Origin of the sequence: Inquilinus limosus, assembly GCF_051487185.1 — a bacterium.
GTDB classification, from domain to species: Bacteria; Pseudomonadota; Alphaproteobacteria; order DSM-16000; family Inquilinaceae; genus Inquilinus; species Inquilinus limosus_F.
The window spans coordinates 56,457-110,788 of the sequence record NZ_JAHVDK010000024.1 but is presented as its reverse complement, the minus strand read 5'-3'; the positions used below and the strand labels follow the sequence as shown (position 1 = coordinate 110,788).

The 54,332-nt window shown below is 68.7% G+C and carries 55 protein-coding genes and 2 pseudogenes (2 of these 57 cut by a window edge); 32 read left to right on the top strand and 25 right to left on the bottom strand.

Annotation, left to right across the window (positions count from 1 at the left end; all coding sequences use genetic code 11):
* Both KXR53_RS25030 and KXR53_RS25025 read left to right on the top strand, forming a co-directional pair.
* Positions 1-331, top strand: the end of a protein-coding gene (locus tag KXR53_RS25030; protein ID WP_437378020.1) for a DNA alkylation repair protein. The gene continues 350 nt to the left of window position 1, outside the view; only the last 331 of its 681 coding nucleotides appear in the window; its start codon lies off the left edge, out of view; it ends in the stop codon at positions 329-331.
* Between the two features lie 143 nt (positions 332-474).
* Positions 475-582, top strand: a pseudogene (locus KXR53_RS25025) (hypothetical protein); the annotation flags it as partial.
* Between the two features lie 17 nt (positions 583-599).
* Here the strand turns inward: KXR53_RS25025 and KXR53_RS25020 are convergent.
* Genes KXR53_RS25020 through KXR53_RS25005 form a run of 4 tightly spaced genes read right to left on the bottom strand, consistent with a single transcriptional unit; the run spans position 600 to position 3,745 of the window.
* Positions 600-1,070, bottom strand: a complete 471-nt coding sequence (locus KXR53_RS25020) for a methyltransferase family protein (protein ID WP_437378019.1) — start codon at positions 1,068-1,070, stop codon at positions 600-602.
* Positions 1,071-1,118: 48 nt separating this feature from the next.
* The gene (locus KXR53_RS25015; RefSeq protein ID WP_437378018.1) at positions 1,119-1,820 is read right to left on the bottom strand and encodes a DUF899 domain-containing protein; all 702 of its coding nucleotides are present in this window, start codon (positions 1,818-1,820) and stop codon (positions 1,119-1,121) included.
* 31 nt (positions 1,821-1,851) lie between these two features.
* Positions 1,852-2,478 carry a Vgb family protein gene (locus KXR53_RS25010; protein ID WP_437378017.1) on the bottom strand — a complete coding sequence of 209 codons (627 nt, stop codon included), beginning with the start codon at positions 2,476-2,478 and terminating at the stop codon, positions 1,852-1,854.
* A gap of 46 nt (positions 2,479-2,524) precedes the next feature.
* The gene (locus tag KXR53_RS25005; protein WP_437378015.1) at positions 2,525-3,745 is read right to left on the bottom strand and encodes a hypothetical protein; all 1,221 of its coding nucleotides are present in this window, start codon (positions 3,743-3,745) and stop codon (positions 2,525-2,527) included.
* 119 nt (positions 3,746-3,864) lie between these two features.
* On the opposite strand from KXR53_RS25005, the gene KXR53_RS25000 reads away from it, so the two are divergent.
* Genes KXR53_RS25000 through KXR53_RS24990 form a run of 3 tightly spaced genes read left to right on the top strand, consistent with a single transcriptional unit; the run spans position 3,865 to position 5,283 of the window.
* Positions 3,865-4,629 carry a DUF899 domain-containing protein gene (locus KXR53_RS25000; protein ID WP_437378014.1) on the top strand — a complete coding sequence of 255 codons (765 nt, stop codon included), beginning with the start codon at positions 3,865-3,867 and terminating at the stop codon, positions 4,627-4,629.
* Positions 4,622-4,870, top strand: coding sequence for a hypothetical protein (locus KXR53_RS24995; protein ID WP_437378013.1), 249 nt, complete (start codon positions 4,622-4,624; stop codon positions 4,868-4,870). The genes KXR53_RS25000 and KXR53_RS24995 overlap by 8 nt, the downstream gene beginning before the upstream one ends.
* Positions 4,867-5,283, top strand: a complete 417-nt coding sequence (locus KXR53_RS24990; protein WP_437378012.1) for a GFA family protein — start codon at positions 4,867-4,869, stop codon at positions 5,281-5,283. The genes KXR53_RS24995 and KXR53_RS24990 overlap by 4 nt, the downstream gene beginning before the upstream one ends.
* A gap of 6 nt (positions 5,284-5,289) precedes the next feature.
* Here the strand turns inward: KXR53_RS24990 and KXR53_RS24985 are convergent, their stop codons facing one another.
* Complete coding sequence (locus tag KXR53_RS24985; protein ID WP_437378011.1) at positions 5,290-6,159, bottom strand: LysR substrate-binding domain-containing protein; 870 nt, start codon at positions 6,157-6,159, stop codon at positions 5,290-5,292.
* A 98-nt stretch (positions 6,160-6,257) separates the two neighbouring features.
* Here KXR53_RS24985 and KXR53_RS24980 point away from each other — a divergent pair, with 98 nt between their 5' ends.
* Positions 6,258-7,229 carry a quinone oxidoreductase family protein gene (locus KXR53_RS24980; protein WP_437378010.1) on the top strand — a complete coding sequence of 324 codons (972 nt, stop codon included), beginning with the start codon at positions 6,258-6,260 and terminating at the stop codon, positions 7,227-7,229.
* Positions 7,230-7,288: 59 nt separating this feature from the next.
* Here the strand turns inward: KXR53_RS24980 and KXR53_RS24975 are convergent, their stop codons facing one another.
* Positions 7,289-9,124 carry a radical SAM protein gene (locus tag KXR53_RS24975; protein ID WP_437378009.1) on the bottom strand — a complete coding sequence of 612 codons (1,836 nt, stop codon included), beginning with the start codon at positions 9,122-9,124 and terminating at the stop codon, positions 7,289-7,291.
* A 164-nt stretch (positions 9,125-9,288) separates the two neighbouring features.
* On the opposite strand from KXR53_RS24975, the gene KXR53_RS24970 reads away from it, so the two are divergent.
* The 4 genes from KXR53_RS24970 to KXR53_RS24955 all read left to right on the top strand — a co-directional run bounded on the left by KXR53_RS24970 (position 9,289) and on the right by KXR53_RS24955 (position 11,754).
* Positions 9,289-9,876, top strand: coding sequence for a 2'-5' RNA ligase family protein (locus KXR53_RS24970; RefSeq protein ID WP_437378008.1), 588 nt, complete (start codon positions 9,289-9,291; stop codon positions 9,874-9,876).
* Between the two features lie 114 nt (positions 9,877-9,990).
* Positions 9,991-10,419, top strand: a complete 429-nt coding sequence (locus KXR53_RS24965; RefSeq protein ID WP_437378007.1) for a CBS domain-containing protein — start codon at positions 9,991-9,993, stop codon at positions 10,417-10,419.
* A gap of 73 nt (positions 10,420-10,492) precedes the next feature.
* Positions 10,493-11,278 carry a hypothetical protein gene (locus tag KXR53_RS24960; RefSeq protein ID WP_437378006.1) on the top strand — a complete coding sequence of 262 codons (786 nt, stop codon included), beginning with the start codon at positions 10,493-10,495 and terminating at the stop codon, positions 11,276-11,278.
* A gap of 5 nt (positions 11,279-11,283) precedes the next feature.
* Positions 11,284-11,754 carry a YbhB/YbcL family Raf kinase inhibitor-like protein gene (locus KXR53_RS24955; protein WP_437378005.1) on the top strand — a complete coding sequence of 157 codons (471 nt, stop codon included), beginning with the start codon at positions 11,284-11,286 and terminating at the stop codon, positions 11,752-11,754.
* A 9-nt stretch (positions 11,755-11,763) separates the two neighbouring features.
* Here KXR53_RS24955 and KXR53_RS24950 read toward each other — a convergent pair whose 3' ends face one another.
* Positions 11,764-12,867, bottom strand: a complete 1,104-nt coding sequence (locus tag KXR53_RS24950) for a CapA family protein (RefSeq protein ID WP_437378004.1) — start codon at positions 12,865-12,867, stop codon at positions 11,764-11,766.
* 156 nt (positions 12,868-13,023) lie between these two features.
* On the opposite strand from KXR53_RS24950, the gene KXR53_RS24945 reads away from it, so the two are divergent.
* From KXR53_RS24945 to KXR53_RS24935, 3 genes are all read left to right on the top strand, one after another.
* Positions 13,024-13,911 (top strand): arginase family protein, encoded by an 888-nt coding sequence (locus KXR53_RS24945; RefSeq protein WP_437378003.1) that lies wholly within the window; start codon positions 13,024-13,026, stop codon positions 13,909-13,911.
* A 48-nt stretch (positions 13,912-13,959) separates the two neighbouring features.
* Positions 13,960-14,889 carry a LysR substrate-binding domain-containing protein gene (locus tag KXR53_RS24940; RefSeq protein WP_437378002.1) on the top strand — a complete coding sequence of 310 codons (930 nt, stop codon included), beginning with the start codon at positions 13,960-13,962 and terminating at the stop codon, positions 14,887-14,889.
* Between the two features lie 254 nt (positions 14,890-15,143).
* Complete coding sequence (locus KXR53_RS24935) at positions 15,144-16,385, top strand: MFS transporter (protein ID WP_437378001.1); 1,242 nt, start codon at positions 15,144-15,146, stop codon at positions 16,383-16,385.
* Here KXR53_RS24935 and KXR53_RS24930 read toward each other — a convergent pair.
* Positions 16,382-16,882 (bottom strand): GFA family protein, encoded by a 501-nt coding sequence (locus tag KXR53_RS24930; RefSeq protein ID WP_437378000.1) that lies wholly within the window; start codon positions 16,880-16,882, stop codon positions 16,382-16,384. The genes KXR53_RS24935 and KXR53_RS24930 overlap by 4 nt on opposite strands.
* A 159-nt stretch (positions 16,883-17,041) precedes the next feature.
* Here KXR53_RS24930 and KXR53_RS24925 point away from each other — a divergent pair, with 159 nt between their 5' ends.
* From KXR53_RS24925 to KXR53_RS24895, 7 genes are all read left to right on the top strand, one after another.
* Positions 17,042-17,668: a 2'-5' RNA ligase family protein gene (locus tag KXR53_RS24925; RefSeq protein ID WP_437377999.1), complete on the top strand. Its 627-nt coding sequence runs from the start codon at positions 17,042-17,044 to the stop codon at positions 17,666-17,668.
* 62 nt (positions 17,669-17,730) lie between these two features.
* Positions 17,731-18,090 carry an ArsC family reductase gene (locus tag KXR53_RS24920; RefSeq protein WP_437377998.1) on the top strand — a complete coding sequence of 120 codons (360 nt, stop codon included), beginning with the start codon at positions 17,731-17,733 and terminating at the stop codon, positions 18,088-18,090.
* A gap of 493 nt (positions 18,091-18,583) precedes the next feature.
* Entirely contained in the window at positions 18,584-19,378 is a 795-nt protein-coding gene (locus tag KXR53_RS24915) for a hypothetical protein (RefSeq protein WP_437377997.1), read from the top strand.
* Positions 19,375-19,569: a hypothetical protein gene (locus tag KXR53_RS24910; RefSeq protein WP_437377996.1), complete on the top strand. Its 195-nt coding sequence runs from the start codon at positions 19,375-19,377 to the stop codon at positions 19,567-19,569. The genes KXR53_RS24915 and KXR53_RS24910 overlap by 4 nt, the downstream gene beginning before the upstream one ends.
* Positions 19,570-19,690: 121 nt before the next feature.
* Entirely contained in the window at positions 19,691-20,065 is a 375-nt protein-coding gene (locus KXR53_RS24905) for a hypothetical protein (RefSeq protein WP_437377995.1), read from the top strand.
* Positions 20,066-20,069: 4 nt separating this feature from the next.
* Entirely contained in the window at positions 20,070-20,669 is a 600-nt protein-coding gene (locus KXR53_RS24900; protein WP_437377994.1) for a TetR/AcrR family transcriptional regulator, read from the top strand.
* Positions 20,666-21,751, top strand: a complete 1,086-nt coding sequence (locus KXR53_RS24895; protein ID WP_437377993.1) for a hypothetical protein — start codon at positions 20,666-20,668, stop codon at positions 21,749-21,751. The genes KXR53_RS24900 and KXR53_RS24895 overlap by 4 nt, the downstream gene beginning before the upstream one ends.
* A gap of 157 nt (positions 21,752-21,908) precedes the next feature.
* Here the strand turns inward: KXR53_RS24895 and KXR53_RS24890 are convergent, their stop codons facing one another.
* From KXR53_RS24890 to KXR53_RS24860, 7 genes are all read right to left on the bottom strand, one after another.
* Positions 21,909-22,463: a thioredoxin family protein gene (locus tag KXR53_RS24890; RefSeq protein ID WP_437377992.1), complete on the bottom strand. Its 555-nt coding sequence runs from the start codon at positions 22,461-22,463 to the stop codon at positions 21,909-21,911.
* Between the two features lie 53 nt (positions 22,464-22,516).
* Positions 22,517-23,578: an alpha/beta fold hydrolase gene (locus KXR53_RS24885; protein ID WP_437377991.1), complete on the bottom strand. Its 1,062-nt coding sequence runs from the start codon at positions 23,576-23,578 to the stop codon at positions 22,517-22,519.
* Between the two features lie 85 nt (positions 23,579-23,663).
* Positions 23,664-24,239, bottom strand: coding sequence for a GNAT family N-acetyltransferase (locus KXR53_RS24880; protein WP_437377990.1), 576 nt, complete (start codon positions 24,237-24,239; stop codon positions 23,664-23,666).
* Positions 24,227-24,505, bottom strand: a complete 279-nt coding sequence (locus tag KXR53_RS24875) for an acyl carrier protein (RefSeq protein ID WP_437377989.1) — start codon at positions 24,503-24,505, stop codon at positions 24,227-24,229. Before KXR53_RS24875 ends, KXR53_RS24880 begins: the two co-directional genes overlap by 13 nt.
* Positions 24,502-25,878, bottom strand: a complete 1,377-nt coding sequence (locus tag KXR53_RS24870; RefSeq protein WP_437377988.1) for an FAD-containing oxidoreductase — start codon at positions 25,876-25,878, stop codon at positions 24,502-24,504. Before KXR53_RS24870 ends, KXR53_RS24875 begins: the two co-directional genes overlap by 4 nt.
* Positions 25,879-26,308: 430 nt before the next feature.
* The gene (gene meaB, locus KXR53_RS24865; protein ID WP_437377987.1) at positions 26,309-27,307 is read right to left on the bottom strand and encodes a methylmalonyl Co-A mutase-associated GTPase MeaB; all 999 of its coding nucleotides are present in this window, start codon (positions 27,305-27,307) and stop codon (positions 26,309-26,311) included.
* A gap of 73 nt (positions 27,308-27,380) precedes the next feature.
* A complete protein-coding gene (locus KXR53_RS24860; protein ID WP_437377986.1) occupies positions 27,381-27,566 on the bottom strand; it encodes a hypothetical protein in 186 nt (61 codons plus the stop codon).
* 143 nt (positions 27,567-27,709) lie between these two features.
* Here KXR53_RS24860 and KXR53_RS24855 point away from each other — a divergent pair, with 143 nt between their 5' ends.
* On the top strand, positions 27,710-28,183 hold the full coding sequence (locus KXR53_RS24855; protein WP_437377985.1) for a DUF2267 domain-containing protein: 474 nt from the start codon (positions 27,710-27,712) through the stop codon (positions 28,181-28,183).
* A 138-nt stretch (positions 28,184-28,321) separates the two neighbouring features.
* Here KXR53_RS24855 and KXR53_RS24850 read toward each other — a convergent pair whose 3' ends face one another.
* Entirely contained in the window at positions 28,322-30,184 is a 1,863-nt protein-coding gene (locus KXR53_RS24850; protein WP_437377984.1) for an ABCB family ABC transporter ATP-binding protein/permease, read from the bottom strand.
* Positions 30,185-30,382: 198 nt separating this feature from the next.
* Between KXR53_RS24850 and KXR53_RS24845 the strand changes: the two genes are divergently transcribed.
* The 3 genes and pseudogenes from KXR53_RS24845 to KXR53_RS24835 all read left to right on the top strand — a co-directional run bounded on the left by KXR53_RS24845 (position 30,383) and on the right by KXR53_RS24835 (position 32,941).
* Complete coding sequence (locus KXR53_RS24845) at positions 30,383-32,074, top strand: L,D-transpeptidase family protein (RefSeq protein ID WP_437377983.1); 1,692 nt, start codon at positions 30,383-30,385, stop codon at positions 32,072-32,074.
* A 330-nt stretch (positions 32,075-32,404) separates the two neighbouring features.
* Positions 32,405-32,461, top strand: a pseudogene (locus KXR53_RS24840) (twin-arginine translocation signal domain-containing protein); the annotation flags it as partial.
* Positions 32,462-32,485: 24 nt separating this feature from the next.
* The gene (locus KXR53_RS24835; RefSeq protein WP_437378040.1) at positions 32,486-32,941 is read left to right on the top strand and encodes a DUF882 domain-containing protein; all 456 of its coding nucleotides are present in this window, start codon (positions 32,486-32,488) and stop codon (positions 32,939-32,941) included.
* Positions 32,942-33,000: 59 nt separating this feature from the next.
* On the opposite strand, the gene KXR53_RS24830 is transcribed toward KXR53_RS24835, so the two are convergent.
* From KXR53_RS24830 to KXR53_RS24820, 3 genes are all read right to left on the bottom strand, one after another.
* A complete protein-coding gene (locus KXR53_RS24830; RefSeq protein ID WP_437377982.1) occupies positions 33,001-33,717 on the bottom strand; it encodes a metallophosphoesterase family protein in 717 nt (238 codons plus the stop codon).
* Positions 33,718-33,742: 25 nt separating this feature from the next.
* A complete protein-coding gene (locus KXR53_RS24825) occupies positions 33,743-34,246 on the bottom strand; it encodes a hypothetical protein (protein ID WP_437377981.1) in 504 nt (167 codons plus the stop codon).
* Positions 34,247-34,587: 341 nt separating this feature from the next.
* The gene (locus tag KXR53_RS24820; RefSeq protein WP_437377980.1) at positions 34,588-35,214 is read right to left on the bottom strand and encodes a DapH/DapD/GlmU-related protein; all 627 of its coding nucleotides are present in this window, start codon (positions 35,212-35,214) and stop codon (positions 34,588-34,590) included.
* A 217-nt stretch (positions 35,215-35,431) separates the two neighbouring features.
* Between KXR53_RS24820 and putA the strand changes: the two genes are divergently transcribed.
* Positions 35,432-39,349, top strand: a complete 3,918-nt coding sequence (gene putA, locus KXR53_RS24815; protein WP_437377979.1) for a trifunctional transcriptional regulator/proline dehydrogenase/L-glutamate gamma-semialdehyde dehydrogenase — start codon at positions 35,432-35,434, stop codon at positions 39,347-39,349.
* A 323-nt stretch (positions 39,350-39,672) separates the two neighbouring features.
* Positions 39,673-41,625, top strand: coding sequence for a BTAD domain-containing putative transcriptional regulator (locus KXR53_RS24810; RefSeq protein WP_437377978.1), 1,953 nt, complete (start codon positions 39,673-39,675; stop codon positions 41,623-41,625).
* 14 nt (positions 41,626-41,639) lie between these two features.
* On the opposite strand, the gene KXR53_RS24805 is transcribed toward KXR53_RS24810, so the two are convergent.
* The 4 genes from KXR53_RS24805 to KXR53_RS24790 all read right to left on the bottom strand — a co-directional run bounded on the left by KXR53_RS24805 (position 41,640) and on the right by KXR53_RS24790 (position 44,220).
* The gene (locus tag KXR53_RS24805) at positions 41,640-41,984 is read right to left on the bottom strand and encodes a hypothetical protein (RefSeq protein ID WP_437377977.1); all 345 of its coding nucleotides are present in this window, start codon (positions 41,982-41,984) and stop codon (positions 41,640-41,642) included.
* Between the two features lie 148 nt (positions 41,985-42,132).
* Positions 42,133-42,750 carry an adenylate/guanylate cyclase domain-containing protein gene (locus KXR53_RS24800; RefSeq protein ID WP_437377976.1) on the bottom strand — a complete coding sequence of 206 codons (618 nt, stop codon included), beginning with the start codon at positions 42,748-42,750 and terminating at the stop codon, positions 42,133-42,135.
* 243 nt (positions 42,751-42,993) lie between these two features.
* A complete protein-coding gene (locus tag KXR53_RS24795; RefSeq protein ID WP_437377975.1) occupies positions 42,994-43,422 on the bottom strand; it encodes a hypothetical protein in 429 nt (142 codons plus the stop codon).
* A 414-nt stretch (positions 43,423-43,836) separates the two neighbouring features.
* Positions 43,837-44,220, bottom strand: coding sequence for a hypothetical protein (locus KXR53_RS24790; RefSeq protein WP_437377974.1), 384 nt, complete (start codon positions 44,218-44,220; stop codon positions 43,837-43,839).
* 423 nt (positions 44,221-44,643) lie between these two features.
* On the opposite strand from KXR53_RS24790, the gene KXR53_RS24785 reads away from it, so the two are divergent.
* Positions 44,644-45,885 carry a YeeE/YedE family protein gene (locus tag KXR53_RS24785; protein WP_437377973.1) on the top strand — a complete coding sequence of 414 codons (1,242 nt, stop codon included), beginning with the start codon at positions 44,644-44,646 and terminating at the stop codon, positions 45,883-45,885.
* Positions 45,886-45,901: 16 nt separating this feature from the next.
* Here the strand turns inward: KXR53_RS24785 and KXR53_RS24780 are convergent, their stop codons facing one another.
* Positions 45,902-46,945: a calcium-binding protein gene (locus KXR53_RS24780; protein ID WP_437377972.1), complete on the bottom strand. Its 1,044-nt coding sequence runs from the start codon at positions 46,943-46,945 to the stop codon at positions 45,902-45,904.
* A gap of 302 nt (positions 46,946-47,247) precedes the next feature.
* Here KXR53_RS24780 and KXR53_RS24775 point away from each other — a divergent pair, with 302 nt between their 5' ends.
* A complete protein-coding gene (locus tag KXR53_RS24775) occupies positions 47,248-49,320 on the top strand; it encodes a M3 family metallopeptidase (RefSeq protein WP_437377971.1) in 2,073 nt (690 codons plus the stop codon).
* A gap of 113 nt (positions 49,321-49,433) precedes the next feature.
* On the opposite strand, the gene KXR53_RS24770 is transcribed toward KXR53_RS24775, so the two are convergent.
* Entirely contained in the window at positions 49,434-50,315 is an 882-nt protein-coding gene (locus tag KXR53_RS24770; RefSeq protein WP_437377970.1) for an SDR family oxidoreductase, read from the bottom strand.
* 212 nt (positions 50,316-50,527) lie between these two features.
* Here KXR53_RS24770 and KXR53_RS24765 point away from each other — a divergent pair, with 212 nt between their 5' ends.
* The 4 genes from KXR53_RS24765 to cobI all read left to right on the top strand — a co-directional run.
* Positions 50,528-51,658 carry a sirohydrochlorin chelatase gene (locus KXR53_RS24765; RefSeq protein WP_437377969.1) on the top strand — a complete coding sequence of 377 codons (1,131 nt, stop codon included), beginning with the start codon at positions 50,528-50,530 and terminating at the stop codon, positions 51,656-51,658.
* Positions 51,659-51,754: 96 nt separating this feature from the next.
* Positions 51,755-52,423 carry a precorrin-8X methylmutase gene (locus KXR53_RS24760; RefSeq protein WP_437377968.1) on the top strand — a complete coding sequence of 223 codons (669 nt, stop codon included), beginning with the start codon at positions 51,755-51,757 and terminating at the stop codon, positions 52,421-52,423.
* Positions 52,423-53,646: a precorrin-6y C5,15-methyltransferase (decarboxylating) subunit CbiE gene (gene cbiE / locus KXR53_RS24755; RefSeq protein WP_437377967.1), complete on the top strand. Its 1,224-nt coding sequence runs from the start codon at positions 52,423-52,425 to the stop codon at positions 53,644-53,646. Before KXR53_RS24760 ends, cbiE begins: the two co-directional genes overlap by 1 nt.
* Positions 53,647-53,857: 211 nt before the next feature.
* Positions 53,858-54,332 carry the 5' portion of a precorrin-2 C(20)-methyltransferase gene (gene cobI / locus KXR53_RS24750; protein ID WP_437377966.1) on the top strand. The gene runs 230 nt beyond the window's last position, so the window shows 475 of its 705 coding nt (coding positions 1-475); its start codon is at positions 53,858-53,860; the stop codon falls past the right edge of the window.

The window sequence follows — 54,332 nt, the reverse complement described above, 5'->3', positions numbered from 1 at the left end:
GAAGGACGGCGACGACCTCGTCGGCCGAGCAGGCTGGAGCCTGACCACGGAACGGGTGGTCAAGAACGCCGAGGGGCTCGACCTTTCGGCGCTGCTCGACCAGATCGAGGCGGAGATGAAGCAGGCGCCGGAGCCGAAGCAATGGGCGATGAACCATTGCCTCGCTGAGATCGGCATCCACCATCGCGCGCATCGGAAGCGGGCGATCGCGATCGGCGAGCGGCTCGCCGTCCTGATCGACTATCCGGCGTCGCCGGGCTGCACGCCGCCCTATGCGCCGGTCTGGATCGCCGAAATGGTGCGCCGGCGCGAGCAGACGGAACCCGCCTGACGCGCCATAGGACGTCCGGCATGAGCCCGCCGGGCGCATCGACGCGACGCCCTAAGAGCATCGAAAGGCTGAAGCCCTCCTCGTTGCAGCCCTTGGGGACGAGGTCGAGGAACTGGTAGGCGCGTTGACCAGTCGGCGCCGCGATCTGGCAAGCCCTCGCCGTGTTGCTGCCGGTGCGCACGGTGCGCGGCCTCAACCGCGTCGTCGACGACATCACCTCGAAGCCGCCCGGGACAATCGAGCGGGACTGACGGGTGCGGGGCAAACGCTACAGCCAGCGCCGCACGCGCGAGCAGTACTGGCGATAGAGCTCGCCGAACTTGCGCTCAAGATAGGCTTCCTCGCGAGCCACCACCCCGTAACGGATAACGAGGCCGAAGGGCACGAGGACCACCAGCAGCCACAGGCTGTCGAAGGCCGTGGCGAGACCGACGAGCCCAAGAAACATGGCGAGGTATATGGGGTTGCGCGTGAAGCGGTAGGGGCCGTCGTCGACGATGGTCGTGGTCGGCATGTTAGTGGGCACGTTCGAGCCTGCCCTGGTGAGCGTGGCGATCGCCCAGACGAACAGCCCAAGCGCGATGGCAAACGCCGTACCGCCAAGCCAGCCCGCAGACACGGCAGCCGGCATGAACGGCAAAGGCATGAGCCAGTCGAGCGCGAGCCCGACAAGCACTGCAAGCGCCCATGCGATCGGCGGCCGAACAACGACTTGGGCCGTGTCTGCCCTATTGGTCATGGCGGGCTCCCGAACCCGGCACTATGCGGATCAGCGAACTCGGTGGGCTCAATACTGATCGTGCCGGCGCACCCATTCCATGGTGAAGTTGAGGCCGTCCTCATCCCGGCCCTTTGGCACCAGGTCGAGGAAATGGTAGGCGCCGTTCACCATCTCGACCCCGCGCTGGTAGCAGGAATAGGTGTGGAACACCTCACCGCTCCGGTTCTGGTAGAAGACGCTGATCCCGACCTGTTCCGAGATCTTGTTCGGCCTGATCTCGTAATTGTACAGCGCCTTGCCTTCGGCGATCTGCTCGGGCGTGAAGGACACCTGATAGTCGAAGTTGAAGTCGCTGCCGAAGGACAAGACCCAGGGAAAGCTCCAGCCCATGCGCGCCTTGTAGGCCTCGATCTTCGCCAGCGGCGCGCGCGAGACGGCCGTGAAGGTCACGTCGCGGTGGTTGAGATGGATCGGGATGCCGTTGAAGTTGTCGGCCCAGAAGGAGCAGGACTTGCAGCCTTCCTCCCAGTCGGGGCCGAGCATGAAGTGATAGATGATGAGCTGGGAGCGCCCGTCAAACAGGTCGGCCAGCGAGAGCGTGCCGTTCGGCCCCTCGAAGCGATAGGGCTTCTCCACCCGTTCCCAGGGCATCGCCTGCCGGCGACGCGTCAGCGCGTCGAGCTGGCGGGTAACCTCCTTTTCCGCGGCAAGCAGGTCGAGGCGCGCTTTCAGCCATTCTTCGTGCGAGACCACCTTGTTGTCGAGCATGTCTCTCTCCTCGGGCTCCTCGGGGCTGTCGTCAGTCCCGCTTCGGCCGCCGCACAGCCCTGATCTTCCCGCTCTTGCCGCCGCCGCAGAAGAACCGGTCGCCGCCGTCGGATTCGAGCCCGGAGACGCCCGCTCCAGGCGGCATTTCGAGCCGCTCCAGCACCTTCCCGGTCTGCGGATCGATCCGCCGCAACTCGCTCTCGTCGCCTTCCCAGGTGGCGTGCCACAGCTCGCCCTCGACCCAGCTGACGCCGGTGACGTGGCGGTTGGACTCGATCGTGCGGAGGACCGCCCCCGTCTCGGGATCGACCTGATGGATCTTCCGCTCCTGGTACTGCCCCACCCAGAGCGTCCCCTCGGCCCAGGCGAGCCCGGAATCTCCCCCGCCGCCGGGCGCCGGGATGGTGTGGAGCACGCGGCCGGTCTCCGGGTCGATCTTCTGGATCCGACTCTCGGCGATCTGGAACAGGTGCCGGCCATCGAAAGCCGTTCCCGCATGCGCGGGGACGTCGAGCGAGCGCACCATCTTGCCGCTGTCGGGGTCGAGGGCGTTGAGCTTGTCCTCGGAGGCGAACCAGACGTGCCGGCCGTCATAGGTGACGCCGGCCACGGCCTCGACGCCCGGGAACGGCCCGTATTCGCGGATGATGTCGGCCATGGATCGTTTCCTTGATCGTTTTCCTGATCGTTTCATGGGGGCCAGCCTAGCCGTCGGGCAGCGGGGCCGGGAGTAACAAGGTCGTCGTGAAACCGGGCGCGGGCGGTGTCATCCAGCGGCGCGCCCGGCCATGGCCGAAGGACTGCACCTTGCCCGCTTCCGCCAGCGCTTCGAGGGCCCGCTGCACGGTCCTCTGGCTGGCGCCCAGCGCGAGCGCCAGGGCCGAGCTCGACCAGGATTCGCCGTCGGCGAGGAAGGCCAGCACCGCTGCGTGCCGCTCCTCCACCGGCCGGGCCAGCACCACGACCTCGCGGTCGTGACGCGGCACCAGGGCGAAGCCTCGCGCCGTCGCGTTTACCCTGGCCAACGGCCGCAGCGCGGCGCGCAGCCGCCCGATCTCCACCCGAAGCCGCGCGCGATGCGATTCATCGGCGAACTTCGCCCCGAAGGCCCGCGCCAGCAGCACGCCCCGCGGCGCGTCCCCGGGCCAGGCCTCGCCCAGCGCGCGGGCCAGCGCGAACAGCACCGGTCGTCGGGCGAGCGGGATCACCGTGCCCGCGCCGCGCACGACATGGCGGCACGCATCCACGACCAGCGCGTCCGATGCCAGCAGCGCCTCGACCTCCTCGAGCCGGAGCGGGCGCTCCTCGCCGCGTGCCATCAGCCGCGCCGCCGGCGTCTCCAGCAGGCGGGCCGCGCCCTCGACCTCCGCCGCCAGCGCCGGGATGCCGGCGGTGCGGGCGGCCTGGTCGGCCCGGGCCAGCGCGGCGCGCGCCGGCTCGGTCCGCAGGCGGCGCATCGCGATCCCCGCCACCGCCAGCTCATGGGTAGCCCTCAGCGCGGGCGGGAAGGGGGAGGGGTCGAGCGCGGCCAGCGCCCGCTCCGCCTCGTCGAGCCGCCCGATCAGGAGGAGGCGCCGGATGGCGAGGGTGCGCGCGTGGGCGGCGTTCACCCCGTCGCCGTGCCGTTCGAGCGTCGCCCGCGCCGCGTCCAGCGCCTTCTCGGGCCAGCCCAGGTCGCGCGAGGCCAGCGCGACCTCGGCCTCGGCGACGATGCACCGCGCCCGGGCCACGGCCTCCCTCGGGCCGAAGGCGCGCGCCGCGCGCCGCAGCAGGAGCTTCGCCCGGTCGAGATCGCCCAGCTGCGCCATGGCGATGCCGCGCAGCGCCAGAGCCGGCGCGTCGTCGCGCAAGGCGACGCGGTTCAGGGCGCCGAGCGGATCACCCGCGGAGAGCGCGCGCGCCGCGGCCGTGATCAGCGAGTCCATCGAAATCCCGCCACACTTGTCACTCCCGCCCGTTCCGTCCCCGGCACCAGTCTAACCCATGACGACCAACCCGCACGTCGTGCCGGGAAGCGGACGACGGCATTCGAGGGAGAGAAGGGATGAGTGGACACAGGACCGGAACCCGCGAGGAATGGCTGGCGGCGCGGCTCGACCTGCTCGAGGCCGAGAAGGAGCTGACGCGGCGCAGTGACGAGCTGGCGCGGCGGCGGCAGGAACTGCCCTGGGTCCGGGTCGACAAGGAGTACCGGTTCGAGACCGACGACGGCGGCGCCTCGCTGCCGGATCTGTTCCGCGGGCGGTCGCAGCTGATCGTCTACCATTTCATGTTCGGGCCCGACTGGAAGGCGGGCTGCCCGTCCTGCTCGATGATCGCCGACAGCTTCAACGGCTTCGCGGTCCATCTGGCGAATCACGACGTGATGCTGTGGGCGGTGTCGCTGGCGCCGCTGGCGAAGCTGCAGGCCTATAAGCAGCGGATGGGGTGGACCTTCCCCTGGGCCTCCTCGCTCGGCGGCGACTTCAACTATGACTTCAACGTCGCCTTCACCGAGGAGCAGCAGCGCGCCGGGGCCATCGAATACAACTACCGGCGCGGCGGCCATGCGATGGACCTGGTCCCGGCGCCGGAGCCGATCGTCCAATTCGCGACCACCTGCGGCACGGACGCGCCCAGCTACAACCGCGACCGGCCGGGCATGAGCGCCTTCGCGCTCGAGGACGGCGTCGTCTATCACACCTACTCGGCCTACTCCCGCGGGCTCGACGCCCTGTGGGCCTCGTATCAGTGGCTCGACCGCGCCCCCAAGGGACGCAACGAGACCGGCATCTGGTGGCGCCGCCACGACGAGTACGGCCATGGCTGATCTCGCGATGCCCCGGCGCCCGGCCGGCGCAGCCGACTGGCTCGGCCTCGCGGCCACGCCGACCTTCGCCCTCATGGCGCTGGTCACGGCCGTGTCCGGCGGCGAGGCGGATGTTCTCTGCTCGGCCGCGGGCGCGTCGCCGCTGGCCGGAATGGTCCCGATGTACCTGCTGATGAGCGCCTTTCACATGGCGCCCTGGCTGCGGCTGATGACCGGAATAATGGGAGGAAAGACGAGATGAGCGAACCCTATACCGGCGGCTGCGCCTGCGGCGCGATCCGCTACGAGATCGCCGGCGAGCCGGTGTTCATGAATGACTGCCAGTGCCGCGACTGCCAGTACAGGAGCGGCACCGGGCACGGCTCCTACCTGACCTTCCTGAGCGCGGCCGTGAAGAAGCTCACAGGCGAGGCCACGCGCTGGGACATCGTCGCCGACAATGGCAACGTGAAGAGCCACGCCTTTTGCCCCACCTGCGGATCGCCGGTCTACCTCACCTCCGCGGCCAAGCCCGACTTCTTCACCGTGCACGCCGCCAGCCTCGACGATCCGGGCCGGTTCAGGCCGCAGGCGGTGACCTACCGCATCCGCGGCCACGCCTGGGACCGGATCGACGAGGCATTGCCGCAATTCGAGAAGATGCCGCCAATGTGAAACGGGTCACGGCCGGGGTATTGCCGGCAGGCCCTCCAGCAGCACGCCGATCGCGGCCTCCACGACCGGCGTCCGCCGGTCCCGGGCGTAGAGGCCGTACTGGGCGGCCAGCGGCCCCGGCACCCCGGCAGATGGCTTCAGCACCCGCATGGTGGCGGCGCGGACGGATTCGGGCGGCAGCAGCCCGATGCCCAGCCCGTTCTCGACCGCCGCCTGCAGGGCCGTGACGCTCTGGCTGGTGAAGGTGACGCGATGCTCCCGGCCGGTGGCGGCCAGCGCCTCGAGCATGCGCTGGCGCCACAGGCAGGGCGCGGTGAAGGCGACCAGATCGAGCGGCCGGTCCGGATCCGGCACCTGGTCCGCGGCGGCGACCCATTGCAGATCGACCGTCCACGAGGCCACGGCATCGGCCACCACGACGGAGGTCGGGCCGATCATGATGTCCAGCCCGTCCTCGCTCCACAGCCGCCCCAGCGCCACGCTGTGCTCGACCACCACGTCGAGGCGGATCTCGGGATAGGCGCGATGCAGCCGCCCCAGCGCCGCCGGCAGCGTCGCGGTGGCCAGCTCCTCGGCCAGGCCGATGCGCACGCCGCCGCTGATCTCCTTCTGCCGCAGGCGCGCCACCGCCTCGTCGCCGAGGGCGAGGATGCGGGTCGCGTATCCGAGCAGCAGTTCCCCCTCCGTCGTCGGCACGACGCCGCGGCCGGTGCGCTGGAACAGATGCCGCCCGAGCAGGTCCTCGAGCCGGCGCATCTGCATGCTCAGCGCCGACTGGGTCCGCCCGGTCTGCGCCGCGACCTTGCTCAGGCTGCCCTGCCGGCAGACCGCCACATAGGTGCGGAGGAGGTCGAGTCCGATCTGCTCGGCTATCATCTTCGCTGAACTCTGAAATCACCGATATCAGTCTACGCTGATGTCTTTCGGCGCGCTATCTCCCGGGCATGATCCGTGCAACGAGAGGCGCCGACCCCATGAAAGCGATCCGTGTTCACCGCCATGGCGGGCCCGAGGTGCTCGCCATCGAGGAGATCGACATCGGCCGGCCCGGGCCCGGCGAGGTCCGCGTCCGCAACCGGGCGATCGGCGTCAACTTCGTCGACATCTATTTCCGCTCCGGCGAATACGCGCCACCGGCCCTGCCGTTCACGCCGGGCAACGAGGGCGCCGGCGAGGTCGTCGCGGTGGGCGAGGGCGTCACCGAATTCGCCCCGGGCGACCGCGTGGCCTATGTCGAGACGCTCGGCGCCTATGCCGAGGAGCGCAACGTCCCGGCCCATTTCCTGGTGCGCCTGCCCGACGCCATCGATTTCGAGACCGGCGCCGCGATGATGCTGAAGGGCCTGACGGCGCAGTCCCTGCTGCGCCGCACCTTCCGGGTCGAGCCGGGCCACACCATCCTGATGCACGCCGCGGCGGGCGGCGTCGGCCTGATCCTGACGCAATGGGCGAAGCATCTCGGCGCGACCGTCATCGGCACGGTCGGCTCGCCGGAGAAGGCCGAGCTCGCCCGCGCTAACGGCTGCGACCATGTGATCGACTACCGCCGTGAGGACTTCGCCGCCCGCGTGCGGGAGATCACGGGCGGCGAGGGCTGCCACGTGGTGTATGACGGCGTCGGCCGCGCGACCTTCCCGGCCTCGCTCGATTGCCTGCGGCCCTTCGGCACCTTCGTCAGCTTCGGCTCGGCCTCGGGCCCGATCGAGCCCTTCGACATCATGCTGCTGATGCAGAAGGGCTCGTTGTTCGCCACCTGGCAGCTGCTGTTCGAGCACCTCAAGAAGCGCGAGGACGTGCTGGCCATGAGCGCGGAGCTGTTCCAGGTCGTCGCCGACGGCGCGGTGACGATCCCGGTCCACGCCCGCCTGCCGCTCGCCGAAGCGGCCGAGGCGCATCGCAGGCTGGAAGCGCGGCAGACCACCGGCGCGACGGTTCTGCTGCCGTAGAGTTCGCTTGCGACGCAGGGGCGGCCGCTCCGTGCCATCCCTTCCCGGTCGTCGACGAGTCAGCCGACGGCGCGACCGCCGACGACGTCTCCTCCGACCGCGGGGCCTTGGGCTAGGTCTCGATCCTCGTCGTCAATGGCTGCGGGAAAACGGAAATCAGTGTTGGAAAGCCAGCACTGATGTTCCACGAGGAACTGGAAATGCTCCACAGGGTATGGCGCGGCACGCTCAGCAAGTGTGAAGCGGAACGTACCGACGTCCCCCGGCCTGACCGTGCCTTCGATGTGGCCGGCAACGCGGTTTCGGGCGATCCATGTCTCGTGGAAGAAAGCGCTGTCCGTCCGGTCCCGGGGGCGCACTGTCGCAAGACGAACCGGATAGTCGCTTGTCCAAGCTATTCTGCCGGTGTTGCGAAGCCGAATTTCGCAGCTGCCGCCGACATTGACCGCGGCGGAAACGATCTCCGCTGCAAACAGGTTCAGCGGATGATAGCCCCAGCCGCGCCGTTCGCAGCTCCGGCAGCCGAGATTCTGGTCACGTAGCAGCCCCCTTCGCATTGCGGTGTAACCTTCGCCTCGCCAGATCTCTTGAAACGACTGGGAGACGAGAGATCCGACGGGCTGCTGCAGGTGATAGCATTCGCAGGGGTAGACGTCGCCATCACGCGTGACGATCGCCTTTTCCCAGGGATCCACGCAGACTCTCGTCTGGCGTACGTCGGACGGGATTGCGAGTGCAGAGGCGGCTGGTTTGATTTCCGAATCTCGCTCCTGGACGAAATCCGGGGTCGTAACCTGTATCAGATCCGCCGGAAGGGTAGGGAGCAGATTGACGGATGCCCCGAGCTCCTCTGCTTCGTTCTTCACCCGAAGCAAGATTGCTCGTTCCTCCTGCGTGTAGTCGGGGACCATCTTTCGAGTCGAGACATTCATTTGATTGACGCCACGCATGACGAGACGCTTGACGGAGTGCCGGCGCAGAAGATCGGGAAATCCCGCGAGGGTGGACAAGCTGTCCCGCATGACCACGGCATGAATTCGAACCACGCTGGGATCCGATATGGATCGCACCGCACGATCCAGTGCCGCGAGAGTTCGGCTCAGCGGCTGGCCACGAATCTTCAAGTAGGTGTCAGGATCAGGAGAATCGATCGAGAAGGTCAGATCTCTAAGATTCCTGAGCTGCCCGAGAAACGCTGCTCGTTCCTCATTGATCAGATCGCCCGTGGTGATGACGGAAAATGCAACATTGGCATCGTCAAGTTGCTTCAGAAATTCCAAAAAATGCCGATGCGTCCACGGCTCTCCGAGCCCGAGAAAATTGACGGCCTCGGCATAACGGGCGGCTCCGAAGAAATTATCCCAGGTCTCTACCTTCATATGTTGGGACGAGCCGCCTGTCTTTGCCGATCGAGAGCACATGACGCAGCTCAGATGGCATGCCGTGCTGACTTCCACCTGCATTGTTATCGGCGCGATATCGGGGCACAGGTTGATTTCCCGATCGATGGGCAATTCCGGGGGCCCGTTGCGAAGTTTCGGTTTGAGACTGCGCAGTCCGATACCAAGCACCCGTCGATCCGTCTGATCCGGATGGTGCGCCGGACAGAATCCATCGGCCTCGATGCGAACCGACTGCGCGTTCCTGCATTTGATGCCGATTTTGTAGGTCCCGGCTGCGAAGGACTCGCTGAATTGGATCCGGCCATCGACGATTACGGCGACGCGCTGGAGCTTGCCTGTGAACCTGCTGTAGTGGGTGAAGAATTTCAGATCAAAGCGATCGCATCCGGACGGGTTCAGATATGCCACGTCCGACGACCAAACCCACTGGCTGTCGTCCGCCGCTTCGAGCCAGTACCAGCCTCGGCCCAACCATCTCTCCGCGATCGCCATCTTCCACCCCGCATAAGTGCGCCAGTTGAAATGCGTTAAATGCAATCAGATATGCTGTCGGTGAATTAGAATCGGATCGCGCAATTCGGTCAAGTGACAATAACATTGTCCCTTTTCTCATTTGAATCGGAGAGGTCAGGAGGGTTCATTGCGGAGGTGCGGCCATGCAGGGCGTCTTCAACTTCTACGAACCCCTTTCCGACAGGCCCAGGCGGCCGGAGCGCGTGTTCTTTTGTGTCCTGCCGGATGACGAGACACGCGACCGCGTGGCGCGGTTCGGCGACGGGTTCTTCTCCGAATATCGTCTCATGGGAACACGGCTCAGGACCGACCGGCTGCACGTCTCGCTGCATCATGTCGGCGACTACAAGCGTCTGCGCACCAAGTTCGTCTATGCGGCGCAACAGGCCGGGAAGGCCGTTTCCATGGGACCATTCGAGGTGGCCTTCCGCTTCGTGAAGAGCTTCGAGGCGGCGCCGCACAAGAAGGGCCGGCGGCCGCTGGTCCTGCTCGGCGAGGGAGGTGAAGCCCTGGTGGAGCTCTTCCGGAGTCTCGGCATCGCCCTGACCAGGAGCGGGCTGAAGGCAGCGGCGGAGTTCACGCCGCACATGACTTTGTCCTACGGGCCGGACGCGATCCCGGAGCAGGCGATCGAGCCGATCCGCTTCGTGGTCAAGGACTTTGCCCTGATCCACAGCCGGCTGGGGCTCACCCGGTATGAGGTGATCGACCGCTGGTCGCTGCAGGCCTGACTCCTGGAGGCGCCGCGCGCGCGTCGGCGGACGGACATGTCACGATCCCGAGGCACCATCGGCGCGCCGGGGCCGTTGCTCCAATGACGACATTCGTCTGAGAGGAGAGCAGCCATGCAAGTCCAGGAGATCATGCACACCAACGTCCAGCTCGCCGACCCCAACATGACCATTCGCGACGTGGCTCGGCGGATGCGCGCCGACAACATCGGGGCGCTGCCGGTCGGCGAGAACGACCGCCTGATCGGGATGGTGACGGACCGCGACATCGTGATGCGCGCGGTCGCCGACGAGCGCAATCCCGGCACCACGACGGTGCGCGAGGTGATGTCGGAGGGCATCTGCTACTGCTTCGAGGATGACGAGGTGGATCGGGCCGCCGAAGTCATGGCGCAGCACCAGGTGCGCCGGCTGCCTGTGCTGAACCGCAACAAGCGGCTGGTCGGCGTCATCGCCCTTGCCGATCTCGGGCGCTCCGAGGAAGAGGCGGCCGAGAGCGCGCTCAAGGGCATATCGGAGCCGACGGACAAGGAGCGGCGATAGCTTCATCCTGGCCGGGAACCTATGCCGGGACGTCCTGTTGGCATCAGCAGATGCCACTTCGAGGCCCTGCGCTATGGTTTCCGTGCGGAAGAAGCAGGAACGGCACCAGCCCGAGGTCGACGAGGAGATCGTCGAGAAGGGCGACATCTATTTCGTGTACCGGCCCCGCATCGAGGAGGGCGAGGCCGAAGGCCTGGGCGATGTCCAGCGCTTCTACATGGTGATGAAGCCGGAAGGACAGAGCAGGTTCCGTGTCGCGGTGCTCGGCCGCAAGCACCTGCCCGAGGCCCACGACCATGAGCGCATATGGGGCTTCATCGACGCGGTGAAGAGCGGCCGGGAGGTGGAAGAGGAGTTCCGGGAGCACCATTATCCGACTAAGACGCGCGGCGAACGCACGCTGGCGGCCGTGCGGCCGGCGGGGGAGGGCGTCTATGCGCTGGTCCGGCGCGGACGGAACCTGCATCTGACCTATGAGCTCGAGCTGCCGGAGCGGCCCGGCGAGGTCCAGAAGGAGCTGAAGATCGAGCGCCAGGCCGCCTACATCCTGTCGGTCAAGAATCCGGAGAAGCCATCGCCGCCCGGTTCGGGGCTGCCCGAGCGGGAGGAGGCGCATTATCCGAAGACGCTGGAGCGGGAGTTCCGCGGCCGGCGCTTCGCCACCGAGGATCCGCATCTGCTCGACTACGAGGGCGCCGAGTTCGTCCTGGTCGGGGCGCGCACCGATCCCGAGCGGGCCTATGACATCGACATCGAGGCCGAGCACGAGACGGCCCAGAAGGCGGACATTTTTCGCCAGCTCAAGATGTCGCCGCGCGAGCACCCGATCGAGCCGTTGCTCAAGGGCAAGTGGCGGTAGCGGCGATGCGCCTCTGGAGCGAAGCCTTCGAGGACGGCCAGGAGATCCCGGTCGAATTCACCCGGGACGGCCACAACGTCTCGCCGCCCTTGCGCTGGTCCGATCTCCCCGACGGCACGCGCGAGCTGGCGATCCTGTTCGAAGGCGTGACCCCCGCCACCCGCGAACCGTGGCTGCATTGGCTCGCCTACAAGATCCCGGCCGAGCTCGACGGCCTGCCTGCGGGCTTCAAGCACCAGCACGAGCCCGAGGAGCCGCTGCATCTGTTCCACGGCCGGAACTCGCTGGACGGGGACGGCTATCAAGGCCCGCAGGGAACGCTCGGCCGCACCTTCCGGTACCGCTTCCGCCTGCTTGCTCTGGACCGTCCGGTCGAGGCGCCGCCGGGCCTTGACCGCAAGCGGTTCGAGAAGGCGATCGCCGGCCATGTCCTCGATGAGGCGGAGTTGCACGCCACCTACACGCGGCAGGCCTGAGCGTCGCACCTACACCCATTCGAGATGAAGCGCCCCGGTGTCGTCCTGCACGACGCCGCCGTCGAAGCGGCGGCATTCGCGATCGAGCGTGCCGCGGAGCCATCCGATGTCGCCTGGTTCCGCCCGATTGAGCCGGAGCTGCCGCAGCTGGAACGGCACCATCGTCAGGTCCTGCAGCGCGCCGTCCGCCGCCAGGACCGGCAGGTACATGAGCACGAGATCGTCCCGAAACGCCTCGTAGCCGGTGATCCCCTCGTAGTCGGTGATGAAGTCGCCGCAGCCATAGAGGATCAGCCGGCCGTGATGCACTTCGATCGCTTTCGGGTGATGCGACGAATGGCCGTGCACCAGGTCGATGCCGGCCTCGTCGATCAGCGCATGGGCGAAGGCGCGATGGGAGCGGGAGATCCCGTATCCCCAGTTCCCGCCCCAGTGGATCGAGACGATCATGATGTCGCCGGCCTGGCTGGCGGTCTCGAGCTGCGCCCCGATCCGCCGGGCGGTATCGGCCGACAGGTCGGTCAGGAGGTTGACCCCGGGTCTGTCGGGCCCGGCCAGCCAGCTCTGCGGCACGCCGCTGTCCGCAGAGGCGGCGGCATAGACCAGGACCCGGCCTCGCTCCGGAAGCGGGAGGATGGCGGGCGCCGTCGCCTCGGCGATGCCGCGGCCGGCGCCCGGCGCCGGGATACCCGACGCTGCGATCGTGTCGAGAGTCTCGATGAGTCCCGGCCTGCCCCAGTCGAGGACGTGATTGTTGGCCAGGACGCAGCAATCGATGCCGGCCGCCGTGATGCAGGCGAAGTTCTCCGGGCTCATGCGATAGTTGATGCCCTTCAGCTCCGGCACGGAATGGCGCGTCACGCTGGTTTCGAGATTGATGATGCGAAGGTCGACGCGGCGCTCCGCCGGCTCCGCCAGGGCATCGCCCCACGGGTACAGCAGGTCGACCGGCCAGGGCAGCGGCCCGTTCGCCTCCTCGGCGAGCGCGACATATTGCCTGGCCGAGGTCACATGGCGCTCGTACAGGCCGGGCTCGCAGGGCCAGGGCAGCACCTGGTCGATGCCGCGCCCGGTCATCACGTCGCCGGTCAGGAAGAGCTTGATTGCCTGCACTCCGCGTCGGCTCCCCGTGTTGAGTATTCATCAGAAGAACGCGGCAATCCGCCATCCGATCCGATCCTTCCGCCGGGCGCGAGGAACCCGGGTTGCGCCGATCCGGTTAGACTGCAGCGGAGCCGGCCTGCGCCGGCCTGGACAGGAGGCGTCGCCGTGACCCGTCCCCGCTATGCGATCATCGAAGCGCCTTCGGTGCTGGGGCTGTTTCCGAAAGGGGTCGAGCGGCTGCCCGAGGCTCTGCTCGGGGCGGGCCTCGCCGAAAGGCTGGGGGCGCGGCGGGCCGGGCGGGTCGCGCCGCCGCCCTACGATCCGCGGCGCGACCCCGGGACGATGCTGCTCAACCCGACCGGCATCGCCGCCTATTCTTCCACCCTCGCGAACGCCGTCGGGCTCGTGCGCGGGGCCGGCGAGGTGCCGGTGGTGCTGGGCGGCGACTGCTCGATCCTGCTCGGCTGCCTGCTGTCGCTGCGCCGCCGCGGGCGCTTCGGCCTCCTGTTCCTCGACGGCCATGCCGATTTCTACCAGCCGGAGGCCGAGCCGAACGGCGAGGCGGCGTCGATGGAGCTGGCGCTGGCCACCGGCCGCGGCCCCGCCGTGATCTCGGATCTGGAAGGGCTGCGGCCGCTGGTCCGCGACGAGGACGTGGTCGCGTTCGGGCCCCGCGACGCCGAGATCGCGGAACAGTTCGGCAGCCAGCGGATCGCGGACACTATCATCGAGCTGCTCGACCTCGCGGCGGTTCGGCAGGCCGGCGCCAACGCCGCGGCGGAGCGCGCTCTGCAGCGGCTGACCCGCCCCGGTCTCCTCGGCTTCTGGCTCCATCTCGATGCCGACGTGCTCGACGATGCGGTCATGCCGGCGGTCGACTACCGGATCCCGGATGGCCTGTCCTTCGACGAGCTGGCGACGGTCCTCCGCGCCGCGACGGCGAGCGGCAGGATGGCCGGGGTCGACATCACGATCTTCAACCCGGCGCTGGATCCCGGCGGCGCCATCGCGGCACGCTTCGTCGACGCCATCGCCCGGGGACTGCGCTCGTAATATGCTTTCGCCCCATGGTCCGAGCCGGGTTGCCGTTGGGGTTGCCGGATGCCGCTTCGCCTGCCGCCGCTCTCGTCCCTTCGCTTCTTCGAGGCGGCGGGGCGCCATCTCAGCTTCAAGCTCGCCGCCGCCGAGCTGAACGTGACGCCCAGCGCCGTCAGCCACGGCATCGTCGGGCTGGAGCGGGCGCTGGGCGTCGAGCTGTTCGTGCGTGAGCCCCGCAAGCTGTCGCTGACGCCGGAAGGGGCGGACTACCTGCCCTATGTCTCCGAGGCGCTGTCCCTGATCGCCATCGGCACTCAGCGCTTGCCGGGCAGCGGCGAGCGCCGGACGATTACGGTGAGCTGCGCGCCGACCTTCGCCGCCCGCTGGCTGCTGCCGCGGCTGCACCGCTTCGGCGAGCGCTGGCCGACCATCGGCGTCACCGTCGACACCTCGCGGCGGCAGGTCGGTTTCCCGGTCGACGGCTTCGACTTCGCCATCCGGATGAGCCGGGCGACCGCGGCCGGGGCCAGCTGGACCCGGCTGTTCGGCGACACGCTGGTCCCGGTGTGCAGCCCGGCCTATCGCGAGATTCTGCGGCGTGAGAACGGAACCGTCGATCTGCGCCGGGCCACGCTGATCCATGTCACCCCGGCCAGCGAAGATTGGCAGGCCTGGCTGGAGCGGACCGGGATCGACGGCGTCGACCTCGCCGGCGGGCTGCGGGTCGACACCATCCAGATGGCGTTCGAGGCCGCCGCCATAGGGCTCGGCATCGCCCTGGGGCGGCGCCTGCTGGTCGGCCCGGAACTCGCGTCCGGGGCGTTGGTCGAGCTCGACCTTCCGTCCATCGACGCCGAGACCGCCTATTGGCTGGTCAGTGCCGAAGGGGCGGACCGCCGCCCGGACCTGCTGGGCTTCAAGCGCTGGCTGCTGCGCGAGGTCGAGGCGTTCGGGCGGGGTGCCGCCGAAGGCGAGGGGAGGCGGATCGCCTGAGGCTGTTCAGCCCCGGGCTTACGACACCCCAAGCCGTCATTGCGAGGAGGCGAAGCGGACGAAGCAATCCATGCCTCCGCTCTTGCGGCCCTGGATTGCTTCGCTGCGCTCGCAATGACGATCCTTTGAGCTGACCGACCTGGGAGACCCGGCCGAGACCAGGTGAGCATCCTTCACCCGTCAGCGAAACCTTCTCTTTTGCCGGCCCCTCCGCCGATTGCCATTGTGTGGGGCGGGCGAGGAGGGCCCGGACCATGGCGGCGACCGAAGGACGGCATTTCGCATCCCCCGGCATCCGGGCGGGGCTGGTGATCCTGGCCGGGGCGCTGATCATGAGCGCCGCCATGGGCTCGCGGCAGACCTTCGGCCTGTTCATCGGCCCGTTCTCCTTCGACCGCGGCCTGCCGGTCATGCTCACCGCCTTCGCCATCGCCGTGCACAACCTGGTCTGGGGCTTCGCCCAGCCCTTCGCCGGCGCCGCCGCCGACCGCTGGGGCTCGGCGCCGGTGGTGGCCTTCGGCGCGGTCGCCTTCGCCGCCGGGCTGGTCCTCACCGCCATGGCGTCGTCGGGGGCGATGCTGGTGCTCGGCCTCGGCCTCCTGGTCGGCATCGGCATCAGCTGCACCACCTTCGGCGTGGTGCTGACCGCCCTGGGCCGCGCGGCGCCGCCGGAGAAGCGCAGCATGGCGATGGGTCTCGCCAGCGCCGGCGGTTCGCTCGGCCAGGTGCTGCTGGTGCCACTTGCGCAATGGGTCACGGATCTATCGGGCACCACGGCGTCGCTGCTCGTGCTCGCCGGCTGCCTGGTCGCCGTGGCGCCGCTCGGGCTGTTCCTGGACCGGCGCGACGGCGCCGCACCGGCGCCGGCGGAGGCAGCGCTGCCGCTGCGTGCGGCGGTGGCGCAGGCGCTCGGCCATCGCGGCTACCGGCTGCTGACCCTCGGCTTCTTCACCTGCGGCTTCCAGCTCGCCTTCATCGGCACGCATCTGCCGAACTACCTGCTGCTGTGCCACATGCCGGCAGGGCTCGGCGCCACGGCGCTGGCGCTGGTCGGGCTGTTCAACATGGTCGGCAGCTGGGGCTGCGGCTGGCTCGGCGGCCGCTTCCGCCAGCACCATGTCCTCGGCTGGCTGTACCTGATCCGCGGCGCCGCCATCGCCGCCTTCTTCCTGGCGCCGAAGAGCGAGGCGTCGGTCGTGCTCTTCGCCGCGGTGATGGGCCTGACCTGGCTGGGCACCGTGCCGCTGACCAGCGGCCTCGTGGCCAAGGTGTTCGGCACGCGCCATCTCGGCACGCTGTTCGGCGTCTGCTTCCTCAGCCACCAGATCGGGTCGTTCCTCGGCGCCTGGGCCGGCGGCTACGTCTTCGACGTCACCGGCTCCTATGCCCTGGTCTGGATCGCCACCGCGGTTGCCGGGCTGGTGGCGGCGCTGCTGCACTTCCCGATCGATGATGCGCCGGTGGCGGTCACGGCCTCGGTGCGCCAGGCCGCTTAGAACCCGTCGTCCATCAGCGGCCGCTTCTTCCGCTTCGGACGCGTCCACACCACGCCGGGAAAACCCTTCAGCGGGCGCAGCGGCTCGCCCCTGTAGGTCCATTCCGGCGCCTGCTCGATGGCGATGTGGTACAGCGGCTCGCGGCCGGTGCGGGTCTCGAACAGCGCGCGCGGGATGTTCACCATCTGCCGCCACTGCGACCGTTCGTAGAGAACCGGCGTGCCGCAATGGCGGCAGAAGCTGCGCGTCCGGCCTGTGTCCTCCTCTGTGAAGCGGGCGAGGGCGGACTCGCCCTTGACGATGCGGACGCGGCTGCGCCAGCAGCCGACATAGGTGGCGTAGGCGGCGCCGTGCGCCAGGCGGCTGTCCCGGGAATGGTCGTGCCAGGCCCAGCGGGCGGGGACGCCGATCTCGATCCGCACCCGGCCGCACAGGCAGCGGCCCTCCGCGACCTCCGCCGGCGCTTTCCGGGTTCTTCCCACTGCCGTCTTGCCCATTCTCGGCCTCGTCTGCTGCGCCGGGAGAGAATACAGGCGCAACCTGCCAGGGAGTGTCAGCTATTCCGTGGGAAATCGATGCCGCCGAGCCATCAAGGGTCCCCGGCCAGCCCGCCGCGGTGTAGTCTCGCTCACCTGTCGCGGAGCGGACCATCCCGAGTGGCATCGAACGGCAGTTCCAGGACGTCGCGCGGCGATCCGAGGCAGCTCTCGCTGGACTTCGGGTCGCCGCAGACGCCCTCGATGTCGCCGGACCAGATCTTCTTCGCGATCCTCCCATCGCCGGCCGACGCCGCCATGATCCGGGCGCAGGCGGAGGCCCTGCGGCTTGACCTCGGCCTGCGGGGACAGTTGCGGCCGCCGGAGGTCCTGCACATCTCGCTGCAGTCCGTGGGCCAGTACCAGTCTTTGCCCTTCGCGCTGGTCGACCGGACGATGCACGCCGCCTGGACGATCGAGCTGCCGCGATTCGAGGTGACATTCGACCGAGTGACGAGCTTCGGGGCGGGCAGCGGAGCCCGGCCGGTCGTGCTCCGTTGCGCGGAGGGGAACGCCGCGCTCTTCGATCTGTACGAGGCCCTCGATCCGGCGATGGAGGCGGTCGGCCTGCACGGATCCCGCCCGCCTCTCAGGCCGCACCTGACGATCCTGTACGACCGGAAGGTCGTTCCCGAGGCGCTCCTCGACGCGCCGATCACCATCCAGGTGCGCGATTTCGCGCTCGTCCACAGCCTCTATGGCGAAAGCCGCTACCTGATCCTCGGCCGCTGGCCGCTGCGCGGGTGACGGCCGCGTCCGCCGTCCCTATGGTCGGTCCGACAGGACTCAGCACCAAGAGCGGAAGCGACATGGCGAAGGCGGTCACGATCTACGGCATCAAGAACTGCGACACGATGAAGAAGGCGCGGGCGTGGCTGGACCAGCGTGGCGTCGCCTATGCCTTCCACGACTACAAGGCGGCGGGTATCGACCGCGCCACGCTCGAAGGCTGGGCGCGCAAGGTCAGTTGGGAGGTGCTGCTGAACCGCGCCGGCACCACCTTCCGCAAGCTGCCGGATGCCGTCCGCGAAGGGCTGACCGAGGCCAAGGCGATCGGGCTGATGCTCGACCAGCCATCGATGATCAAGCGGCCGGTGCTCGACATCGGCGGCACGCTGCTGGTCGGCTTCAAGCCGGAGCAGTATGAGGGCGCGTTCCCGGGGCGCTGAGGCCCGGGGATCCGGCGCGATGTTCAACCAGGCGCCGATGGCCACTGACCGGGCGGGATGCAGGCGCTCGGCGAAGCCGCCCGTCCGTTGGGCTCGCGGTCGATCATCAGCAGGGCATGGTTCAGTGCCTCGAACACACCCCTGTCTCGCCAGGCCGCAAATCAGCGAGAAGCCGTGCTCTTCGGCGGAAGGTCGCTTGGAAGAAGCCGCCGAGCTACGCCACCGCGCATCACATAAAGGATCGCGTTGACGATTTCGCGCGGCAGTCAGGACAGCTTCGTCCCGTCCGCTTCGGTGCCAGCAGCAGCGGCTCGACCAGTTGCCAATCCGCATACGTCAAATCCGTTTCGTATCGAGGCCCCGCGCGACTATGCTGCCGGCGAGTGGCTGGGTCCACATCGCTCGCCTCCCAAGATGGCCTGAACAATCCCCAGGAATCACGCGATGCTCGGTCGCGAACCTTTTCGGGATAGGCTCTAAAGAGAGACGTCCAATGGATGAGAGCATCCATCCCTTTGACGGGGCGTATCTGGCCCGGATTGAGCCCGACGACCGTCTCGTGGTGCTTGCCCGGACGATACAGGCGCGGGATTCCCGAACGGAAGCTGAACTCAAGGACCGCGCCATTAACTGGGCGCGCTTTGGGGAAACATGCCTCGGGCAGGCGCTCTATCGGCACCGCTCCGTCTTTCGGAATGCTTCGGAAGCGGCTGTGTGGAGCCATCTCGAACTGAGCTACTTTCGCGACATAGTTCCTGCCGACGCCATTCACGAACTCGTGGTCAAGCAGCAACCGGCCGAGACGCAACTGCTGCGCGCGGAGATTCTTTTGACCACTCCCTCGGCCTTCATACTGCCGCGAAACTGGCAGGGCTCAGCCGATCGGCCCGAACGGCAGGCGTCGCTGGAATATATCGAAGTGCAATCGCCATATCTCAGCGAGTACAGAGCCATCATGCGGAAGTATATCGGCCCGGCCGCCGCGAAGCTCGTCCAGGCGAACAGGATCGGGACGTTCAGGACGATGGAGACAGCGGCAGTGCTCTACCGCGACCCGGCGTTGAAGATCGACTGGAACCAGATTCACCTATGCGAAGTGGATGCCGACGGCTTCAATGGGTTCGGCCAGGAGTTCGATGCCGCGCTCCGTGAGGTTTCGCCGGACGGCGGCTTTGCGGCCGTCTTTGCCGGCCTCGACCGCATGCGCATGATCCCGCGCTGGACCTTCAACGATCCCGTGGTGGAGGCGGACGCTGCTGTCGGGCGGGAGGGCATGGTGGAAGCATGAGGAATCTCGTCCCGGCGCTGGCCGGGGACGACCGGCCGCCAGGCGACACCGGGCCGCCCGATCCGGCTTCGCCCCGTGGCCGGCGCCGATGGACCGACGCCGACTGGGCCGAACACCGCGGCCGCAAGACCGAGCGCAACACCCGGTGGCGCCACCTGCAGAGGCTTGCGCATATCCACCGCCACGGCTGAGGCTGGGCGGTGACCGATCCTGCGTCTTGTATAAACAGAGCGGTCGGTCTATTAATAATCCATGCAGCAACCTCCGCACCGCGGCCCGGCGGACTCCGGGACGGGACGGCCCCGGTCCTGGATGCGGCGTGGCCGTGCCGGTCTGGCCCGCTTCGCGCGCCGGCATCCGCGGCTCTACGCAGCCCGCCACGTCGTCCGGTCCCTGCTGCAGCTCGCCGTCGCCGCGACCGGCATCGGCGCTCTGGTCTGGCTGCTCGTGCCGGAGCTCGGCTGGCCTTGGCTCGACATCGACTGGGGCTGGCTGCGGCTGCTGCCCTGGCCTGAGATCGGCTGGCTCTGGTCCTGGATGCCCTCGCTGCCGGACTGGCTGAAGACGGTCCTGCACGGGGTGAAATGGGCTGTGCCGATCGTCATCGCGGTTCTGGTCGCGATCGACGAGGTGGAGCGCCGGACCGGCCGCAAACATCCCGGCAGTCCCCAATCCCATCCGGAGTGACCCGATGCGCACGCTCGACCCGGTGAAGCACGAGGCCAAGCGCCGCCGGATCCTGGAGGCGGCGGCCGAATGCTTCGCCACCAGGGGCTTCCACGACACCCGCACCGCCGACATCTGTGCCGCGGCCGGCATCAGCTCGGGCAACCTGTTCCACTATTTCCCGAGCAAGCAGGCGATCTTCACGGCGATCTTCGAGCAGGACGGCCGGGACAACGCCGACCGGCTGCAGTCGGCTCTGGCGGCCGAGGACCCGCTGGCCGCGCTGCTTGAGGTCGTCGAGGCCCAGGCGGCGCAGGCGGATTATCCGCATCTCGGCGGGCTGATGCTGGAGATCGTGGCCAATGCCAGGCGCGACGTGGCCTTCGCCGAGTTGATGGAGCGCAACGACCGCGCGCTGCGCGACGGGCTGCGGCAGCTGCTCGGCCGCGCCGCGGAGCGGGGGCAGATCGATCCGGAGTTGCCGCCCGACGCGGCGGCGGACTGGATCATGGTGCTGCTCGACGGCGGCTTTGTCCGCGCCGCCGCCGATTCCGGCTTCCGCCCGGTCGGCCCGATGCTGCGGCGGATCATCCTGCGCTTCCTCGGGGCGGAGGGTGGCCGATGATGCCGGGGTACACCCGGCGCGGGGTGATCCGCGGTGCGGCGGCGCTTGGCGGCGGCCTGCTGGCTTCGACGGCCGGCGCGGCCGGGCAGGACCTGGCGTTCAACGGCGTCTGCTACGACACCGGCACGGCCTATGTGCCGGGATCGCTGTCGCGCGCGGCCTGGCACCCGGCGGCGGTGCGGCGGGACCTCCGCATCATTCGCGAGGCGCTGCACTGCAACGCGGTCTCGCTGTTCGGCACCGATCACGGGCGCCTGGCGGAGGCCGCGGAGGCGGCCGCGGCGGCCGGGCTGCAGGTCTGGCTGCAGCCGCGGCTGGTCGAGGCCGGGCAGGACGCGGCACTGGACCACCTGGCCGAAACGGCGCGGATCGCCGAGGCCCTGCGGGCGCGCGGCGCCGCGGTGACGCTCAGCCTCGGCTGCGAGCTGACCCTGTTCACCGCCGGCTTCCTGCCCGGCGCGACCTTCTTCGACCGGATGGCGGCCTTCGGCATCCTGTCGGCGGAGGGCTTTGCGACGCTGAGCGTAGCCCTCAACGACCATCTCGCCCGAGCCCGCGCCGCCGTCCGGTCCCGCTTCCGCGGGCCGGTCACCTATGCGGCCGGTCCTTGGGAGGACGTCGACTGGCGGGATTTCGACCTGATCGGGCTGGACCACTACCGGGACGCGTCGAACCGCGCGACCTATGTCGAGGAGCTCCGCGCCTTCCGGCGCTGGGGCAAGCCGGTCGTGGTCGCGGAGTTCGGCTGCTGCGCCTATGAGGGCGCCGAGGATGCGGGCGGCGACGGCTGGAGCATCGTCGATTGGACGAAGCCGGTGCCGGAGCTGAAAGGCGCTCCGGTCCGCAGCGAGCGGGTCCAAGCGGAGACGATCGGCGAGCTGATCGGGCTCTACCGGGCCGAAGGCATCGCCGGCGCCTTCGTCTACCAGTTCATCGACACCGGCATGCCCCATTCGCCGGACCCGCGCCGGGACTTCGACATGGCCGGCTACGGCATCGTCCGGGTGGATCAGGCGGATTCCGGCGACTGGACCCCGAAGCAGGCCTTCCGGACGGTCGCCGACCTCTACGGCAGGGGCTGAGGCTCATACCGGCGAGTTCGCGATCAGCCTTTTCCCTCTCCTCCGAAAGAATCGTCATTGCGAGGAGGCGAAGCCGACGAAGCAATCAAGGGGCGGTGCGAGTGGCCCTGGATTGCTTCGCTGCGCTCGCAATGACGATTTTTGGGGCTCGCCGGTCTCAGGCCGCTTTCCACTTGATCGAGCACCCCATTGACGGCACTTGGTCGGCGGGCGCCTGGCCGGTCTCGGCGACCTGGAGCATCGCCTCGACCAGCTCACGCCGTGCACGTGGCGGGGGCGGGGTCGTCCGGCCCTCGTCCAGCCGGCCGCGATACTTCAGCCGGCGGTGCGAATCGTAGCCGAAGAAATCCGGGGTGCAGACCGCGCCATAGGCCCGCGCCACCGACTGGTCCTCGTCGTGCAGATAGGGGAAAGGCAGGTCATGGGCCTCATCGAAGGCCTTCATCTTCTCGAAGCTGTCTTCCGGATAGGCGACGGCGTCGTTCGAGCAGATCGCGGCGAAGCCGATGCCCTCGGCCATCAGCGTCATGGCGTCGTCGGTCAGCCGATCGATCACCGCCTTCACATAGGGGCAGTGGTTGCAGATGAAGACGATCACCGTGCCGCGCGGCCCGGTGACATCGTCCAGGGAATAGGTCCGGCCATCGGTGGCGGGCAGGCGGAAATCCGGGGCCGGCAGGTCGAGCTCGAGGGGCGGGGGCGTGGTGGCCATGGCGCGCGTCCTTCGCTGCGGGGTCCGGCCCCAGTCTACCCGCAACCCGGCCTTCAGCGCCAAGCGCAGATCCCCAGTGTCGCACCCTTCGCCAGCAACGCCTGCGCTTCGGCTTCCGGGACCGCCTGCGACTTTCCGTCGGCGCACAGTATGGTCAGCTCGGCGTGGCCGGCGACATCCAGCAGCAGCTGGTCCCAGTGTCGGTACTGAACGTCATGGCCTTCGTCTTCATAGATTCGGGCCTTGCGCAGGTTCTTGAAATGCGACTGCCAGTACTGCGCCTGATCCATGCCGACCGATTTATCCGCGGTGCCGTGATAGACATAGACCGGCGTGTCGATCTTCGAGATGTCGGCCTTCGGCTCGGTGCAGTAGCGGCGGTATTCGGCGACTTGGCCGCGCAGGTCGCCCATCTGACCGCGGATGAAGTAGGTGCGTGCGCCCTCCTCATAGGCCCGGTCGGCGAAGCCCGGGATCTTGCGGGTCGGGCTGGTCTCGGGATAGGCCCACCATTCTTCCGGGTTCTGCGCCACCTTCATCATCTCGGTCAGCTCGGCCTCCGACATGGTGCAGGCCTTCCGCTCCGGCCCGAAGCCCGAGGTGGCGGCCAGGAAGTGCAGGGAGATCAGCCGCTCCGGCATCTCTGCCGCGATCTCGGCCAGGTAGGGCCCGCCGCCGGAAATGGCCAGTGCGGCCGTGCGCTCGATCCCGAGATGGTCCAGCACGGCGCGGACCTCGGCCGCATAGTCCTTGGTGGTCCAGCCCGGCTTGAACTCGGTGTCGCCGAAGCCGTTCCGCTCGACGCTGATGAAACGGAGCTGCAGCTTGGTGCGCAGGCTGCGCAGATACTCGGTCATGCCGAAGGCACGGACGCTGGTGCCGGTGCCGCTGACATAGAGCACCGGTCGCCAGCCGGGCTCGCCCTCGTCGATGTAGTGAACCTCGCGGCCGTCCGGCAGCCTCAGCGCCTGCACCGCCGGGCCCATCGGGTCGAAGCCGGTCTGGATGTCGGAAAGGGCCGAGGCCGGCACCGTCGGCGGCGGGTCGGCGGCCGGGGCCTGGCCGGCGGACAGCGCGAGGACGGTGGCAGCCAGCACGGGCCGGAACGATCGCATCGCGCTCTCCCTGTCGGTTTGCTTCACTCTAGGGTCAGAGAGACCGAGGATTTGACCGCATCCGCCATCGGCATGACGGAAGCCGCTAGCTCGATGACAGCCGCAGCCGCATGACATGCCGCCGGCTGCCGGCTCGGCCGATCTCGGTGAAGCCGGCCCGGGCGAAGGCCTGGACGAAGCCCATGAAGCGGTAGCTCGGCGAATCCGGATCGACAGGATAGGCCTCCACCACGGTGGCGCCTTGCGCCCGCGCATGCTCGACCGCCGCCGCGATCAGCTGGTCGGCCAGCCCCAGGCCGCGCAGCGGGCGGAGGACGAACATGCAGGCGAGGGACCAGACCCGTTCCTCGTCCTGCGGCCCGCCGAGCGGGCGATAGGTCTCGCGCGGGGCGATCGAGCACCAGGCCACCGGCTCGCCCTCGTGATAGCCGACGATGCCGACCGGCACCCCGTCCCGCACCCTGGCGTGTAGCGCCGCCTTGCGGCCGGCGCTGTCGAGCCGCACCTCCTGCGGCGTCGCCCGCCAGGCCATGCACCAGCAGTACTTCGGCGCGCCGCGGCTTTCGAACAGTCGCTCGAAATCGCGCCAATTGGCCGCGTCGACCGGGCGGAAGGTGAGGGCAGGCGCGGTCTGGCGGGCGGCGCCGGTCACAAGTGCCATCCGTGCCGCGGGTCGGCCGTGGCCGGGTCGTAATGCTGGTCGATCAGGTCGATCAGGGACCGGACGGTGAAGACCGAGGCAAGGTCGTCGCGCGGGATCTCCGCGCCCAAAGTCTGCTCGATATCCCAGGCCAGGCGCGTGACGTCCGCAGGGCCGATCCCGAGATCCTCCAGCAGCCGGTCGTCCGGCGCGATGGCGCGACCCACCGGGGCCGCGGCCGCCAGCACCCGCAGCACCTCGGCCTCGACCCGGTCGCGGCCGCTCACGACGCCGGCTCCAGCGACCCCAACGTGGTCGGCAGCAGCTCGGACACGGTCGGGTGGATCGCCATCGAACGCTGCAGCACGTCGTAGGGCGCCTTCGCGTACATCAGGTCGAGCAGCCCGTGCACCACCTCGTCGCCGCCGGTGCCGAGGATGGCGGTGCCCAGGATCTGGCGCGTACCGGCATCGGCCACGACCTTCATGAAGCCCTCCGTCTCGCCCTTCTCGACCGCACGGCCGACCCGGGTCATCGGCCGCTTGGCGATCAGGATGCGGCGGCCGGAGCGGCGCGCCTCCGCCTCGGTCATGCCGGCGCGGCCGAGCGGCGGGTCAGTGTAGAGGGCGTAGGCCGGGATCCGGTCGGTCACCCGCCGTGTCTCGCCGTCCAGCAGATTGGCGGCGACGATCTCGAAGTCATTGTAGGAGGTGTGGGTGAAGGCGCCGCGGCCGTTGCAGTCGCCCAGCGCCCAGATGCCGGGGACGCTGGTCTGCAGCGTGTCGTCCACGGTGATGTAGCCGCGGTCGTCGGTGGCCACGCCCGCCGCCTCGAGCCCGAGGTCGCTTGTGTTCGGCCGGCGCCCGACCGCCAGCAGCAGATGTGAGCCCACGACGACCGGCGCGCCGGCGGTGCACTCGACCGTCACGGCGATGCCGTCGCCCTGCCGCGCCACGCTCAGGCACTTGGCGTTGGTGCGGATGGCGATGCCTTCCTTCTCCAGGAAGCCGGCGATGGCGGCGGAGACGTCCTCGTCCTCGCGCCCGACCAGCCGCGGTCCCTGCTCGATGATCGTCACCTGGGAGCCGAAGCGGCGGAACATCTGGCCGAACTCCAGCCCGACATAGGAGCCGCCGACGACCACCAGGTGCTCCGGCACCGTGTCCAGGTCCATCATCGTGCTGTTGGTCAGGAACGGCACCTCCGCGATCCCCGGCAGCGGCGGCACCGTGGCTCGGCCGCCGACATTCAGGAAGATCCGCTCGGCGGTCAGGGTCTCGTCGCCGACCTGCACGCTGCGCGGCCCGGTCAGCCGGGCCTGGCCCTGGATCACCGTGCAGTTCTCGAGGCCGCGCATCCAGCTCTCGACCCCGACCCGCGACTTGCCCGAGATAGCGTCCTTGCGCGCCTTGACCTGCCGCATGTTGACGCTGGGCGGGCCGGGCAGGACCACGCCGTATTCGGCGGCGCGCTGCGCCATCCGTGCGGCATAGGCGCTGGCGACCATGGCTTTGGTCGGGATGCATCCGGTGTTGACGCAGGTGCCGCCGAAACGCGCGCGCTCGATGATCGCGACGCGCTGCCCGGCCCGGCTCAGCCGCTCTGCCAATGCCGGCCCGGCTTGGCCGGTGCCGATGATGATGGCGTCATGGGTGGTCATCGCCGCCTCCCTTCAGGGAAGAGCAGGATAGCGTATCCGGGCGCCGGCGACCGGATCTCTCGATTCGCCGGCCTGCATTGAATTTTTATGACGATCCGCGGCGTTTCGCTATGATAGGCGCGCCCAAGAGCAAAGGAGGCATGCCATGGCCAAGGGTCAATTGCGCAAGCCCAAGGAAGCCAAGAAGCCGAAGAAGGACGCTGCGCTGAAAAAGGGCGCCGCGGCCTCGGCGGCGGCGAAGAAGACCTGATATCCGATGCCGGCCGGGCTGGGTTCAACCGGACCGGCCGGCGTGGGCTCTTCCGCTCATCGCGGCGGTTCGGCCGGCTACTGCGGGATGATCTCGACGAAGTTATTCTGCGGCTCGGCCACTCCATCCGCAGTTGGAATGAGCGGGGCGCCGATCCGGTGTCAATCAGCGGCGCCGGGCTCAGCCTCCCAGGAATTGTTCCAGCAGCCGACGCGCCGCCGCGGTCGGCAGCAGGCGGCCGGCGACCACGTCGGCCTCCAGTGCCGGCAACGCCGCAGCGACCGCGGGATGCACGCGCAGCGCGTCCAAGAGGCCGTCGCCCAGCTCGCGCCACAGCCAGGACCGGGCCTGCCCGGCGCGGCGCTCGGCCAGGGCCTCGCCCGTCTGCGTGCGAAACTTCCCGATCGTGTCCCAGACCGCGTCGATGCCGCGGTTCTCCAGCGCCGAGCATTGCAGCACCGGCGGGGTCCAGTCGCCGGTGCTGCGCAGCAGCGCCAGGGCGTGGCGGTATTCGGCGGCGGCATGGTTTGCTGCGCCCTTCAGCTCGCCGTCGGCCTTGGTCACCACCAGGATGTCGGCGACCTCGACGATGCCGCGCTTGATGCCCTGCAGCTCGTCCCCGGCGCCGGGCAGCAGCAGCAGCAGGAACACGTCGACCATCTGGGCGACGGCGGTTTCGGACTGGCCGACGCCGACGGTCTCGACGACCACCACGTCATAGCCGGCAGCCTCGCACAGCAGCATGGTCTCGCGCGTCCGTCGCGCCACCCCGCCCAGTGTGGCGCCGGCCGGGGAGGGGCGGATGAAGGCGGCGGGATCGCGGGTCAGCAGCTCCATCCGTGTCTTGTCGCCCAGGATCGACCCGCCGGAGCGCTGCGAGGACGGATCGACCGCCAGCACCGCGACGCGGTGGCCGCGGCTGGTCAGGTGCAGGCCGAAGGCCTCGATGAAGGTCGATTTGCCGACGCCGGGCGGGCCGGAGATGCCGATGCGGATGGCACCGCCGGCGGCAGGGGCCAGCGCCTGCAACAGCGCCTCGGCCCGATCGCGGTGGTCGGCACGGCGGGATTCGACCAGGGTGATGGCGCGGGCCAGGGCGCGGCGGTCGCCGCCCCGGATCTGCGCCGCCATCGCCTCGATCGTCTCCGCCGTCACCGCCCGCTCCCCATCCGTCCTCATGCGGGGAGGCTAGGCGATTTGGCCCGATCGCGTCCAATCCGCGTATCCGCGCGCCTGATTCGACGCTTGCGTCCTATTTCTGGCGCTTGCTGCGGCTCGGATCCTTTCCGGCGGCCTGGCTGCTCTTCTTGGGCTGCTCCGCCGCTCGTGTCTGGTCACCGCCGCGATTGCCGCCGTGCTTCCCGAGCGACGTCTTCGTCGGCGGGCGCGGCGCGCTGTCTCCTTTGTGTTCCCTAGCCATGATCTCGTTCGCGTTCATTTCCCGGTCCTGCCTTCTCAACGGCACCGGAAGGGCAGGCGTTCACGTTGATCAACCGGAACCGGGGTGCGCGGCCCGATGTTGCGTCGAAGAGGCTTCCGCCACCGTCAGCGGGAATGTTCCCACAGGTTCTGGAGGACACGATGAGCTCCGCCGGGCTGGAGGTTTTCGATAAGACGCTTCAGACGACACACATCTGGCTGGACGAGCTGATGCAGCATGAGGCGTTCGGGCCGGACAAACGGTTCGCTTGGCACGCCCTGGGCGCGGTGCTGCGCGCGATCCGGGACAGGCTGCCCATGGATCTCGCGGCCCATCTCGGGGCGCAGCTGCCGCTGCTGATCCGCGGCGCCTACTACGATCAGTTCCGGCCGGAAGAACTGCCGCATCGCGAACGGACGCTGGACGAATTTCTGAAGGAAATCAGTGACGAGCTGTCCATGACGCGCCCGGTGAACTATCGGGACGCGACGATCGCGGTCTTCCAGACGCTGTCGAAGCACGTCAATCGGGGCCAGATCGAGAAGGTGCGGCATGCCCTGCCCGAGGAGGTTCGCGCCATCTGGCACGATGAACCCGACGCGCCGGACGTCAGGCCTCGGGAGGCCGAGCAGTAGGTCGCGGCCGACCGAGCATTGAAGCGGCGAACACACTTTGGTCGGCTGGGCCGCCGATCTGTTCCGTGATCCGCGCGGCAGGGCCTCGGAGAGCGGCGAGGCAGGCGCATCATCCGGCCCTGCATCGCCGACGGGCCGTCACGGTGCCGCGGCCTCGACCGCCGCCGGGTCGCGGTTCGGCCGTTCCGGCGCCGGCAGCTCGCCGCGCTCGGCCGCCTCCTGCTGGCGGCGCCACATCTCGGCGTAGCGGCCGTTCTCGGCCAGCAGCTGGGCGTGGCTGCCGCGCTCGGCGATGCGGCCATCGGCCAGGACGATGATCTCGTCGGCGTCGATCACGGTCGACAGGCGGTGCGCGATCACCAGCGTGGTCTTGCCGCGGCTGACCTCGCGCAGATTGGCCTGGATCTCGCGCTCGGTGTTGGTGTCGAGCGCCGAGGTCGCCTCGTCGAACAGCAGGATCGCCGGGTCCTTCAGGATGGTGCGGGCGATCGCCACGCGCTGCTTCTCGCCGCCGGACAGCTTCAGCCCGCGCTCGCCGACCTTCGTCTCGTAGCCGTCGGGCAGGCGCAGCACGAAATCGTGGATCCGGGCCATCTGCGCCGCGGCCACCACCTCCTCGTCGCTCGCCCCCGGCCGGCCATAGGCGATGTTGTAGCGGATGGTGTCGTTGAACAGCACCGTGTCCTGCGGGACGATGCCGATGGCGGCGCGCAGGCTGGCCTGGGTGACGTCGCGGATGTCCTGGCCATCGATCCGCACCGATCCGGCGGTGACGTCGTAGAAGCGGAACAGCAGACGGCTGATGGTCGACTTGCCGGCTCCGGTTGGCCCGACGATGGCGACGGTGTGCCCGGCCGGCACGGTGAAGGTCACGCCCTTCAGGATCGGCCGGCGGGAATCGTAGCCGAACTCGACATCGGTGAAGCTGACCATGCCGCCCTGCACCGCCAGCGGCTGCGCCCCGGGCGCGTCCACCACCTCGGGCGGCACGCCGAGCAGCGAGAACATCTTCTCGATATCGACCAGCGCCTGCTTCACCTCGCGATAGACGAAGCCGAAGAAGTTCAGCGGCAGGTACAGCTGGATCAGATAGGTGTTGGCCAGCACGAAGTCGCCGACCGTCAGGCGGCCGTCGACGATGCCCGCCGCGGCCATCCACATCACCGCGGTCAGCCCGGCGGCGATGATCGCGGCCTGGCCGACATTCAGCAGCGACAGCGACACCCGGTTGCGCACCGCCGCCGACTCGAAGCGGATCAGTGAGGCCTCGTAGCGCCGCGCCTCGTGCGCTTCGTTGCCGAAATACTTGACCGTCTCGAAGTTCAAGAGGCTGTCGATCGCCTTGGTGTTGGCCTCCTGGTCGGTCTCGTTCATCTGGCGGCGGAACTTGATCCGCCACTCCGTCACCCACAGGGTGAAGGCGATGTAGAGGACGACCGTGACCAGCGTGACCAAGGCGAACCATAGGTCCAGCACCCACCACAGCACCGCGACCACGAACAGGATCTCGACTAGGGTCGGCAGGATGTTGAACAGCATGAAGCTGAGCAGCGTCTCGATCGCCGCGGTGCCGCGCTCGATCACCCGCGACAGGCCGCCGGTCTGGCGGTCGAGATGGAAGCGCAGCGACAGGCCATGCAGGTGCTGGAACACGGCGAGCCCGACCCGCCGAATCGCGCGCTGCGCCACCTTGGCGAAGATGGCGTCGCGCAACTCGCCGAAGGCGAGGCTCAGCACCCGCGCCGCGCCATAGGCCAGGATCGCGCCGACCGGCAGCACCAGCGGCAACGCGCCCTTCACGGTCAGGGCGTCGACCGCGTCCTTGTAGAAGATCGGGGTGTAGACGCTGGCGACCTTGGCCGCGACCAGCAGCAGAACCGCCACCACCACCCGGGCCCGCATCTCCCACTGGCCGACCGGCCATAGATAGGGGGCGAGAGAGCGCAGCGGATGACGGCCCTTGGCGGCGTCGATGACGGAAGGGGACGTTTCGGCGTTCATGGTGCGTACCCTAAGCGGCCGTCGCCCGGGCGGAAAGGCGAAAGCGGCCGGAGCCGCATCTTGGATGGATATTGATAAAATTGATTTAATATGTTGCTGCGAGGCAACGATATGTGACTTTCACGATCGCATCACGCCAAAAGGACTCCTCTGGCCCGGTTGCCGCGCTACCTATTTTAGGATTGCTGGAGATCGACGATGCGACGTCTCGCTGTCCCGTTCCTGGCCCTGCTGCTCGGCTCGGCCGCCCTGCCGGACCCGGCGCATGCCGGGCTGACTCCGGCGGCCACGGCGTCGCTCGACTCGACTTCCCTGTCCGACCCGCGGGCAGCGATCGAGGCTGCGATCGGCAAGGGCGACACCGTCACGCTCGGTGGTGTGGTCCTGAAGGCTAAGGACGTGCGCGAGCTCTATGCCGGCCGCGCCTGGTTCCCGCTGTGGATCGGCTTCGACGGGCAGCTCGACCCGCGGGTCGAGCCGACCCTGGCGCGCCTGGCCAAGGCGCGGGAGGAGGGGCTGGTCCCGTCCGACTACTATGTGGAACCGCTGCGGGATCTGATCCGCTCCGCCGATGCCGATGACGTCGTCGCCGCCGAGATCCTGCTCAGCGCCGCGGTGATGCGCTACGGCGTCGACGTGCATGCCGGCCGGCTGGCGCCGCGCGAGATCGACAAGACCTTCGATATCACGCCGAAGCCGGTCGATCGCGCCGCTTTGGCCACCGCCGTGTCGATGCTGCCCGACCCGGACGCGTTCCTGGCCGATCTGGCGCCGAAGCACAAACTCTACCAGCAGCTGAAGGGCGCGCTGCGCGGTTACGAGGCGCTGGCCGAGTCCGGCTGGCCGACCATTCCCCCAGGCGAGAGCCTGCGGCCAGGGCAGGAGAGCGACCGGGTGCCGGTGCTGCGGGCCCGCCTCGCCGCCACCGGTGAGTTCGTCGGCGACCCGGCCGACCAGAGCCGCCTCTACGATTCGCTGCTGGTGACGGCGGTCGAGCAGTTCCAGAGCAAGCACGGGCTGAAGCCGGACGGCATTCTCGGCCGCGGGACGCTCGCCATGCTGAACCGGCAGGGGCCGGAGCGGATGAACAAGATCATCGCCAGCATGGAGCGGCTGCGCTGGCTGCCGGACGATCTCGGCCCCGACTATCTGATGGTCAATATCCCGGCCTTCAGCATGGATGTCGTGGCCGACGGACAGCTGCTGCGCAGCATGAACGTCGTGGTGGGCGAGGCCGACAACCAGACCCCGCTGTTCAACAGCGCCCTGACCTATCTCGAGTTCAACCCGACCTGGACGGTGCCGCCCTCGATCGCCGCCAAGGAGTATCTGCCCCGGCTGCGCAACAACCCCGGCTATCTCGCCAGCCGCAACTACCGGCTGTTCTCCGGCTGGGGCAGCGGCTCGCGGGAGATGAGCGCCGACTATGTCGATTGGAACGGCATCGGGCGGGGCACGATGCGGTCGCTGCGCATCCGGCAGGAGCCGGGGCCGGGCAACGCCCTCGGCAAGGTCAAGTTCATGATGGCGAACAACTGGAGCGTCTATCTCCACGACACGCCGTCGAAGAGCTACTTCCAGCGCGCCAACCGGGCCCTGTCGCATGGCTGCGTGCGGCTGCAGGATCCGATCTGGCTGGCGGACTATCTGCTGGAGGGGGCGTCCTCCTGGACGCCGGAGCGGCGGGCACGGGTGATGGGCAGCTGGACCCCGACGACGCGAATCAACCTGCCGACTCCGATGCCGCTCTACATCGTCTACCAGACCGCGTGGATCGATCAGACCGGCGAGGTGGCCTTCCGCGACGATATCTACGGCATCGACGCCAAGGTCATCGCGGCGCTCCAGGCCCGTGAAAACCGGCGCGAACAGCTCGCATCTTCACGCTGAAATCCTCGTACAATTCGAGCGTTGCTCCGCCGGGCGGCCGAATTTCGGTCGCCCGGCTGCGTTTTGTCTTACGATTTTCGAGAGGCGACAGAAGAAATACTACTGATTTCAGAAGTTTTACTTTACTGATTTCTAAAAGTGCGACGGATATACAACAATGTTGCGCTTATGTCACAGATATCGTTTTGTAAATCTTTGAAGAAATGGTTGATTCCCGCTTCGTCCTGCATCACAAAGGTCCGCACCAAACGCCTGGCACCAGTATAGGCGTGTAAAGCGCCAGAAATGCCCGGCGGGTAGCGAGTGAAGGTTAGGAGCAGCGGGGGACCGATGCAAAGACGGCAATTCCTGAGAATGTCGGCCGGGGCTGTCGCAGCCGCGGCTATCGCGCCAGTCGCACCACTCTCAGCCTTGGCCGCCACCAATCGAAGAACGCTCCATCTTTACGACGCGCACAATCTGGTCGAGATCAAGGAAGAATACTGGGTCGACGGCTGGTACAACCCGGATATTCTGGCCAAGTTCAACTACTTCCTGCGCGACTGGCGGTCGGACGAGGTCCGCACGATGGACCCGAAGCTGCTCGACATCCTGTACTCGCTGCAGCGCAAGGGCGGGTCGGGCGAGCCGATCCATGTCGTCTGCGGCTACCGCTCCCGCGCCACCAACGCCATGCTGGCCCGCCGCAGCCGCGGTGTCGCGCGCAACTCCCTGCACATCCGGGGCCAGGCGGCGGACATCTTCATGCCGAATATGAGCCTCTCCTCTCTGCGCCGGAATGCGATCGATCTCCAGGCGGGCGGCGTCGGCTATTATCCGCGGTCGAATTTCGTCCACGTCGACACCGGCGACATCCGCACCTGGTAAGGGCGCATAGCGATCGGGCAAAGGGCCGCCGCAGGGCGGCCCTTTCCGTCTGCTGCGCCTCACAGCTCGATCAGCGCGTAAGGCCGGTCGCTCGGCTTCATGATCGCCCAGGCGACGTTGTAGACCGGCGCACCGCCCGGGGTCTGGCCCTGATAGACGCCACGATGGGCATGGCCGTGGACCACGGCGCTCACGGTGAAGCGGTCGATCGTCTCGGCCAGGCGCGATGAGCCGAGGAAGGGGTAGATCTCCAGAGGCTCGCCCTCGATCGTCTCGACGACCGGGGCGTAGTGCAGCACGACGATCGCGCGCTGCGTCTTCACCGTCCGCATCGCGTTCTCGAGCCGCATCGCCTCTCGGATCGCGACGGAGACGAACTCCTTGGTCTCCGGCTCGCCGAAGGACCCCAGCATGCGCCGGCCGAAGCCGCCGGCGAAACCTTTGACCCCGACGAAGCCGACGCCGTCCAGCTCGACGGCACTACCGTCGAGCAGGCGCAGGCCCCCCTGGGTCAGGATCGACCGCACCTCGTCGACTTGGCCGCTTTCGTAATCGTGGTTGCCCAGCACACCGACCACCGGGATAGGGCAGGCGCGCAGGTCCTCGGCCAGGCGCTCCGCCTGCCGCGCCGTGCCGGTGTCGGTGAGGTCGCCGCACAGAACCAGCGCGTCGGCCGCCTGGGCGATCTCCCCGAACATCTCGCGCAGGGGATCCGAATCCTCTTTGACATGGATGTCGCCGATCGCGGCGACGGTGAACTTCTCCTTCTCCGCCATGGTCGGTCCCGATGGTTGTGTCGTTTCACGCGTCGCGCCACTCGCCTTCGCCGCCGACATCGGCGAAGCCCCACTCCTCGACCGCCGCCGCAAAGTCGACCTGCGACAGCATGCGGCCGCGGCAGATCTTCATCTGCGGCGGCGGCAGGTCGAGCTGGTGGCGCAGCCGGTCCATCAGCTCGTCCATCAGCCAGCGCGGCACCCGGTTGCGTTCGCTCGGATAGGCCCAGCGGAAGGTCAGCAGATGGGCGAGCAGGATCTCCCAGTGCAGTTCCATGTAGCCGAGCAGCCGCCGCCAATCGATCTGGTCGTCCTGCTTCAATATGACATGGACCACGTCGGCGCCGTCGTGGCGGTGGCGCATCTGGATGAAGGCCTTGGACCAGATCAGCTCGGTCGGGGCGACGATCCGCACCTGGGTGCCGAACACCTCGATCTCCCGCGCATGCGCGAACCACTGGTCGTTCACCGGCATGGTGCCGTTCGACGAGGCGTGGATCACATCGAAGAAGTGCGGGCCCTTGCGCACCTTGCCCAGCCAACGCTCATCCTCGATCTCGACGGCGTAACCGAGGGTGCGGAAATGGCCGAGGATGCGCGGGCTGTCGCCGGCCTTGCAGAAGACGTCCAGGTCCTTGGTCGGCCGCGAGATGCCGGTATAGGCGCTGACCGCATAGGTCCCGGCCAGCAGGAAAGGCAGGCCGGTGGCGGCCAGCTCGCGCAGCGCCTCGGCATAAAACGCCTCCGCCTGCGGATCATGCGGCGTCGGCGCGGCAGCGGCGGTGATCGACGGAATCGCCCGGCCCTCTCGTTGCGACAGCAGTGTTGCAACAACCGGGTTGCGGGGTGGTCAGTTCCGTCATCGAAGGCTCATCCGCCGGCCTCGTGCCTGGCGCAGAACGCCTCCGCGTCGAGCGCCCTGAAATCCGCGAGAGCGGCGCGCAGCCGGTCGTGCGGCCAGTTCCACCAGGCCAGCGCCAGAAGGCGCGCCTCCACCGCCTCGGTCACCCGGCGGCGGATCGGCCAGGCCGGGCTGCCGGCGACGATGGTGTAAGGGGCCACGTCGCGCGTGACCACGGCGCCGGCCCCGATCGCGGCCCCGGTGCCGACCGTGACCCCGGGCAGCACGATGGCGCCGTGGCCGATCCAGACATCGTGGCCGATCACCACCCGGTGGTCGCGACGCCAGGCGAAGAAGTCGTCATCATCCGCTTCGGACAGGCCATAGGCGGCGGAGCGGTAAGTGAAATGGTGCTGCGTCGCCCGCCAGGTCGGATGGTTCGGCGCGTTCAGGCGGGTATAGGCGGCGATCGAGCAGAATCTGCCGATCTCGATGCACCAGGCCATCGCGCCGTCCATCAGGTAGCTGTAGTCGCCGAGCTCGACCTCATCGAGCACGGCATGGGCGCCGATCTCGGTATAGGCGCCGAGCCGGCTGGCGGAGACGCGGGCGGTCGGATGGATCAGGGGCTCCGGCCCCAGGGTTTTCGGGCTCATCAGACCCTCCACGGAAGCACCGTATGGAGGTCTAGACAAATTCGATGACGATTCTGCTGTCGCGCGGATGACGTCTGCTGTCGCTCGGATGACGATCGCCCACCCATGTCGTGCGACTTGACTGGATCGAGAGGTGCAACCTGTCTCCCGCTTCGGTTGCACCTCCTGCCGTCGCGGTGATACTACTCCATCCACAGTCTCGGGACGGGGCAGAGCCATGGGCAGCACGACGTTCGGCGTGAAGATCGATGACGAGTTGCGGGCGCGGCTGAGGGCGGCGGCGGAGAAGCAGGGCCGCACCCCGCACTGGCTGGTCAAGCAGGCCATGCTGGCGATGCTCGACCGGGTCGAGCGTGGCGAGACCTTCGGCGGGGTCGACGAGGCCGATGGCGTCGAGGTTGCCGACGGCGCGTCGGCGGCCGAGGAGGCCGGGCCGCAGCCCTTCCTGGAATTCGCGCAATCGGTGCAGCCGCAGACCGTGCTGCGCGCCAAGATCACCGCCGCCTATCGCCGGCCGGAGGAGGAGTGCCTGCCCTATATCCTGGCCGGCGCCGCCCTGCCGAAGCCGGTGACCGACGGTGCCCGCCTCATCGCCCGCCGGCTGGTCGAGGCGCTGCGCGCCAAGGGCGTCGGCCGCGGGGTCGAGGGGCTGATCCAGGAGTTCTCGCTGTCGAGCCATGAGGGCGTGGCCCTGATGTGCCTGGCCGAGGCGCTGCTGCGCATCCCCGACCGCGCCACCCGCGACGCGCTGATCCGCGACAAGATCGCCTCGGGCGACTGGCAGTCCCATGTCGGGCAGAGTCCGTCGCTGTTCGTCAACGCCGCCGCCTGGGGCCTGGTGGTGACCGGCAGGCTGGTGACCACCAGCAGCGAGGCCGGCCTGTCCGCCGCCCTGACCCGGCTGATCGGCAAGGGCGGCGAGCCCCTGATCCGTAAGGGTGTCGACATCGCCATGCGGATGATGGGCGAGCAGTTCGTCTCCGGCCAGACCATCTCCGAGGCCCTGGCCAACGGCCGGAAGATGGAGGCCAAGGGCTTCCGCTACTCCTACGACATGCTGGGCGAGGCGGCGACCACCGCGGCCGACGCCGACCGCTATTACCGCGACTACGAGCAGGCGATCCACGCCATCGGCAAGGCGGGGGAGCGGCGCGGCATCTATGAGGGGCCGGGCATCTCGGTCAAGCTGTCAGCGCTGCATCCGCGCTACTCCCGCGCCCAGGCCGAGCGGGTGAAGGGCGAACTGCTGCCGCGGCTGACCGCGCTGGCGGTGCTGGCCCGCAGCTACGACATCGGCCTCAACATCGACGCCGAGGAGGCCGACCGGCTCGAGCTGTCGCTCGACCTGCTGGAGGCGCTGTGCTTCGACCCGGCCCTGGCCGGCTGGAACGGCATCGGCTTCGTCGTCCAGGCCTATCAGAAGCGCTGCCCCTTCGTGATCGACTGGATCATCGACCTGGCCCGGCGCAGCGGCCACCGGCTGATGGTGCGGCTGGTCAAGGGCGCCTATTGGGACAGCGAGATCAAGCGCGCCCAGGTCGAGGGGCTGGAGGGCTTCCCGGTCTACACCCGCAAGATCTACACCGACGTCTCCTACCTGGCCTGCGCCCGCAAGCTGCTGGCGGCGCCGGACGCGGTGTTCCCGCAATTCGCCACCCACAACGCCCAGACGCTGGCCACCATCTACAAGATGGCCGGCGAGAACTACTATCGCGGCCAATACGAGTTCCAGTGCCTGCACGGCATGGGCGAGGGGCTGTATGAGGAGGTGGTCGGCCGCGACAAGCTGGACCGGCCGTGCCGGATCTACGCCCCGGTCGGCACCCATGAGACGCTGCTGGCCTATCTCGTGCGGCGCCTGCTGGAGAACGGCGCCAACACCTCCTTCGTCAACCGGATCGGCGATTCCGACGTCTCGGTCGACGAGTTGATCGCGGACCCGGTCGAGGCCGCGCGCAAGATCCAGCCGCTCGGCGCCCCGCATCCGAAGATCGCCCATCCGCGCGCTTTGTTCGGCGAGATCCGCGAGAACTCGGCCGGCCTCGACCTGACCAATGAGCAACGCCTGGCCTCGCTCTCCGCCGCCCTCCTGGCCGGGGCCGATGCCGTGGTCCGCGCCGTTCCGATGCTGGGCGACGGCGACCGCGATGGGCCCATGGAGTTGGGGCGGGCACGTGAGGTCCGCAACCCGGCGGACCGGCGCGACGTGGTGGGGCAGGTGGTCGAGGCCTCGCCGGATCAGGTCGACGAGGCCATGGCCCTGGCCGCGGCGGCGGCGCCGATCTGGCAGGCGACGCCGCCGGCCGACCGCGCCGCCTGCCTGTTGCGCGCCGCCGACCTGATGGAGGCGCGGATGCCGGCCCTGCTCGGCACCATCGTGCGCGAGGCCGGCAAGACCCTGTCGAACGCGATCGGCGAGGTGCGCGAGGCGGTCGACTTCCTGCGCTATTACGCGGCCCAAGTGCGGGACCAGTTCTCCAACGACACCCACCGGCCGCTCGGCCCCGTGGTCTGCATCAGCCCCTGGAACTTCCCGCTGGCGATCTTCACCGGCCAGGTCGCGGCGGCGCTGGCCGCCGGCAACGCCGTTCTGGCCAAGCCGGCGGAGGAGACGCCGCTGATCGCGGCCGCGGCGGTCCGCATCCTGCGCGAGGCGGGGGTGCCGGCCGGGGCGGTGCAACTGGTGCCCGGCGCCGGCGAGGTCGGGGCGCGGCTGGTGGCCGATTCCCGCACCCGCGGCGTGATGTTCACCGGCTCGACCGAGGTCGCCAAGATTATCCAGTCGGTGCTGGCCGACCGCCTCGACCCGGAGGGCCGGCCGATCCCGCTGATCGCAGAGACCGGCGGCCAGAACGCGCTGATCGTCGACAGCTCGGCGCTGCCGGAGCAGGTCGTGGGCGACGTGCTGACCTCGGCCTTCGACAGCGCCGGCCAGCGCTGCTCGGCGCTGCGCGTCCTGTGCCTGCAGGAGGAGGTTGCCGACCGGGTGCTGATCATGCTGAAGGGTGCGATGGCGGAGCTGTCGGTCGGCAATCCCGACCGGCTGTCCGCCGATGTCGGCCCGGTAATCACGGAGGAGGCGCGGGCGGGCATCACCAAACACATCGAGGCGATGCAGGCGAAGGGCCGGAAGATCCACGCCCTGCCGCCGCCGGAGGCGGCGCGGCACGGCACCTTCGTGCCGCCGACGCTGATCGAGATCGATGACATCGCCGAGCTGAAGCGCGAGGTGTTCGGGCCGGTGCTGCATGTGCTGTGCTACCGCCGCAGCCAGCTCGACCGCCTGATCGGCGCGGTCAACGCCTCCGGCTACGGCCTGACCTTCGGCGTGCACACCCGGATCGACGAGACCATCGCCCATGTCTCGCACCGCATCTCGGCCGGCAACGTCTATGTCAACCGCAACCTGATCGGCGCGGTGGTCGGGGTGCAGCCCTTCGGCGGCCACGGCCTGTCCGGCACCGGACCCAAGGCCGGCGGCCCGCTGTACCTGTATCGGCTCCTGTCGGTCCGGCCGGAAGCCGGGCCGGTGCCGGCCGATCCGGCCCGCGCCGCGGCGGGCGACAAGCGCTTCCAGGCGCTGCGGGAATGGGCCGCGGTCCTGCGCAAGAATGGCCGCGAGGCCGAGGCCGGGCGCGTCGCCGCCCATGAGGAGCGCAGCCCGCTCGGCGTCACCCTCGAGCTGCCCGGGCCGGTCGGCGAGAAGAACAGCTACATCCTGGAGCCGCGCGGCACGGTGCTGTGCCTGGCGCAGAGCGTGACGGGCGCGGCGCTGCAGATCGGCGCGGCGCTGGCGACCGGCAACCGGGCGGTGCTGGCGGCCCCGGCCGAGGTCGCCGATGCCTTGGTTGGTACCCTGCCGCAGACGCTGAAGCCGGTCCTGGCCCGCGTCGACGACTGGTCCTCGGCGGACGCCGATGCGGTTCTGTTCGAGGGCGATGGCGACGCGCTGCACGCGGTGAACCAGGCGATCGCGGCTCGGCCGGGCCCGCTGGTGCCGGTGCAGGGGGCAACCCGTGCCGATCTGGCCGAAGGCCGGGCCTTCTATGCGCTCGAATGGCTGCTGCGTGAGCGGTCGATCAGCAACAACACCGCTGCCGCCGGCGGCAATGCCAGTCTGATGACGATCGGGTAACCCCGACGACCGGAATACGTCTTCGCCGAGGAGGCTCTCCTCGGCGAAGCCCCGGACACGACGCAAGTCTCATCCGCAGTCCGGAAATAAGTCCAAATATGCGTCTGCATCGGCTTAATTTATCCACAATTTTATGATAGATATTTTCTCGAAAGTGTCGGGAACGGAAGAGTTCCGTCTGGTCATTAAGATGTAATTCGGAGCGTACGTCAAAATTCCTGGCGCCTGAAAATCGATGCCCTTGCCTGAGATCTTTTGAAAATGGCTTGGGCGGCTTCGCTGTCGGTGGGGTTGTTTTTCTCGGAATCAGCAGGGCGACGATCATGGAGGCGCCTGCGAGCGGATTTGCGCTGAGGCTGTTCGGGGATCCGCGATTGATCGGCCCCGACGGAAGCGACTGCACGCCGCGTCTGCGAAAGGCCTTCTGTCTCCTGGCTTTTGTCGCCCTGCAACCGAACGGCCAGGCGCGCCGTGAACGGCTTGTCGGTCTGCTCTGGGGCGATCGGGATCAGCTGCAGGCACAGACGTCGCTGCGCCATGCGCTGCTCGAGCTCCGGCGGACCTTCGGCAAGTCTGTCAGCGACGTGCTGGCCACCGATCGTCTCGGCGTCCGCCTCGATACGCGGGCCGTCGCCGTCGATGCCCTGGAGATCGACAGGCTCTTGGCGATCGGCACCACGGACGCGGTCCTGCGGGCGAGCGCCGGCTGGCTAGGCGAGTTCCTGGGCGATGTTGTTGCGCCTGATCCGGCCTTCGACGAATGGCTGGCGGCGGAGCGCGAATCGCGCCGGTCCGCCATCGTGCGCGCGCTGGAGAAGGCCATCGCCGAGGCGGAGACAGCGGGGCGGGAATCGGATCTCGAAGCCTTGGCCGAAGCGCTCCTGCGCATCGATCCGGCCCATGAGGGCGGTCACCGCGTGCTGATCGATCTGCATGCCCGCAAGGGCGCCATAGGGGCGGCGTTGCGGCAGTTCGAGCAGTGCCGCAAGGCCCTGGCCCGCCTGCTCGATGTCGAGCCCTCGGCCGAGCTTCGATCCCATGTCGACGCCCTTCGCCGCCGGCTGGAGGAGGGGACTCGCCAGGGTGCAGCACCGGTCCGGCGGACGATTCCGCACCGGACGCCCGTCGTGGCGGTCTTCGCCCAGCCTCCGATCGGGCCGCCCGAGCTGGTGCGGGATCTCTCGCTGCTCCTCGAAGACGAGCTCGTCATCGCGCTGTCCCGGTACCGAACCTTCTCCACCCGCCTGGTCGCGTCGCCCGAGCAGGCGTTCGAGGCCGGCCAGTATCTGCTGCGCACCGGCCTGCGGCACGACGGTCACATCTGCCGCTACGGCATGCGCCTGGGCGACACGGCGACGAATCTGCAGCATCTGGCCGAAGTATTCACCTTTCCGTCGGTCCTGGATCTGGCGTCGGTGCTGCCGCTTCTGAGCGGCTTCGTGCTCCGGATCGACCATGTCATCCGGACAGAACGCAGGCCTCGGCTCGGCGAGGCTGCCGACGCCTACGATCTATGGCTGGCCGGCGACCGGATGGCGGAGACCTTCAGCAGCGAGGCGTTCGACGCCGCCGTGCCGCTGCTGACGCGCGCGGCGGCGGCGGATCCCGGCTTCGCCCGGCCGCTCTCTGGCCTCGCCTCGATCGAGCTCTCGCGGCAGCAGCTGGTGCCCGGGATGAAAAGCAGCGCCGAGAGCCTCGCGCACGCGACCCAGCTCGCGCGGGACGCTCTCGCGATCGACCCTTGGGACAGCTATGGCCACATGATCGCCGCCTGGGCCTATCTGCGCCAGCGCATGCCGGAGCAGGCGCGCCGGCATTTCGAGCAGGGGCGCGCCCTCAATCCGGAGGATCCGATGACGCTGATCGCCTGTGCCGAGGGGCTCGCGCACCTCGGCTCGATCGACGAGGCGATCCGGTGCGGCGAGCGGGCCCTGGCGATCCATCCTGCTCCGCCGGCCTATTTCTACTGGTACCTGGCCGTGGCCTGCATGCATGCCGGGGCCCATGAGCGCGCTCTGGCGCTCGCTCCGCTCGGTCCGGAGACGGTCCCCGAGCTCGTCGCCTGGCGCGCCGTGGCTCTGGCGTCGACGGGCCGGGCCGCCGAAGCCAGGGCGGCCGGCGAGGAATTCTTCCTGCGCCTCGGGCGCAACTGGCACGGGGAAGGGCCGTTCACACGTGAACGCGCCCTGCAATGGCTCGGCGAAGTGGTGCTGATCCCCGACGAGGGCAGACGGCGGCAGTTCCTCGACGCCGTCGCCCAGATAACCTCACCCTGAATGGGCCGACCTTCTCACCTGCATCCGCAAAGGAAGATGAATCCAATTCTCTTCATATATTCGTCTCGCTCTTGCTTATCCTTAAAAGAAGTTTGAACTTGAGGTATGACAACATTGATGACTTCGTCGGTATCGACGACGACATTGAGGCTCTTGCCGGTGAGGGCGGCAGGGTCAAGACCCTTGGCAAGCGTCGGCTGTTGCAGGAGGGATTTTGCGTTCCGGATGAAATAGTCGAGGGCGACCGGGTCCGTGGCTGCTTTGAAAATGGCCTCGCCGACGGCCTGAAGCTGCTCCTGATTGCCCAGATTGGTTATGGAGAAGTCGTGGGGCGTGGCAATCGGATCGAAGCGTGGCATGGGTCCCACCTTTGAACGATCTCTCAGTCGAATGACCCTGCTGCGATCGGCCGAGAATGAAAAGCCGGCCATAGGGGGCGTGCGGCCCTATCCGGAAGAGGCAGGCGAAGCCGAACGCAGGCGTGGCGGATGCGCGATCGCCGCGCCGTCAGCCTTCCAGCGAGCCGCGGGCGATCCGGTAGACGTGGACCGGCTGCGTGATGTTCCTGAGTTCGCACCTGCCGAGCGCCTCGAAGCGCACCTCTGCGGCATCGCCGACCTCGGCGACGACGTCGTCGGACAGGTAGATGTCGCCCGGCTCGGCGAGGGCCTGAAGGCGGGCGGCGACGTTCAGCGGATGGCCGTACAGCTCGCCGTCGACGGCAATGCTCTCGCCGGCGCTGATGCCCATGTGCAGCCGAAGATCACCGTCGACCGCCGCCCCGGTTCGCGTCGAGTTCAGTGCGCGTTGCAGCTCGACGGCGCAGTTCACCGCGTCCATGGAGCGGAGGAACGCCATCAGCGTCGCGTCGCCCGCGGAACTGGCGATCCATCCGCGATGTGCGTGCATCGTCGGCAGGATCAGACGCCTTCGGAGCTCGTGCAGACGGAGGACGGTGGCGAGGGCATCGAACTCGACCTGGCGGCTGAATCCCGCGACATCCGCGATCAGGATGCAAAGCTGCCGCCGCTCGATTCGAGGTGGAGGGATCGCGTCGGCATAGGATCCGAACACCCGGCCAGCGGGTAGGGCGATCGGGCTGTCGGTGATTCCGGTGTTGCGCATGAGAGGCCTCCCTGCCTTCGTGTGCGGCTTTCTCGGCCCCGTGGGTTCGGGGCGATGAAGGGAGTCTCTCCGGAGAAGCGCCAGACTTCGTGCACGGACCGGACGCTGAGCGTGAAAAATGCGTGATCTGCGGATGTGAGGCCGGCTCGTCCGGTCAGGATCCGTCGGCCGGCGAGGCGGCTGAGCGCCTCGCCGCCGAACGGATCCGTCCTCACTCCGGTTCCTGCGATCCGCCCGCTCCGGTCACTCCGCCGGCATCGGCGGCGCGGCGGGGCCGCGATCGGCGGTGCTCTCGCCGGACCTCGAACGCCGCGCCGGGACGAGCCGCTCCAGCGCCGCCAGACCGGACTGGAAGATGCGCTCGAGATGGGTCGCCAGCCTCGGCCAGAAGCGGCGGTCGAAATGCGAGGCGAATTCGCGGTTGATCCGCACCACCCGCCAGTAGCTCTCCTCCCAGTCGTGGAACGCGTCCGTCAGCTCGCGGCTCTGCTGATGCGAAACGCGGAGGAGGGCGCAGTCGCAGCGCGCTTCGATCCGGGCGCTGCCACCCAGCGGATCGAACACCACCCGATGGCCGCTCGGCTTGTGGCGCAGCAGCCCGCGGCTGATGTCGAATTCGGCCGGAGAGGCGCGCAAGGCGACAATCATCGGGCTCACATCGAGATATGCCATATCGATCCTCCTGAAGTGCCTCGCGGCGTGGAGGTGTCATCCCTTGGGGGATGCGGCGGGGCACATCCCCCGCGGCGGCGACGGTTCGCCCGCGTCGCGAGGTCATCGTCCTGGCCAGATCGTCGAAGACGGGCCCCCGATCCCGACTCGTGGTGGGCCTGGCCGCGATGTCCCACCGGCACCCGCCCCCCGGCACGGGCCGAAGCGGTTCTGCAGTGGATGGAAAAATCATGGACCGGTGGCTGGCCGAGTCAATCGGCTTCGATGGCTTTCAACGATATCGGCGCGACGGCGCGATCAGCCGGTCGACGGTCGCAGGATATCGAATGCCCAGATCTTTAGGGTTGGAGACCGCTCATTGTGGTGGGTTGGGCTCGCTTCCGCGAGCCCAACCTGCGAAGGGGACGCTCCGCGTCAGTGCGAGACGAAGGGCGCGGCGCTCACGCTCGCGGCATCGAACTGCGCCGTCTCCGGATCGGTCACCGTGACCACGAAATCCGGCGGCGGGTCGAACCGGGTCCACCGCACCAGCTTGAACCGCTCCGAGTAGACGAAGCTGCCGGAGTCGTCGACGTCCACCGAGCGCTGAAGGTCGGTCTCGCTGCCGGGGAAGTTCTTGATCTGGATGTTCGCCTTCTCGTCCGCGGTATAGCCGTGGCCGTTGATGATGAGCTCCGTGTCGTTCGCCAGCTGCCGGCTCGACACCTGGATTCTGGTGGCCGGCCGTTCCGCGGTGCCGCAACCCTGAAGCATCAGCCCTGCGATCAGCGCGATCCCCGCCAGACGTCGTGCGATCATGTCTCTCCCTCGGTGTAGGGTGATGTGCCGCGGCACGAAGGCGATCGTGAATATCACCTCCCATGGCCCGAAACAATGTTCATCGCGCGATGAGGTAAGGAACGAGAGGCCTCAGTTTCTGCCACGAATGATGCCGAAATCCGGCAGTTTCTATCTGGCCTCCCTGATTCCTTTGCTTCGAATCATTCGCGAGACTGTGCGGCGGCGTATTGCTCTTCGCTTGGATTCTGGCGTCTTTATTCCTATGTGCCATGCAACTGTGCAGCGGATACGAATTCATCTCTGGCCGGTCGTAAGTGATTCGAGGGACCATTCATAAAAACAATGTGAATATGTATAACATGTGCAATTGACATTTTATGCGGCACATCCATGTAATCCGGACCGAGCTGCCGCGGCGGCAGCCGTTTTCGGATTCGTGCGATGTCGACGGTGACTCTTCCCGGCGGGCCGGTTCCCGCCGCTCCCCGCCTTGCCCCGGCGGTCAATCTGCGCGTCGCCGGCCTGGCCGGGCTGGCGCTGATCGCCGGTGTCCTGCTGCTCTCCGCCGCGATCGACGCCCGCCAGGCTGCGCTCTATGTCCTGGGCGCGGCGCTTGGCGCTGTGCTCTACCACGCCGCCTTCGGCTTCACCTCGGCCTGGCGCGTCTTCATCGCCGACGGCCGCGGCGCGGGACTGCGGGCGCAGATGGTGATGCTGTCGGTCGCCGTCCTGCTGTTCTTCCCGGCGCTGTCGGCCGGCGAGCTGTTCGGGCAGCCGGTCGCCGGCAACGTCTCGCCGCTCGGCACCTCGGTGGTGGTCGGCGCCTTCCTGTTCGGCATCGGCATGCAACTGGGCGGCGGATGCGCTTCCGGCACGCTCTACACCGTCGGCGGCGGCTCCACCCGCATGGTGCTGACCCTCGTCTTCTTCATCATCGGCTCGGCGATCGGCGCGGCGCATCTGCACTGGTGGACGGCGCTGCCCTCGCTGCCGCCGGTGTCGCTGGTGACTGGCCTGGGGCTGTGGCCGGCGCTGCTGGCCAACCTTGCCGTCTTCGCCGCGATCGCGGCCCTGACGGTGGTGCGGGAGCGCCGCCGGCACGGCGCCCTGGTGGCGGCCGACCCGCCGGCGACGCGGGGCCTGCAGCGGCTGCTGCGCGGCCCCTGGCCGCTGATCTGGGGCGGCATCGCCCTGGCGGTGCTCAACTTCGTCACCCTGGCCCTGGCCGGCCGGCCCTGGGGCATCACCTCGGCCTTCGCCCTCTGGGGCTCGAAGGCGGCGGCGCTGGTCGGCTTCGACCCGGCGAGCTGGCCCTACTGGTCGAAGCCGGCCAACGCCGCGGCGCTGAACGGCAGCATCCTGGCCGACATCACCTCGGTGATGGACATCGGCATCATCGTCGGCGCGCTGGCGGCCGCCGGCCTGGCCGGGCGCTTCGCTCCGGTCTGGCGCATCCCGGCGCGCCAGGTCGCCGCCGCGGTGGTCGGCGGTCTGTTGCTCGGCTACGGCGCCCGGCTGGCCTATGGCTGCAACATCGGCGCCTATTTCTCCGGCATCGCCTCGGGCAGCCTGCATGGCTGGCTGTGGCTGGCCGCGGCCTTCTTCGGCAATGTCGCCGGCACGTATCTGCGGCCGGCCTTCGGGCTGGAGGTGGAGCGGACGCCGCGCCTGACCGGCTGCTGACGACCGCTCCGCATCGTCACAGCACGAAGTCGCCCGCGACCAGGCTGATCGACCCGGTCAGTGCGATGCTGAAATCCGCGGCACCGTCGCCGTCCACGTCGCCGGAGACGGTGGTGGTGCCGCCGGCGACGGCATAGTGCAACTCGCCGGCATGGTGGCTGAAGGCCGCCGTGCCGATGAAGCGGAAGGCCTGGTTGCCGCCGGCGCCGATATCGGCGTCGATCGGGCGCAGGTCGATCCGGTCACCTTCGGCATGGCTGAAATCGACGATCCGGTCGGCAGCGGCGACCGTGCTGTGCGTCACCGAGCCGAAGACGAAGCGGTCGGCGCCGGCGCCGCCGCCCATACTGTCCTTGCCGGCGCGGCCGTCGATCACGTCGTTGCCGGCATTGCCGACCAGGATGTTGGCGGTTGCCCCGCCATAGAGGACATCGGCGCCGGAGCCGCCATAGACGCTCTCGATGCCGCTCAGCACGTCGCCCTGGGCGTTGCCGCCGATCCCGGTGCCGGCCGCGATGTCGATCCTGACGCCGACCGAGCTTTCGCTGTAGATTGCGGTGTCGATGCCGGCGCCGCCGACCAGCCGGTCCGCCCCGGCGCCTCCGCGCAGCACGTCGTTGCCGATGCCGCCCTGAAGCGTGTCATTGCCGGCCAGGGCGCTGAGGGTGTCGTTGCCCGCCAGGCCGGACAGGACATCGGCCTGTTGCGAGCCGGTCTGGGCGTCGTCGCCGGCGAACAGGCTGCTGGCGAGGCCGCTGAAGTCGCCGTTGCTGAGCTGCGAATAGGCGGTCGCGGCGGAGATCGAGGCGCCGCCGAGGGTGGCGATCGTGACCCCGTTCTGGGACAGGACGAGGCCGGTCACGACGCCGGTGATCCCGAACAGGCTGGCGCCGAGGCCGCTGCCGGTGAGGTCGACCGACACGCCGTCAAAATCGATATGCGCGGCGGTGGAGGTGAGGGAGGTGACCCTCGGATTGTCGAAATCGAGCTGCCCCAGGGCCTCGAAGGAAAAGCCGGCGCCATTGATCCCGTTCGGCGCGTTCACCGTCAGCGTCGTCATCTGCGAGCCCTTCCTCGCCGGACGTCCGGTCCGGCGATCGTCGTTGCGAATACCAGGATATGCTAACTGGGCGAGCCAGGGATCGCCATCGTCATTGCAGTAGTTCGGCCATTAAATCTTTGTTAACGAGGATAAAAATCTATATAGATTGCCAAGAATTCGGATTTAATAGATTTAAAACCTGCTTCTTCTGCCGAAATCCAGTAATCCGCTTCGACGCCGGCGGGCGATGCCGCTGCTGACATCCGGGGGCGATCCTCGCTAGTCTGGCGGCCCAGGACACGGATCACAGCGGTGCCGCCATGAGCTCCGACCAGCCACCCCGCACTCCGACCGAAGGCAATCCGCTGCTGGCGGAGTGGAGCACGCCGTTCGGCAGCCCGCCCTGGGAGCGGATCGAGGTGGCGCATTTCCGCCCCGCCTTCGACGCCGCGCTGGCCGAGCATCTCCGCGAGATCGAGGCGATCGCCGTCGACCCGGCGGAGCCGAACTTCGACAACACCGTCGCGGCGCTGGAGCGCAGCGGCCGGGCGCTGCGCCGGGTCGCCGGCGTCTTCTTCAATCTGACCTCGGCGCACAGCGGCGACGAATTGCAGGCGGTGGAGCGCGAGGTCGCGCCGCTGCTGGCCCGGCATCACAATGCGATCCAGCAGAACCCGGCGCTGTTCCGGCGGGTCGACGCGCTGTTCGCCCGCCGCGGCGAGCTCGGCCTGACGCCCGAGCAGGACCGGGTGCTGGAACGCTACCATCTCGGCTTCACCCGCGCCGGCGCCGGGCTCGAGGATGGGGCGAAGCGCCGGCTGGCCGAGATCGTCGAGCGTCTGGCTACGCTCGGCACCGCCTTCGGCCAGAACGTGCTGGCCGACGAGAAATCCTATGCCCTGGTGCTGGACGGCGAGGCCGACCTGGCCGGCCTGCCGCAGGAGCTGCGCGATGCGGCCGGTGCCGCGGCGGCGGAGCGCGGCCTGCCGGGCAAGCGTGTGATCACGCTCGGCCGCTCCAGCGTCGAGCCCTTCCTGCAGTTCTCCGCCCGGCGCGACCTGCGCGAGACGGCGTTCAAGGCCTGGATCGCGCGCGGCGAGAGCGCCGCTTCCGACAACCGGCCGATCATCGCCGAGACCGTGGCCCTGCGGGCGGAGCAGGCGCGGCTGCTCGGCTATCCCAGCTACGCCCATTTCCGCCTGGCCGACACCATGGCCAAGACGCCGGAGGCGGCGCAGGACCTGCTGCACTCGGTCTGGCGCCCGGCCCGCGCCCGCGCCCTGCGCGAGCAGGAGAAGCTGCAGGCGCTGGTCGCGGCCGAGGGCGGCAATTTCGAGATCGCGGCCTGGGACTGGCGCTATTACGCCGAACAGCAGCGCAAGCGGGAGTTCGATCTCGACGAGAGCGAGCTCAAGCCCTACCTGCAGCTCGAGCGCATGATCGCGGCCGCCTTCGACGTGGCGCAGCAGCTGTTCGGCCTGTCCTTCGCCGAGCGACGCGACGTGCCGGTCTGGCATCCCGATGTCCGCACCTGGGAGGTGACGGGCCCCGACGGCCGCCTGGTCGGCCTGTTCTACGGCGACTATTTCGCCCGGCCGTCCAAGCGCAGCGGCGCCTGGATGGAGGCGATCCGTGAGCAGGAGAATCTCGACGGCGAGGTACGGCCGGTCGTCGTCAACGTGATGAACTTCGCCAAGGCGGCGGAGGGGACCCCGAGCCTCTTGAGCTTCGACGACGCTCGCACCCTGTTCCACGAATTCGGCCACGCCCTGCACGGGCTGATGTCCGATCTGAGCTACCGGACCATCGCCGGCACCAATGTGGCGCTCGACTTCGTCGAGTTCCCGTCGCAGCTCTACGAGCACTGGCTGGAGCGGCCGGAGATCCTGCGCCGCCATGCGCTGCACTACCGCACCGGCGAGCCGATGCCGGAGGCGCTGCTGCAGCGGGTGCTGGCGGCGCGCACTTTCAACCAGGGCTTCGCCACGGTCGAATACGTCGCCTCGGCCCTGGTCGATCTCGACTTCCACGCCGCGGGCGCCGACGCCTCCGACTCGGCGGCCTTCGAGCGCGCGGCGCTGGAGCGGATCGGCATGCCGTCCGCAATCGTGATGCGGCACCGGCCACCGCATTTCCAGCATGTCTTCGCCGGCAGCGGCTATGCCGCCGGCTATTACAGCTATCTGTGGTCCGAGGTGCTGGACGCCGACGGCTTCGGCGCCTTCGAGGAGTCGGGCGACGTGTTCGACCCGGCGACGGCGCAGCGGCTGGCGGAGTTCGTCTATTCCGCCGGCTACCGCCGCGACCCTGCCGAGGCCTATCGCGCCTTCCGCGGCCGGCCGCCGGAACCGGAGGCGCTGCTGAAGAAGCGCGGCCTGGCCGAAGCCGCCTGAGGGGCAGGAGGAGGTACTATTCCGTCATGGCGAGTCCCGAAGGGGCGTGGCCATCCAGTGGTCCCGGCCCCTGGATCGCCACGGCACTGCGCGCCTCGCGATGACGGTTCAACCTAAGCCCGTTCTCCTGCCCAAATCGCCTCCAGCCCCTCCCGGTAGCTCGGATAGGCGAGGGCGACGCCGAGCTCGCCGGTGATCCGGTCGATCTTCAGCCGCTTGCATTCCGAATAGAATTCGCGGCCAAGCGGCGACAGGCCGGCCTGCTCGAACGGCACCAGCGGCGGCGGGTCGATGCCGAGCAGCCGGCAGGCGTATTCGATCGGGTCGTTCGGGCTGGAGGGGTGGCCGTCGGCGACGTTGTAGATCGCCCCCGGATTCGGCCGGCGCATCGACGCCATCAGCACGGTGCCGATGTCGTCGACATGGATGCGGTTGAACACCTGGCCCGGCTTGTCGATGCGTCGGGCCCGGCCGTGCCGCAGCTGGTCGAGCGCGCTGCGGCCGGGCCCGTAGATCCCGGCCAGGCGGAACACCTGCACCGGCACGCCGGTGTCCCGGAAGGCGGCGAACCAGGCGCGCTCCGCCTCCAGCCGCTTCCAGCCGCGCGGCGAGCCGGGGGCGGGGGCGTCGGCCTCGTCGATCCAGGCGCCGCCGCGATCGCCATAGACCGAAGGGGTCGAGAGATAGCCGACCCAGCGCAGCTCCGGCAGCGCCCTCAGCGTGTCGGCCAGTGCCGGCACCACCGGGTCGCCCGAGTCCTCCGGCGAGATCGACTGGATTAGATGCGTGGTCCCGGCCAGGGCGGCGGGGTCGAGCGGCTGCCCCGGCCCGAAGGCATGGGCGTCGAATCCCTCTTCGCGCAGCATCGTCAGCCTGTCGGCATCGCGCGTGGTACCGGCGACCTGCCAGCCGATGTTGCGCAACCGCCGCGCCAGCCGGGTCATGCTGTAGCCGAGCCCGAAGACGAAGAGCCGGCCGGGTCGCAGATCGTCCATGGAATGTCGCGTCGCCTGTTGCCTTTCGGGTGACCGCTATAGCAATGTGGCGGCCGGGACGTCGACGGTGCGTCCCGAACGCCCCCGGGACGCTCGACGCGACGGGGTCATCGGACGGATAGATCCAAGCGATATCCGCGCGTGCCGCCCACCGTCCGCTGCCGGTCCCTCGGGCCCGGCCGTGCCGGCATGGCGTGGGCCAGGAGGGCATGATGGCGGACAAGCTGGGCGTGATGGTCTGCGGCCATGGCAGCCGGGACCAGGGGGCCGTGGACGAATTTGCCGCCGTTTCCCTGCAGCTGCGCCGGCGCCTGCCGCAATACGAGGTCGATTACGGCTATCTCGAATTCGCCCGGCCGATCATCCGCGACGGGCTGGACCGGCTGCGCGCCAAGGGCGTGACCGAGATCCTGGCGATTCCCGGCATGCTGTTCGCCGCCGGCCACGCCAAGAACGACCTCCCCTCGGTGCTCAACACCTATCAGGCGCAGCACCCGGGCCTGACCATCCGCTACGGCCGCGAGCTGGGCATCGACGTCAAGATGCTGCGCGCCGCCGGCGAGCGGGTGCAGGAGGCGGTGGAGATCGCCGATGCGTGCCGTGAGGACGGGCCGATCTCGCGGCACGAGACCATGCTGGTGGTGGTCGGCCGCGGCGCCTCGGATCCCGACGCCAACTCCAACGTCGCCAAGGTCATGCGCATGCTGTGGGAGGGGATGGGCTTCGGCTGGAGCGAGACCGCCTATTCCGGCGTCACCTTCCCGCTGGTCGAGCCGGCGCTGGAGCATGCGGCGAAGCTGGGCTACCGCCGCATCGTCGTGTTCCCGTATTTCCTGTTCACCGGGATCCTGGTCGACCGGATCTACGATTCGACCGACGCGGTGGCGGCGCGGCATCCCGGGATCGAGTTCGTCAAGGCGCGCTACCTGAACGACCACCCGCTGGTGCTGGAGGCGCTGGAGGACCGGATCGACGAGATCCTGGAAGGCTCCGGCAACATGAACTGCCAGATGTGCAAGTACCGGATGCAGGTGCTGGGCTTCGAGGCCGAGGTCGGCCTGCCGCAGGAGAGCCATCACCATCACGTCGAAGGCATCGGCAGCGGTCCGGCGCATCATCACCACGACCATGATCATGGGCACCACCATCACCATGATCACGGCCACGATCATCATCACCATGACGATCATGGCCACCATCACCACCATCACGGCGATGGGCATCACCATCACCACCATGACCACGACCACAGCCATGACCACGGCCACCACCATCATCCCTATCCCCATGCCGACCACCCGCTGGGGCCGAAGAGCCTGAAGAAGGCCGGGCACGGTTCGTGATGCCCCACACCCTCATTGCGAGGAGGCGCAACCGACGAAGCAATCCAGAGGGCGGTGCCGCCTGGATCGCTTCGCCTTCGGCTCGCGATGACGCTTATGACTGCTAAGCCGTTGCCTGTAGGGGAGGGAGGGGCCACCCGCTTCTCCTATCTCCGCGACCCGGAGGCCATCTACCGCCAGTCCTTCGCCACAATCCGGGCGGAGGCGCGGCTGGAGCGGTTTCCGCCGGACGTCGCCGGGCTGGCGGTCCGCATTGCCCACGCCTGCGGCATGGTCGAGGTGGTGGACGACCTGGTGTTCACCCACGACGTCGCCGCGCGCGGCCGGGCGGCCCTCCTGGCCGGAGCACCGGTGCTGGTCGATTGCCGCATGGTCGAGGCCGGGATCATCCGCTCGCGCCTGCCGACCGGGACCGAGATCGTGTCGCTGATTGGCGATCCGTCGCTGCCGGAGCTGGCCCGGCGCTTCGGCACCACCCGCTCGGCCGCGATGGTCGAACTGTGGCGTGACCGGCTCGACGGCGCAGTGGTGGCGATCGGCAACGCCCCGACCGCCCTGTTCCGGCTGCTGGAGCTGCTGGAGGAGGGGGCGCCGAGGCCGGCCGCGATCCTGGGCTTTCCGGTCGGCCTCGTCGGTGCCGCCGAATCCAAGGCCGCCCTGGCCGAGGGCGGATTCGGCGTGCCATTCCTGACCCTGCCGGGCCGGCGCGGCGGCAGCGCCATGGCCTCGGCTGCGGTCAACGCCCTGGCGCGGGAGGGGATCTGATGGTGGCCCCATGGCTCAGCGTCATCGGCATCGGCGAGGATGGGCTGGACGGCCTCTCGCCCACCGCCCGCGCCCTCTACGACAGCGCCGAGATCGTGGTCGGCGGCAAACGGCACCTGGCGATGGTGCCGGAGGATGGCCGCCGTCGCATCCCCTGGCCGCCGCAACTCATCGCGCTGGTGCCGGAGATCGAGGCGCTGCGCGGCCGCCGCGTCTGCGTCCTGGCCAGCGGCGATCCGATGTGCTTCGGCGTCGGCGTCACCCTGTCCCGCCGCATCCCGATCGCGGAGATGGTGGTGGTTCCGGCGCCCTCCGCCTTCAGCCTGGCCTGCGCCCGGCTCGGCTGGCCGCTGGTCGAAGCCCGAATGGTGACGCTGCACGGACGGCCGCTGGAGCTGGTGGTGCCGCATCTGCAGCCCGGCACCAGGATCCTGGTGCTGAGCGCCGACCGCACCACCCCGGCGCGCCTCGCCGATCTCTTGCGCCGCACCGGCTGGGGCCGCAGCGGCTTCACCGTGCTGGAGCGGATGGGCGGGGAGGGCGAGCGGACCACCCGCGCCACCGCCGAGGCCTGGGACGGCCGCGAGGTCGACGACCTCAACACCATCGCGATCGACTGCGTGGCGGGGCCGGAGACGCGCGTGCTGCCGACCGTGCCGGGCCTGCCGGACGATGCCTTCGCCCATGACGGCCAGCTGACCAAGCGCGAGATCCGCGCCATGACCCTGGCGGCCCTGGCGCCGTCGCCGGGCCAGGTGCTGTGGGATGTCGGCGCCGGCTGCGGCTCGATCGCGATCGAATGGATGCGCAGCGACCCGCGCTGCCGGGCCGTGGCGATCGAACGCGATGACAGCCGCCTCGCCCTGATCGCGCAGAACGCGGCGGCGCTGGGAACGCCGTTCCTGAAAGTCGTGCGCGGCGAGGCGCCGGCAGTCCTCACCGAGGATCTGCCGCGGCCGGATGCGGTGTTCATCGGCGGCGGCATCACCGCGGAGGGCGCGGTCGAGTCCTGCTGGGCGGCGCTGCCGCCGGGCGGCCGGCTGGTCGCCAATGTGGTGACGGCGGAGGGCGAGGCAGCGGTGATTGGCCACCAATCCAGGCTCGGCGGCAGCCTGTCCCGCATCGCGGTGTTGCGGGCCGAGCCGGTCGGCGGCTATCACGGCTGGCGCCCGCTGATGCCGGTGACCCAATGGGCCGCGGTGAAGCCGTGGGGAGCGAGTTGATGATTCGTCCCGGCTGCTTCGGAGGCGGAAGCTTCCTTTGCCTCTCCCGCGTGACGGGAGAGGTCGGACGTCCGCCAGGACGTCCGGGTGAGGGCTGGCACCGGCCTCGACAAAATCCCCTCACCCGGAGCCGCTTCGCGCCTCCGACCTCTCCCGCAAGCGGGAGAGGCAAAAGGAAACTCGGCGCAACCAAACTGCTCCGGAGGCCCGCATGAGCGGCACGCTCTACGGGCTCGGCGTCGGGCCGGGCGATCCGGAGCTGGTCACGCTGAAGGCGCTGCGCCTGCTGCGGGCCGCACCGGTCCTGGCCTATCCGGCGCCGGATGTCGGCGACAGCTTCGCCCGCTCGATCGTCGCGCCGCATCTGCCCGGCGGGCAGGCGGAGATCGCCATCCGCGTGCCGATGCGGGTCGACCCGGCCCCCGCCCAGGCGGTTTACGACGCCGCGGCGATCGAGATCGGCGGCCATCTCGACGCCGGCCGCGACGTGGCGGTGCTGTGCGAGGGCGACCCGTTCTTCTACGGCTCCTTCATGTATCTGTTCGGCCGGCTGGCGGAGCGCCACCGGGTCGAGGTGGTGCCCGGCGTCTCCTCGCTCACTGCCTGCGCCGCCGCCACCGGCCTGCCGCTGGCCGCCCGCAACGACGTGCTGACCGTGCTGCCGGCGCCGCTGCCGGAGGCGGAGC

Excerpts from the sequence above, each read along its gene's own strand:
- KXR53_RS25020 (WP_437378019.1), bottom strand. The coding sequence starts at position 1,070 with ATGACCAATAGGGCAGACACGGCCCAAGTCGTTGTTCGGCCGCCGATC.
- KXR53_RS25015 (WP_437378018.1), bottom strand. The coding sequence starts at position 1,820 with ATGCTCGACAACAAGGTGGTCTCGCACGAAGAATGGCTGAAAGCGCGC.
- KXR53_RS25010 (WP_437378017.1), bottom strand. The coding sequence starts at position 2,478 with ATGGCCGACATCATCCGCGAATACGGGCCGTTCCCGGGCGTCGAGGCC.
- KXR53_RS25005 (WP_437378015.1), bottom strand. The coding sequence starts at position 3,745 with ATGGACTCGCTGATCACGGCCGCGGCGCGCGCGCTCTCCGCGGGTGAT.
- KXR53_RS25000 (WP_437378014.1), top strand. The coding sequence starts at position 3,865 with ATGAGTGGACACAGGACCGGAACCCGCGAGGAATGGCTGGCGGCGCGG.
- KXR53_RS24995 (WP_437378013.1), top strand. The coding sequence starts at position 4,622 with ATGGCTGATCTCGCGATGCCCCGGCGCCCGGCCGGCGCAGCCGACTGG.
- KXR53_RS24990 (WP_437378012.1), top strand. The coding sequence starts at position 4,867 with ATGAGCGAACCCTATACCGGCGGCTGCGCCTGCGGCGCGATCCGCTAC.
- KXR53_RS24985 (WP_437378011.1), bottom strand. The coding sequence starts at position 6,159 with ATGATAGCCGAGCAGATCGGACTCGACCTCCTCCGCACCTATGTGGCG.
- KXR53_RS24980 (WP_437378010.1), top strand. The coding sequence starts at position 6,258 with ATGAAAGCGATCCGTGTTCACCGCCATGGCGGGCCCGAGGTGCTCGCC.
- KXR53_RS24975 (WP_437378009.1), bottom strand. The coding sequence starts at position 9,124 with ATGGCGATCGCGGAGAGATGGTTGGGCCGAGGCTGGTACTGGCTCGAA.
- KXR53_RS24970 (WP_437378008.1), top strand. The coding sequence starts at position 9,289 with ATGCAGGGCGTCTTCAACTTCTACGAACCCCTTTCCGACAGGCCCAGG.
- KXR53_RS24965 (WP_437378007.1), top strand. The coding sequence starts at position 9,991 with ATGCAAGTCCAGGAGATCATGCACACCAACGTCCAGCTCGCCGACCCC.
- KXR53_RS24960 (WP_437378006.1), top strand. The coding sequence starts at position 10,493 with ATGGTTTCCGTGCGGAAGAAGCAGGAACGGCACCAGCCCGAGGTCGAC.
- KXR53_RS24955 (WP_437378005.1), top strand. The coding sequence starts at position 11,284 with ATGCGCCTCTGGAGCGAAGCCTTCGAGGACGGCCAGGAGATCCCGGTC.
- KXR53_RS24940 (WP_437378002.1), top strand. The coding sequence starts at position 13,960 with ATGCCGCTTCGCCTGCCGCCGCTCTCGTCCCTTCGCTTCTTCGAGGCG.
- KXR53_RS24935 (WP_437378001.1), top strand. The coding sequence starts at position 15,144 with ATGGCGGCGACCGAAGGACGGCATTTCGCATCCCCCGGCATCCGGGCG.
- KXR53_RS24930 (WP_437378000.1), bottom strand. The coding sequence starts at position 16,882 with ATGGGCAAGACGGCAGTGGGAAGAACCCGGAAAGCGCCGGCGGAGGTC.
- KXR53_RS24920 (WP_437377998.1), top strand. The coding sequence starts at position 17,731 with ATGGCGAAGGCGGTCACGATCTACGGCATCAAGAACTGCGACACGATG.
- KXR53_RS24915 (WP_437377997.1), top strand. The coding sequence starts at position 18,584 with ATGGATGAGAGCATCCATCCCTTTGACGGGGCGTATCTGGCCCGGATT.
- KXR53_RS24910 (WP_437377996.1), top strand. The coding sequence starts at position 19,375 with ATGAGGAATCTCGTCCCGGCGCTGGCCGGGGACGACCGGCCGCCAGGC.
- KXR53_RS24905 (WP_437377995.1), top strand. The coding sequence starts at position 19,691 with ATGCGGCGTGGCCGTGCCGGTCTGGCCCGCTTCGCGCGCCGGCATCCG.
- KXR53_RS24900 (WP_437377994.1), top strand. The coding sequence starts at position 20,070 with ATGCGCACGCTCGACCCGGTGAAGCACGAGGCCAAGCGCCGCCGGATC.
- KXR53_RS24895 (WP_437377993.1), top strand. The coding sequence starts at position 20,666 with ATGATGCCGGGGTACACCCGGCGCGGGGTGATCCGCGGTGCGGCGGCG.
- KXR53_RS24890 (WP_437377992.1), bottom strand. The coding sequence starts at position 22,463 with ATGGCCACCACGCCCCCGCCCCTCGAGCTCGACCTGCCGGCCCCGGAT.
- KXR53_RS24885 (WP_437377991.1), bottom strand. The coding sequence starts at position 23,578 with ATGCGATCGTTCCGGCCCGTGCTGGCTGCCACCGTCCTCGCGCTGTCC.
- KXR53_RS24880 (WP_437377990.1), bottom strand. The coding sequence starts at position 24,239 with ATGGCACTTGTGACCGGCGCCGCCCGCCAGACCGCGCCTGCCCTCACC.
- KXR53_RS24870 (WP_437377988.1), bottom strand. The coding sequence starts at position 25,878 with ATGACCACCCATGACGCCATCATCATCGGCACCGGCCAAGCCGGGCCG.
- meaB (WP_437377987.1), bottom strand. The coding sequence starts at position 27,307 with ATGAGGACGGATGGGGAGCGGGCGGTGACGGCGGAGACGATCGAGGCG.
- KXR53_RS24860 (WP_437377986.1), bottom strand. The coding sequence starts at position 27,566 with ATGAACGCGAACGAGATCATGGCTAGGGAACACAAAGGAGACAGCGCG.
- KXR53_RS24855 (WP_437377985.1), top strand. The coding sequence starts at position 27,710 with ATGAGCTCCGCCGGGCTGGAGGTTTTCGATAAGACGCTTCAGACGACA.
- KXR53_RS24850 (WP_437377984.1), bottom strand. The coding sequence starts at position 30,184 with ATGAACGCCGAAACGTCCCCTTCCGTCATCGACGCCGCCAAGGGCCGT.
- KXR53_RS24845 (WP_437377983.1), top strand. The coding sequence starts at position 30,383 with ATGCGACGTCTCGCTGTCCCGTTCCTGGCCCTGCTGCTCGGCTCGGCC.
- KXR53_RS24830 (WP_437377982.1), bottom strand. The coding sequence starts at position 33,717 with ATGGCGGAGAAGGAGAAGTTCACCGTCGCCGCGATCGGCGACATCCAT.
- KXR53_RS24820 (WP_437377980.1), bottom strand. The coding sequence starts at position 35,214 with ATGAGCCCGAAAACCCTGGGGCCGGAGCCCCTGATCCATCCGACCGCC.
- putA (WP_437377979.1), top strand. The coding sequence starts at position 35,432 with ATGGGCAGCACGACGTTCGGCGTGAAGATCGATGACGAGTTGCGGGCG.
- KXR53_RS24810 (WP_437377978.1), top strand. The coding sequence starts at position 39,673 with ATGGAGGCGCCTGCGAGCGGATTTGCGCTGAGGCTGTTCGGGGATCCG.
- KXR53_RS24805 (WP_437377977.1), bottom strand. The coding sequence starts at position 41,984 with ATGCCACGCTTCGATCCGATTGCCACGCCCCACGACTTCTCCATAACC.
- KXR53_RS24800 (WP_437377976.1), bottom strand. The coding sequence starts at position 42,750 with ATGCGCAACACCGGAATCACCGACAGCCCGATCGCCCTACCCGCTGGC.
- KXR53_RS24795 (WP_437377975.1), bottom strand. The coding sequence starts at position 43,422 with ATGGCATATCTCGATGTGAGCCCGATGATTGTCGCCTTGCGCGCCTCT.
- KXR53_RS24790 (WP_437377974.1), bottom strand. The coding sequence starts at position 44,220 with ATGATCGCACGACGTCTGGCGGGGATCGCGCTGATCGCAGGGCTGATG.
- KXR53_RS24785 (WP_437377973.1), top strand. The coding sequence starts at position 44,644 with ATGTCGACGGTGACTCTTCCCGGCGGGCCGGTTCCCGCCGCTCCCCGC.
- KXR53_RS24780 (WP_437377972.1), bottom strand. The coding sequence starts at position 46,945 with ATGACGACGCTGACGGTGAACGCGCCGAACGGGATCAATGGCGCCGGC.
- KXR53_RS24775 (WP_437377971.1), top strand. The coding sequence starts at position 47,248 with ATGAGCTCCGACCAGCCACCCCGCACTCCGACCGAAGGCAATCCGCTG.
- KXR53_RS24770 (WP_437377970.1), bottom strand. The coding sequence starts at position 50,315 with ATGGACGATCTGCGACCCGGCCGGCTCTTCGTCTTCGGGCTCGGCTAC.
- KXR53_RS24765 (WP_437377969.1), top strand. The coding sequence starts at position 50,528 with ATGGCGGACAAGCTGGGCGTGATGGTCTGCGGCCATGGCAGCCGGGAC.
- KXR53_RS24760 (WP_437377968.1), top strand. The coding sequence starts at position 51,755 with ATGACTGCTAAGCCGTTGCCTGTAGGGGAGGGAGGGGCCACCCGCTTC.
- cbiE (WP_437377967.1), top strand. The coding sequence starts at position 52,423 with ATGGTGGCCCCATGGCTCAGCGTCATCGGCATCGGCGAGGATGGGCTG.